Source organism: Catellatospora sp. NPDC049609, assembly GCF_040675365.1.
Classification (GTDB): domain Bacteria; phylum Actinomycetota; class Actinomycetes; order Mycobacteriales; family Micromonosporaceae; genus Catellatospora.
Genome location: NZ_JBFAOU010000064.1, coordinates 1 through 42,088, shown reverse-complemented (window position 1 = coordinate 42,088; position 42,088 = coordinate 1). Strand labels below are relative to the sequence as shown.

Genomic DNA, 42,088 nt, shown 5'->3' with positions numbered 1-42,088 from the left:
GGCCGGCCAGCCGTGGCTGGCGATCAGGCGCACCGCGCCGTCGGGCTCGGCGGCGAAGACGGCGGCGCGATCGCGCAGTACCCGGACGCAGCCCTGGCGCTGTTCACCGAGTGGACCTCGATGACCGCCCACCACCTGCGACTGGCCGCCCGCGACCGGCGGGGCGGCGAACACCTTCGCCAGGTGGCCGAGCACACCCGTCTTGGCGGCGGCCAGCGCCGCGGTCGAGGTGGCGGCGGCCTGGCTCTTGCCGAGCACCGCCGCGGCCAGCGCGACCGGGACGGGCAGCACGGCCAGCCCGGACAGCAGCCGCTCGGCGGGCACCAGGTCCTCGGCGCCGAGGGCGCAGGCGTCACACGCGCGCACATGCCGGATCAGGCGCTTGCGCCAGGCCGACGTGGGCGCACCGTCCCAGCCGGACACCAGCGCGGTCAACTCGGCGCAGCGCGGCCGGCGGTCCAGGGCCGCCAGCACGGCGCGGCACTGCTCCAGCTGCTGGCGCATCCGCTGCACCCGGACGCCCGCGTGGGCGACGCTCAGGCCCGCGGCGGCCGCGAGCTCGGTGCGGGTCAGGCCGCCGGCGACCTCCGTCCACCACAGTGACAGCAGCACCCGGTCGTCGTGGTCCAGCCAGCGCGCCGCCCGCGCCGCCTGCCGCCGCTGCGCGGCCATGCCCAGCCGCAGCGCCGTCACGTCTTCGAAGGAGGCGTTCGCGTCCGCCACCCCGACGAGGTCGTCCACGTCGGCGCCCTGCGCGTCGTCGGTGCGCCGCCGCCGCAGGTGGCTGCTGACCTGCCGCACCGCGATCACGCCCAGCCAGGCCCGGAACGTGTGCGGATCGCGCAGGTCCCGCAGTTCGCGTACGCCGCGCAGCATGGTCTCCTGGACCACGTCGTCGACGTCGGCCGCGCTGTCGAGTGCCCGGCGCACGATGGTGTACACGAACGGCAGGTACGCCGCGATCAGGGCTTCGAGCGCCCGCCGGTCGCCGGCTTGCGCCGCGCGGACCAGCGCGGCGTCGTCAGTGCTGGTGGATGGCATGTCCGTATCGCTGTCGTCGGTGGATCGGGGCTTGACTCTCGTTCACCGTGGACGCGGCGTCAAGACGTCTGCCCGCGGGCGGGGGGCGGTCCGGTGGCGTACCCGCCTGATGTCCCGTGCCCGGCGGTGCGACGACGCGGGGTGGCCTCCCATAACGACTTCTGGGACAAGATTCGCTCCACTGAGGTGCGAAAAGAAGTCGGAGAAAGTGTTATGGCGTGCCGGAAAAGATAGTCGCCACAGGATTGCCGGTGTTGGGTTCGCGGCTATGGCTTGGCCGCAGTCGACCGTCATCCTGCGGATACGGCCCATGGGAGGCGTGTCGTGCGGGGGCGGGAATGGTTGCGTGCCGCGGCGTGGAAGACGGCCCCCTTGAACCTGGAGTGAGACTCTGGCAATCTCACGGAATACCGAATGGGCGCGCCCGGCGCTTCATCGGACCAATGTCGTCTCGCATTCACGTCCCGAAATGTGAGCGTTAACATAGATGGAGGTAGATCAACGGCCGGTCGAGGCGTGTCGCCCCGCTCCTCCCGCCGGCCCGCAGCAGACCACCACTCGCCAGCGCGGTCACGGCATCGTCAGACGTCGACCGCAGCCGATCCTCTCGGAAAGGAGTCGCATCCGACCGATCCCGGCCGCCTGCCCCAGCGGCCCGAAGCGAGCCGCCGACGGCCTCAGCGGCCTCGGCGACGCTGTCACAGCCGCCCGGCGTCGACCACGGCCTGGGCGAACGGCTCCGGGGCCTCCTGCGGCACGTTGTGGCCGATACCCCGCAGCGTCCGGTGCTCGTACGGTCCGGTGAACCGGGCCCGGTACGCCGCGCCGTCGCCCGGCGGCGTGAACGGATCCACCTCGCCGTCGATGGTGATCGTGGGAACCGCGATCGTCGGGCCCTGCGCCAGCTGCGCCTCCAGGGCGTCATGGCGCGGATCGCCCGGCGCCAGGCCCAGCCGCCAGCGGTAGTTGCCGATCACGATCGGCACGTAGTCGGGACTGTCGAAGGACGCCGCCGTGCGGTCGAAGGTCGCGTCGTCGAACTTCCACGTCGGTGAGTTGAACGCCCAGATCAGCTTCGCCAGGTCGTGCCGGTTCTCCGTCAGCCCCAGCCGGCCCCGCTCGGTGGCGAAGTAGTACTGGTACCACCACGCCCACTCGGCCTTCGGCGGCAGCGGCTGCTTGTTCGCCTCCCGGTTGGTAATCAGGTAACCGGTCACCGAGACGAGCGCCCTGACCCGTTGCGGCCACAGCGCCGCCACGATGTCGGCCGTACGCGAACCCCAGTCGTACCCGGCCAGCAGCGCCTGCCGGACGCCCAGCGCGTCCATCAGGGCGACGAGGTCCAGCGCGAACGCCGACTGCTCGGCGGTGCGCGGCGCCGCCGCCTCCCGGAACCGCGTCGTGCCGTGGCCGCGCAGGTGCGGGACGACCACCCGGTAGCCCTTCGCGGCCAGCAGCGGCGCGACGGCGACGTAGCTGTGGATGTCGTACGGCCAGCCGTGCAGCAGGAACACCGGCTGCCCGTCGGCCGGGCCGGTCTCGACGTACCCGACGTTCAGCGCGCCCGCGTCGATCTGGCGGACCGGGCCGAAGGCTGGCTGAGCGCTGCGAGGTGCGGCGTTCGCGGCCGTGGTGGAGGCCTGGGACGCGGATGGTGCTGCGCCGAGCGCACCCAGGGCGGCCGCCGCCCCGCCGCCGAGGATCTTGCCGAACGTACGCCTGTCGACCATCCGGACCCCCCGTGCGGTCGCTACGCGGCCGTGCGCCTGGCACCCACCACGGCGTGGACACGCGCGGTCCGTATGCGCATTTCCGCAGTTTACCCAGGCCCCGGCTGCGCCGACGCGTTCTCGGCGCAGCCCGGCCGAGCCGGGCGCCGTGTTGCTTCGGCGACCCCGGCCGGGTCGCGTGCCGTGCCCGGCCGGGCAAGGTCCGCGCTCAGCCCACCCGGAACGGCCGCATCATGTCGTTGTCCTCGTGCTCCAGCAGGTGGCAGTGCCACACGTAGCGGCCGGCCAGGTCGAAGGTCGCCTTCACCCGGGTGGTCTCGCCCGGGAAGACGAGCACGGTGTCCTTCATGCCGCGGTCTCCCGGTCGCGGCGGCTGCCTGCCGTCCTTGCCCCGGCCCAGGACCTCGAACTGCACCACGTGGAGGTGGACGGGATGGGCGTGGGCACTCCAGTTGTGCACCTCCCAGATCTCGGTGGCGTTCAGCGCCGGCTGCTCGGTGACCGGGTCGTGCCACTGCCGGGGGACGGCCTTGCCGTCCGCGTCGATCGTGCAGAGCATCATCTTGATCGACTGGTCGTGGCCGAGCGCCTCGTCCAGGGCCAGCCGACGGGTCTTGGACGCCCGGCCGAGCGGCCGGATCCGGGGCAGGTCCAGCTGCTCCGGCGGGACGCTGCGGTCCCTGCCGCGCAGCCGCCCGACCACGAACTTCATCACCTGGCCGGTGGTGGCCGGATCCGACGGATCGAAGGTGTCGGCGCAGAGCTCGTCGGGGCCCTCGTTGATGAGGAACAGCTCGGCGCCCTCGCGCAGCCCGGTGAAGTCCACGATGACGTCGGCCCGCTCGGCCGGGCCAAGGAGCAGCTCACGCAGCGACACCGGCTCGGGCAGGAAGCCGCCGTCGTTGCCGATCTGCCAGATCGGCAGCGCCGCCGGTGCCGGGCGCTGTGCCAGGCGCTCCGTCACGAGCTTCATGATCAGTACGCGGCTGTTGCAGCCGTTGAGCAGGCGCAGCCGGTAGCGGCGCGGTTCGACCTCCAGCACCGGCCAGGTGTTGCCGTTGACCGTCATGGTGTTCGCGAGGAACGCCGGGTTCCAGATCGGCGGGAACGGACCGTGCGGGATGTACGGCCCCTTGTCGCCGGCGAAGGCGCGGCTGTCGGGATAGAACAGCGAGCCGTCGGCGTTGAAGGAGCGATCCTGCACCACCAGCGGGATCTCGTAGTGGCGGATGCCGGGCCCGTCGCCGAGCCTCGGCGCGGGGCCCGGGAGCACGCCGGGCGGCAGGTCGCCGTCGCCGCCGCGCAGCAGGTAGTACCCGGCCAGGCCGGCGTAGACGTTGACGCGGGTGACGCCGAGGGCGTGGTCGTGGTACCACAGCGTCGCCGCGCGCTGGTCGTTGCCGTAGTGGAAGGTGGCCGCGCCGGGCTCCCAGGCGATGCCGTGGCGCCCCGCGAACCCGTCGCCGAACTCGTCGTAGTAGGTGCCCACGGTGGCGTGGCCGCGCGGGATGTTCCGCGCCTTCGGCAGGTACCAGGCCTCGGGGTAGCCGCAGCTGTCCTCGAACGAGCGCCCGCCGTGCAGGTGCGTCACGATCGGCACCGGCCCCCGGTAGGGACCCGGTGTCGCGGTGAAGGCGGGCTGGGTGTCCCGGCCCGCGGTGCCGCCCGGCGGGTTCGCCCAGTGCAGGGTCGGGTCGACCGCCAGCAGGTGGGGGCGGTAGCCGCCGGAGCCGTCGACCAGCTCGTTGATCCAGGTGACCCGCACCGGACGGTCCACGCTCGCCTCGATGGTGCCCGACGGGGTGCGGAAGCTGCGCGGGTTCGACACGTCCCCGTACCCCCACACGGTGGTGCGGGGCATTCCCTTCGGCAGGATCTGCTGGCGGAACTGGCGGATGCCGAGCCGGTAGTGGACCGGGCCGCTCGCGTCGTCGTGCGCGGGCGGCAGCACCGACGGCACCGTCAGCGGCGTGACGTACTTGCGGATCCTCCTCGGGTTCAGGGTGCCCGCCCGGCCGCGCTCCGCCGCCCAGGCCCAGCCGCCCTGCTGGGAGAGCACCGTGGCGGCGCCGATGGCCGCCGTCGCCTGAAGGATCCGCCTGCGGTCGACCATGTCCCACACCCTCCGCCGCGGCTGCGGCGCCCCCGAAGCTGTCGGCGGAGCAGCCGTCGCTCCGCCCGCCGCCACCCCGTGGACGGCGTCTGCCAGGAGGAACGATGAAGTCGACCTTGGGAAACGAACCGGGTGGGACCGCTCGTCCGGGCGGGCAGCCCGGTCGCGGTCATGGCGCGCGGGTGGCCGAGCGCGGTGCGGCCGCGCCGGGCGGCGGCCGCACCGTGGGGGCCGGTCAGCGGCCCACGACCGCCTTGGCCAGGCCGGAGAAGAAGCGTTCGATCTCCGAGCCGAACGGGTTGTCGTGCACCATGTACGTCCACGTGGCGCTCGGGCGCTCCAGGCCCGCCTCGGTCAGCGTCCAGTCCGGACTGTCGATCCGCGCGGCCGTGAACGTCTGCGCCGTGTCGGCGTCGATGCCGTCCAGCAGCCGGTTGAACGCCGGCACCGCCACCCGGTGGAACTCGTCCAGCGGATCCTGCCGGCCCAGCGCCCGCAGGTGCACGCCGTCGCGCACGTCGGCCAGCATGCTCAGGTGGTCGGCCCAGCCGCGGTCCAGGTGGTACAGCGCGATCTGCCGCGCGACCTCCTCGGCCGCCTGCTCGCCGATCGCCTCGGCGACCTGGGCGTACCGCTCCGCGACCGTGGTCATCTCCAGGCCGGCGTGGGCCATGTCGTCGGCGTCGGCGTCGGCCGGCAGGTCCGCCGCGGCGAGCGCCTCGGGGTCGGCGGGCAGCCGCGTCCGGTCGCCGCGCAGCAGCTGCGCCGCGGCGTCGGTGGTCAGCAGGGCCTTGCGGCGCAGCGCGAGCACCTGCCGCTGCCGCTCGACCAGCACGCCGTAGCGCCAGGTGTTGCGGTGGATCTCGAAGTCGACCCCTTCGGCGACACGCTGCGCGTGCGCCACCGCCCAGTCCACGTTCGGGCCGGTCACCCGCCCGTCGCCGGCCGTCATGCCGCCGATCCCGTCGCCGTGCCGCACGATCAGCTCGTCCTCGCGGCTGACGAAGAACATCGAGCCGCCGGGGTCGCCCTGCCGGCCCGCCCGGCCGCGCAGCTGGTCGTCGACCCGGCGGCTGTCGTGGCGGCCCGCGCCGATGACGTAGAGGCCGCCGAGCTCGGCGACCGCCGCCCGGTCGCGTCCGTCGCTGCCGCCCAGCCGGATGTCGGTGCCCCGGCCGGCCATCTGCGTGGACACGGTGACCGCGCCCAGCCCGCCCGCCTCGGCGATGACAGCGGCCTCGTGCGCGTCGTTCTTGGCGTTGAGCACGGTGCACGCGATGCCCCGGCCCTGCAGGGCCGCCGCGAGCCGCTCCGACTCGGCCACGTCGAGCGTGCCGACCAGCACCGGCCGCCCCGTCTCGTGCGCTGCGGCCACCTCGGCCATCAGCGCCTCCTCCTTCTCCTCGACGGTGGCGTACACGCGGTCCGGCTCGTCGACCCGGACGTTGGGCGTGTTCGGCGGGATGACCGCGACCTCGAGGCGGTAGAACTCGCGCAGCTCCTCGCCGATGGTGGAGGCGGTGCCGGTCATCCCCGCCGCGGTGGGGTAGAGCGCGATGAACGCCTGCACGGTGATCGAGGCCAGGATCTCGCCCTCGTCGGTCGCCGCGAGGCCCTCCTTGGCCTCGACCGCCGCCTGCAGCCCGTCGGGCCAGCGGCGGCGGCGGGCGACCCGGCCCCGGAACTCGTCGACCAGCGCGATCCGGTTGTCCTTGACGATGTAGTCCACGTCCACGGCCAGCAGCGCCCGCGCGTGCAGGGCCAGGTTGACGGCCGTGAGCTTGGGCAGGTTCTCCGGGGCGTAGAGGTGGATGCCGCCCCAGGCGCGCTCGACCAGCGCCGCGCCGACGTCGGTGAGCTGCACGTTGCGGCCGTCGTCGATGACCTCGTAGTCCCGGCCCGGCCGCATCGCCGCCACCAGCACCGCCGCGGCGCTCGCGTCGGATCCGGTGTCGGCGAGGCTGCCGGCCACCACCAGCGGCACCCGCGCCTCGTCGATCAGGATCGAGTCCGCCTCGTCGATGATCACGGTGTACAGGCCGGGCATGACCGCGTCGTCGGCGCGTAGCACCAGCTGGTCGCGCAGGAAGTCGAAGCCCGCCTCGCTCACCGACACGTAGGTGACGTCGCAGCGGTACGCCGCGGCGCGCTCGTCGTGGGCGGTGGCCTCGCCGACGGCGCCGACGGTCAGCCCGAGCAGCCGGTACGCGGGGCCCATCCACCGGGCGTCGCGGTCGGCGAGGTAGTCGTTGACGGTCAGCACCTGCACCCGGGAGCCGCGTACGACGTAGCCGTAGGCGGCGATGACCGCGGCCAGCGTCTTGCCCTCGCCGGTGCCCATCTCCACGACGTTGCCCTGCAGCATCGCCATCGCCCCGAGCAGCTGCACGTCGAACGCGCGCTCGCCGAGAGCGCGGCGGCCGGCCTCGCGGCCCAGGGCGCAGATCTCGGCCAGGTCCTCCTCGTCGATGGGCAGCGGCTTGGCCTGCGTGACCGGCGGCGTGCCGTCGTCGGTCCCGCTGACGACCGACCGCAGCAGCACCGCACGTTCGGTGAGCTCCGCGTCGGTCAACGCGGCGAGCTCATCCTCCATGTCCCGGATCTTCGGCAGTATCGCCTCAAAACGGTCCAGACTGACCGTCGTACCCGGGCGCTCCATGAACGTGCGCAGCTTCTGCTTCAACCGAGAACCCAAACCCATGCCGCAAAGGTACGTCGTCCGCGGCGATACGGCGGTCCGGGCACCATGCCGGTGGGTGATCGCCTGGTCACGCCCAGGTCGGCGCACCGACGGGGTGAGGGCGCACGCGGAGCGCGCCCTCACCGCGGGGGTCAGCGCACGAACCAGCGCTGCGCGCCCGTGCCGTTGCAGGTCCACAGGTGGACGATCGTGCCGTTGGCGGTGCCGCTGGACCTGGCGTCGACGCACTTGCCGGACCCGGCGCCGACGATGGTGCCGTCGGTGTTGACGGTGAAGCGCTGCGCGCTGGTGCCGTTGCAGGGCCAGACCTGGACCTTCGTGCCGTCCGCGGTGCCGTTGCCGTTGACGTCGAGGCACCGGTCGCCATAGATCCGCAGCTCACCGGCGGCGGTGCGGGTCCAGCGCTGGTTGCTGTTGCCGTGGCAGTCCCACAGGAGCACCTGGGAGCCGGGTCCGGCGGTGCCGGTGCCGGAGTCGTCCAGGCAGCGGTTCGACAGGGGATTGGCCAGCAGGGCGGGCGAGCCCACCGGCGGCACGGTGAGACGGGTGAGGCTGCCGGGCACCGACTGCAGCGCCGCGTACCACCTGGCGGCCATCTTGTCGTAGCCGGTCTGGTTCGGGTGCAGCCCGTCGGCGAGGTCGGCGAGGGTGAGGGCGGAGTGCATGTCCACCAGGTGGGTGCGGGGACCCTTCTGCGCGACGATGCCGGGGATGGCGGCGTTGAACGCCTGCGAGCGCGCCTCCTCGGTCGGGTTGCTGCGCGGGATGACCTGGGCGACGAACAGCTCGACCTGCGGCCCGAGCAGGCGGATCCGGTCGATGAGGGCAGACAGCCGGGCCGGCGCGTTGGGCAGGTCGTGGTTCTGGCCGACGTCGTTGGTGCCGATGTGCAGCAGGATGGTCCGCGGCGCGTACGCCCGCATCCAGTTGACGATGTTGGCGTCGAGCTGGTCGATGCGCCAGCCGGAGTGTCCTTCGTGGTCGTGGTCGCCGAGGCCGGCCGGGCCGTTGAACCCGGAGCCGACGAGGTCGACGGTGTGCCCGCCCGCCGCCATCCGCTGCCAGAGGTTGACGCGGTAGCCGCCGGGCACGTTGAACCCGTCGGTGATGGAGTCGCCGAGCGGCATGACCCGGACCCCGCCGTTGCTCTCGGCGTGGCCCGGCGCACCCGGGAACAGGGTCAGGGCGCAGGTGGCGAGCACGGCGGCGAATGTCAGAGACCTGCGGAGACGACGGCGCATGGGCTGTCCCTTCGACCGGATGGAGGTCGGGCTCGCGTGGCGCCGTCCACGCTGACGGGAATGTCAATGCCAGAGTTTGATGTGCGTCAATAAATATGTCAAGGGGCGACCGGCATCGGCGCGAACGCCCGCGGGCCCCGGTGCGTCACCGGGCCGCGGGCGTTCACGATCAGCGGGCGGGCCTGGGCGAGCGAGGTGCACGCCCCGTGCCGTCAGGACTTGAGGAACCTCTCGATCACCGAGACGAGGGCCAGCGGAGTCTCCTCCATCGGGTAGTGCCCGGCGTCGGCCAGGACGCTCAGCTCGGCGTTCGGGTACCACTGCAGCCAGGTGGCGCGCATGACGTCGGCGGACAGCGCCGGGTCCTGCCCGCCGACGACCACCAGGACGGGCGTGGGGTTGCCGGCGACCTCGGTGTGGAAGTCGGTGCGGGCCCAGGCGGGCAGGTACGCGCGGAACGCCTCGACGTTGGAGTTGCCCAGCGAGCCGGCCACCATCTCGTCCAGCCACGCGGCGGACAGCCGGCTGCCCGTGGTGAAGTCGATGATCGCGCGCCGGTTGCCCGGCTCGTCGGCGGCGCCGGAGAACAGCGCCCAGCCCTGGTCGTCGAAGGGGACGCCGGAGGCGGGCACGGGGCACACGCCGACCAGCCTGCGCACCCGGCCGGGTGCGTCGAGCATGACCCGCTGGCTGGCGCTGCCGCCCATCGAGTGCCCGACCAGCGAGAAGTCGTCCCAGCCGAGCTTGTCGGCCAGGGCGATCACGTCCCCGGCGATCTCGGCGATGCTGTGCTCACCGGTGAGGTCGCGGGCCTGGCCGTAGCCGCGGTAGTCGGGGAACACGTAGGTGAAGGCGTCGCCGTCGAGATAGGGCACGACCTTCGCGAAGGCCCGGCGGTCGCCGAACCAGCCGTGCAGGGCGATGACGTGGTGCGGCCCTGAGCCGTATACGTCGTGCGGAAGGGCTACGGCAGACATGGGCGGCTCCCTGGGCGATCGGACGGTGCGGCAAGGTCATCGGGCGGGAAAGTCTAGAGGCCCGGACGGCGTCGGCGGAAACATCTCGGGTCCCGGCGCGTGTCGCCCGGTCGGTCCGATCCCGGCAGGCGCGCGACCTCGGCGGCCGGCTCCGGAGATCGGCCGGGCATGGCAGGATCCGTGCCCGTGCGGACTTTCCTGGGTGTCGACGGTGGCGGGACCAAGACCGCGTTCTGCCTGCTGCGCGCGGACGGCTCCGTCGCGGCGCAGACACAGGCGGCGGGCACCTACTACTTCACCGAGGGCGTCGCCCTGGTCGGGCGGGTCCTGCGGGAGGGCGTCGCCGCCGTGTGCGCCGGGGCGGGCGTCACCCCGGCCGAGATCGGCTACGCGTTCTTCGGGCTGCCGGCCTACGGCGAGGTCAGCGGTGACGTCGCCGCCCTGGACGCGGCGCCCCGGGACATCCTCGGGCACGACCGGTACGCCGTGGACAACGACATGGTGTGCGGCTGGGCGGGCTCGCTCGGCGGCGTCGACGGCATCAACGTGATCAGCGGCACCGGCTCGATGACGTACGGCGAGCGCGCCGGGCGCGGCCTGCGCGTCGGCGGCTGGGGCGAGCTGTTCGGCGACGAGGGCTCGGCGTACTGGATCGCGATGCGCGGCCTCGCCGCGTTCTCCCGGATGAGCGACGGCCGGGCTCCGGCGGGCCCGCTGCGTGACCTCCTGGTCGAGGAGCTGCACCTCGCCGCCGAGCTGGACCTGCTCGACCTGGTGCTGAACCGGTGGCGGGGAGACCGCGGCAAGGTGGCGTCGCTGAGCCCGCTGGTGGCGCGGGCTGCCACGCTGGGCGACGAGACGGCGGCGCGGATCCTCGTCGACGCCGGACACGAGCTGGCCCTGCTGGTCGACACGAACCGCCGCCGGCTCGGGTACGCCGTCGACGAGCAGGTGCCGGTGTCCTACTCCGGCGGCGTCTTCAATGCCGAAGGCGTCCTCGGCCCGTTCCGCGAGCGGCTGGTCTCCCTCCATCAGGGCTACGACCTGCGACAGCCGCTGTATTCACCCGTGATCGGCGCGGCACTGCATGCCGCGAGGCTGGGCGGCGAGCCGCTGGACGCGAGGGCGCGCCAGCGGCTGCGGTCCGCTGCTTGACGACCCCTGGCCGCGTCGCAAAACTGTCGCAGTATTGTCGCAAAATCAAGCGGCCAGGTGCCGGTACACGGTGGCCCGGGAGACCGTCAGCCGCTCGGCGATCTCGTCGGCGCTGCGGCCCTCCGCGTGCAGTTGCCGGGCCAGCTGCTTGGCCTGGTCGGACAGGGCGCTCGGGCGTCCGGCCCGGCGGCGCGGCGGCAGGCTGCCCGCGGCCGGGCCGTCCTCCAGCAGCCGCCGCACTCCGGCCAGGATCTCGACGCGCATCAGCTCGGCCGGCACGTCCGGGTAGTAGATCAGCGGGTCGCCGAGCATGGCCAGCGCCTGCGCGGCGCGTACCTGGTCGGTCAGGGTCGGGTCAGGGCCGGCGATGAGCCGGGTGGCCCTGGCGGCCAGCGACAACACCCTCAGGTAGGTGTCCTCCTGCAGCAGCATGGACGGGTCGTGGGTCAGCATCCGGATCAGCTCGCGGTGCCGGAGCATGACGTCCAGCCAGCCCTCCACCAGCTGCCAGCGCGGTTTCGGGTCGCGTTCGGCGTCCGCCACCGCTGTCTCGAAATCCCGCCAGACCGGCTCGCTGAGCAGCAGCATGAGGTCGACCTTGCGCGGGAAGTGGTAGTGCACCGCGGCCTTGGTGACCCCCACCCGCTCGGCGATCTCCCGGACCGAGGTCCGCTGGTAGCCCTGCCCGGCGAACAGATCCTGGGCGGCGGCGAGGATGCGCTGCCGGGTCGCGGCGGGTGTGTCGTCCACCTCGCCAGCCTACCTGGTGCTGACCGGAGGACAGGTGTAGCGTGACTGATCCTGACCAACGGTCAGGACACTTTGGTGGGACGGCGCGACGAGGAGCCTGGATGGACACCGCGATCTCCGTCGACGAACTGGTCAAATCGTTCGGCGACACCCGAGCCCTCGACGGGCTGAACCTGCAGGTGGCGACGGGGGAGGTGCACGGCTTCCTGGGCCCGAACGGCTCGGGCAAGTCCACCACCATCCGCGTGCTGCTCGGCCTGCTGCGCAAGGACGGCGGCCGCGCCGCCGTGCTGGGCCGTGACCCCTGGCGCGACGCGGTGCAGCTGCACCGGCGGCTGGCCTACGTGCCAGGCGACGTCAACCTGTGGCCCAACCTGTCCGGCGGCGAGGCCATCGACCTGCTCGGCCGGCTGCGCGGCGGGATCGACCCGCGGCGGCGCGACGACCTGCTGCAGCGGTTCGATCTGGACCCGACCAAGAAGTGCCGCGCCTACTCCAAGGGCAACCGGCAGAAGGTCGCGCTGGTGTCCGCGTTCGCCTCCGACGTCGAGCTCTACATCCTCGACGAACCCACCTCCGGGCTCGACCCGCTCATGGAGGCGGTGTTCCAGGAGCAGGTGGCCCAGGTCAAGGCGGCCGGCCGCACGGTCCTGCTGTCCAGCCACATCCTCGCCGAGGTGGAAGCCCTCTGCGACCGGGTCACCATCATCCGCGCCGGCCGCGCCGTGGAGTCGGGCACGCTGAGCGAGCTGCGCCACCTGACCCGGACCACGATCAACGTGGAGACCGCCGAGGAGATCACCGGCCTGGCCGGGCTGCCCGGAGTGCACGACCTGAAGCTGGACGGCACGCACGCCGCGTTCGAAGTGGACACCGCGCATCTCGGCCCGGTGCTCACCCACCTCACCGCGTTCGGCGTACGCGGCCTCAGCAGCGCCCCGCCGACCCTGGAGGAGCTGTTCCTGCGCCACTACGGCGAGGCGCCGGCGGCCGAGGCCGAGCTGGTGAGCCGGGCATGAGGCCGTTCACCGGGACGTGGGCCCTGGTCCGGCTGGCCCTGCGCCGGGACCGGGTCCAGCTGCCGATCTGGCTGCTGGCCATCGCCGGCAGCATCGCGGCCACCGCCTCCAGCGCCATCTCCATCTACGGAGTCAGCGACCAGGCCATCGCCGGCTACGCCACCACCGGCGCGACGAGCGTGGTGGCCCGCGCCTTCAACGGCGCCATCTCCGGCCCGAGCCTGGGCGCCATCGTCGCCGCCGAGTCCTACTTCCTGCTCGCCCTGCTGGTCCCCCTGATGAGCACGCTGCTCGTGGTCCGGCACACCCGGCAGAACGAGGAGACCGGCCGGGCCGAGCTGCTCGGCTCGGCGGTGGTCGGCCGGCTGGCCGGGCTCACCGCGGCCCTGCTGGTCGCCCTGGCCGCCAACGTCGCGGCCGGGCTGCTGCTGACCGCCGCCTTCGTCGGCAACGACCTGCCCCTGGCCGGCTCGCTCGCGCTGAGCGGCGCCGTCGCCCTGGCCGGGACCGCGTTCGCCGCGATCGCGGCGGTGGCCGCCCAGCTCGCCCCCACCGCCCGGATGGCCAACGGGCTCGCCGTCGGCGCGATCGGCCTCGCCTTCGGCATGCGTGCCCTGGGCGACGCCTACGGCGACGTCGGGGCCGACGGGATGAGCGTGACCAGCGCCTGGCCGAGCTGGCTCAGCCCGCTCGGCTGGATCAGCCAGATCCAGCCGTACGGGACCACGGCCTGGTGGACCCTCGGGCTGCCCGTGCTCGTCGTGCTGCTCGCGGTGTGGCTGGCGTTCTGGCTGGTCAGCAGGCGCGACGTCGGGTTCGGACTGCTCGCCGACCGGCGCGGGCCGGCGACCGCCGGGGCCGGCCTGCGCGGCACGCTGGGACTGGCCTGGCGGCTGCAGCGCGGCACGCTGCTGGCCTGGCTGCTCGGCTTCCTGCTGATGGCGGTGCCGATGGGCGCGGTCACCAACGAGGTCGACGACATGTTGGCCAACAACCCGCAGGCCGTCGAGCTGATCCAGGCGCTGGGCGGGCTCGACGACGTGATCGACGCCTTCTTCGGCGCCATGCTGATGCTGATGGGGCTGGCCGCGTCCGGGTACGCGCTGCAGGCGCTGCTGCGGATGCGGGCCGAGGAGACCGGAGGGCAGCTCGAAGGAGTGCTGGCCGGTGCGGTCAGCCGGCCGCGCTGGCTGGGCGGCCACCTGCTGGTGGCGGTGCTCGGCGCGGCGCTGCTGCTGGCGGCCGCAGGAGCGGGAATGGGCCTGGGCTACGCGGCCACGGGCGGCCCGGGCTCGGCGGTCGCCGAGCTGACCGGGGCGGCCCTGGTGTTCCTGCCGGCCGTGCTGGTGCTGGTCGGGTTCGTGGTGGCGGTGTTCGGCTGGCTGCCGCAGGCCGCGGTCGGGCTGGCCTGGGGCGGCCTGGCGGCCTGCCTGCTGCTCGGCCAGATCGGAGCCCTGCTGGAGCTGCCGCAGCTGCTGCTGGACCTGTCCCCGTTCACCCATGTGCCGCAGGTCCCGGCGGACAGCGTGGCGGCCCCGCCGCTGCTGATCATGCTCGGCGTGGCGGCGCTGCTGCTGTCCGCCGGGACGGCGGGCTTCCGCCGCCGGGACCTGCAACTGGCCTGAGACCGCGGGCGCGGCGGCCGGGGACGAGCGCGACACGCTACGGCAGACCATACGGGCACGCGCGCCGAGGACGAGTGACCGGCGGCCGGGGGAGCACCCCGGCCGCCGGTGTCGTATCGGCACCGCCCGCGCCCTGCCACCCAGGAATCTGGGTCCGACCGGGCGGGGCACCCGCTGGGCCGGGCTTTTATTATAGCGCTAGAATAGCGGCGTGGAGCCGACGCTGACCGATGCCGAGCTGACCGTGCTCGGGCTGCTTCTCGAACAGCCCCGCCACGGGTACGAGCTGGAACGGGTCATCGAGGAGCGGGGGATACGCGCCTGGACGGCGCTCGGCTTCTCGTCCATCTACTACCTGCTGGACAAGCTCGCCGGGCGCGGCCTCATCGAGGCGAGCGGCCCCGCGGCCGAGCGGCGGTCACCGAAGTCCCGCGCCACGTACCGGGCGACGGCGGCGGGGCGCGAGCTGTGCGCGGCCGCCACGGTGGAAGCGCTGGCCGCGTTGACGCCGGTGCGTGCGCGCGTCCTGATCGGGATGGCGAACAGTCCGGGGCTGCCCGACCACGAGGTGGCGGCCGGGCTGGCCCGGCGGCGGGACGTGCTACGCGACCAGCTGGCGGAGATCCGCGCGGCCAGGACCAGGCAGGAGCCGCTGCCCGCCGCCGCGTCGGCGATCTTCGACTACTGCGAGGCCATGCTCGCCGCCGACGCCGCCTGGACCGAGGCCACGCTCGGCACGCTCACCAAGGAGACCACTGTGGACAAGTACGACATCAAGAAGGCGCACCGCGAGCTGTACGCACCCTCGGCCAAGGACTTCGCGATCGTCGACGTTCCGGAGCTGCGCTACCTGGCGGTCGACGGCCACGGCGACCCGAACACCACCGCGGCGTACACCGACGCGGTCGAGGCGCTGTTCACCGTGGCGTACACCCTCAAGTTCGCCAGCAAGAAGACGCTCGGCCGGGACTTCGTGGTCGGACCGCTGGAAGGGCTGTGGCGGGCGGACGATCCCAGCGCGTTCGTCCGGCGCGACAAGGACGCCTGGTCATGGACGATGTTGATCAGCCAGCCGGACTGGATCACCGAGGACATGGTCCGGGCGGCGGTCGCCGGCGCCGCCGGGAAGAAGGACAACCCGGCCCTGGCCCGCGTCCGGGTGCTCAGCCTCGTCGAGGGCCGGTCCGTCCAGATCCTGCACCTCGGCTCCTATGACGACGAGGCGCCCACGCTGGACCGCCTGCACCGCCAGTACCTGCCCGACAACGGGCTGACCTTCAACGGCGACCATCACGAGATCTACCTCAGCGACCCCCGGCGCACCGAGCCGCACAAGCTCAAAACGGTCCTCAGGCAGCCCGTCAAAGCCGTATGACGGTCGCGGGCCGGCTCGGGCCGGTCCGCTCGTCTACGGCCATGCGTGCCGACCATGCGGCGTTCGTGCGCCTGGCGTGTGGCACCGGCCGACGGATCGGTGCTGCCGGTGCGCACGCCGGTCATGTGCTCTGCACGGCCGGTGCGGGTTCGGGCCGGTGGACTCCGCGCGGACGGTAACCGAGTGCTCCGCTCTCGCCCAGCACGTCCGCGAGCAGCCAGACGATCGCCAGCCACATCTCGGTGCCCATGAGGCCGGGCAGGTGTTCGGCACCCGTGGTGGGCACGGGGCTGAAGGCGAAGCCCGCGTCGGCGTGCCAGCGGGGCAGCGTCGCGGCGAGCCTGTCCCGCGCCCACGCCTGCACCTCGGCCCACCGGTGCCGGGTCTGGCGGCCGCACAGCCACAGCGGGTGGATCACGTCGAGCACGTCGCAGGCCGTGCCCCGGCCGTCGGCGAAGAACCGGCCGTCGCGGGTGTGCGCCAGCACCGTGTCGATCGTCTGCTCCGGACGCGGCACGGGCAGGCCGAACTGTGCGAACGTGCCCCGGGTGAGCCGGTAGTAGCCGTTGACCGGCTGCCGCCAGCCCTCCGCGCCGGTGGGCGTCCCCCACATCCCGGAGAAGGAATCCTGCCGGGTGAGCAGCCAGCCGAACAGCGCCTCCACCGGCTCGGCCGCGCCGGCCCGCCGCCGGTTCCAGTGCAGCCCCGTGGCGAGGATGTCCACCCAGGCGCCCGCGCTCCAGGCCCGCTCGGCCCACGGCAGGGCGTCCAGCTCCGCCACGAGCGCGGCCGGGTCCTTGCGGACCGCCTCGATCCGGTGCGGCAGCGCGGCGCCGAGCAGATCCAGGGCATGACCCACGGACAGCAGGTGGTACGCCGAGCCGCGGTCCAGGCTCGGCGTGCCCTCCTCGCCCAGCTCGGGGATGAGCCCGGTGGCCGGGTCCTGCAGCGCGGCGAGCCGGCGGACGAGCCCGTCCCGGTCGGCCTGCGGCGGCGCCGCGTCGAGCAGCAGGTCGGCGATCTCGACCGCGTCGCAGATCGCGCGCACCGTGGGCGGGGCGGTGGGCCGATCGGTGAAGGTGTCGCCGGTCCAGCACCGGTCCAGCACCTGCGGCGCCTGGTCCCGCGCGCGGGCCGCGAAGTCGGCGAGCTGCGAGGTCAGCTTGCCGGGGCGGGTCCGGTCCCGGCGGTCGCGCACCCGGCGGGCGGGGTTGCCGACCATCACCGACCAGGCGGCGACGTCCTTGGTGACGACGGCGCCCGCGCCGATGATGCTGTGCTCGCCGATGGTGACGCCGTCGAGGACGATGGCGTTCGAGCCGATCCACACGTCGTCGCCGACGACGATCCCCTTGGACACGATGGGCTGCCGGTGCACCGGTGCGTCGGGATCGGCGGAGTGGTTGAACCCGACGAGGGAGGCGTGCGCGCCGACGCGTACGCCGGAGCCCAGCCGCACCGGCCCGCGCACGACCGCGTACGGGTTGAGGCTCGTGTGGTCGCCGAGCTGCACCTCGCCGGTGAGGTAGACGTGCGCGGCGAGGTAGGAGTCCGCGCCGAGGGTGAGCTCGGCCTGGTGGATCGCGGCGAGCGGGGACACGAACGACCCCTCGCCCGCGGACCGCAGCCCGGCCAGCCCGCGCTGGAAGGCGAGCTGCTCGTCGCGTTCGTCCTGGGTGGCGTTGCCCGCGAACAGCCACGGGCAGAAGTCGAACTCGCTCATGCCACAGATCATCTCGCACCGCCGCGGCAGCGGCATCCGACGCCGATCAGCGCGAACGACCACGTTGGACAGACGGTGTGCTGCCGGTGCCGGCTCACGTCGGATCGTCGCGCGCGTTCGCCGGATGGTCTTCCATTGACAAGAAAAGACTGTTAACTTCCCCGCAAGGTTTCTTAACAGATCCATGATTTGGAGGAACGATGGGACCCGTCACGCACCTTGACCTGGATGTCCAGGACGTCTCGACCGGCGACTGGGACCAGCTGGTCGCCGAGATCATGCGCAACGCCGGCGAGCTGACCCCGCAGGACCCCGAGGCCGCCCCGATCACGGGCTGCGGCTGCGGTTGCGCCTGCGCCTGCGGCTGCGGCTGCTGATCTTCGATCTCCACCCGCGACGGTGGCCCGGCGCTGCCGGCCACCGTCGCGTCCTTGATGGATGCTGCCGCTGAGGAAGGTCATGAGCGTCGATCTCGCGAGCCTGGTCAGCCCGCTGGGCGTGGTCAGCGGGCTGCGACCGCTGCTGCCCGATCGCGGGCTGGACGGGCTCAGCCACGTCGTGGCGTCCAGCGGGGACTCGCACACCGACCACCACGGCGGCAGCCCGCAGGTCGGCACCGGGCGCAGCTACGACGCCGGGCTCGCCGCCACCATCGCGATCGCCGAAGCCGCCGAGCGGTACGTGGGCAGCTACCCGGACGCCGACACGGTCCGGGCCCGCGCCGCCGACCTGCCCGGCGCCGTGCTGGACCTCACCGGCCTGCCGCGCTGCTCCGACGCGGAGTACGCCCACCCCGACTGCAAGGTCGTCCCGCCCGATCCGGACGCCGTCATCCGCTGGATGCGCGGCACCGACCTGATGTCCGGCGCACCGACCTGGGTGCCCGCCGTCATGGCCTGCTACGGGCTGCACCCGGAGCCGGCCGAGCGCATCGTGTTCCAGATCTCCACCGGGTACGCCGTGCACGTCGAGCCGGAGCGGGCGCTGCTCGGCGGGCTGCTGGAGGTCATCGAGCGCGACGCCATCGCGCTCACCTGGCTGCGCCGGCTGCGGCTGCCGCTGCTCGGACCCGCCGGGATCAGCCCGGCCGTGCGCGCGCTGCTCGACCACGGCCGCCGCCGCTTCCTCGACAACGTGCTGTTCAACGCCACCACCGACCTCGGCATCCCGACGGTGTACGCGCTGCAGCAGGCGCCCCATGACGCCGAGGCCGCCAACCTGGTCGGCGCGGCCACCGGTCGCACCCTGGCGCAGGCGGCCGAGAAGGCCCTCATCGAGATCCTCAACATCCGGCAGCTGTTCCACCACGGCACGTCGCCCGTCGACGAGTACGCCGCGTTCGCCGACATCATGGACGGCGCCCGGTACATGGGCGTGCCGCAGCGGGCCGAGGCCTTCGCGTTCCTCACCGAGGACCTCGCGCGGCGGCCCGTCTCGGACCGGTGCCGGGAGTTGCCGGACGACCCGCGGCAGGCGCTGGCGGTGGTGCTGGAGCAGCTGCGCGGGATCGGGGCGCAGGCGGTCTGCGTCGACCGGACCTCGGCGGAGCTGCGCCGCGTCGGGCTGGTCGCGCTGACGGTGGTGGTGCCGCGGCTGCAGCCTATGTCGCTGTCGCCGCTGGCCCAGTTCCGCGCCCACCCGCGATTGATCGAGGCGCCGGCGGCGATGGGCGTGCCGGCCTCCCCGGAACAGGAGCAGAACCCGTGGCCGCAGCCGTTCGCCTGACCGACGTCGCGGTCGCCGCAGCGGGGGAGTTCGGCCACGCCGTGCAGGCCCGCCTGCTGGCCGGCGGCGCGACCGCCCTGGACGCCGACCGGCCCCGGCCGGGCGCCGCGGCGGCCATGGTGCTGGTGTCGTGGCGGCCCGATCCGGTCCGGACCGAGCTGTTCGACAAGCTGGCGCACGACGAGGGCATCGGCTGGCTGCCGGTCGTGGTGGAACACCCCTTCCTCGTGGTCGGACCCTGGGTGGCGCCCGGCGGGCCGTGCTACGACTGCTACTGCTTCCGCCGCGAGCAGCACGACCCGAAGTCGCGGCACCGCGCCGAGCTGCTGGCCGCCTACCGCGCCGACGAGACGCTCGGCGTCTTCGGACACCTGCCGCACCACCTGCGGATCGCCGAGGCGCTCGTCCGGCTCGTGCTCCGATCGCCGCAGCCCGGCATGACCGCCATGGTCGACCTGGCCACGATGATGGTGAGCCGGGTCGACCTCATCGCCAGGCACGGCTGCCCCCGCTGCGGCGCCGACGACACCTGGGGTGACCCCCGGCTGGCCGCGGTCCTCGCCGAAACCACCGGACAGCTGCCGAAAGGAGCATCGGTGTGAGCCGGCTCGCTCATCCCGCGGTGGCGGCCGGTCTCGTCGCCATCAGTACCGGCGACGGGCTGCTGATCGAAGGCGGTCCGAGCCGCCGGCTGTTCACCGGCGCCGCCGCCCGCGATCTGCTGCCCCGGCTGTTGCCACTGCTCGACGGCCGGACTGACCTGGCCGCCGTCGCGCAGGCGCTGGCGGTGCCCGTCGCGCAGGTCGCCCAGGCCGTGGCCCTGCTGCATCGCAGCGGCCTGCTCCACGACGGCACGGTCGACCGCGGCGACGCCACCGACGCGTTCCTGTCCCGCGCCGTGGCCGGCGCGGGCAGCACCGACCAGCCCGCGGCGCTGCGCAAGCGGCTCGCCGAAGCCGCCGTGGTCGTCGCCGTGTCCGGGCCGCTGGGCGACCTGCTGGCCGCCGACCTCGCCCGGTCCGGCGTCGGCACCGTCACCACCGACGCCGACCCCACCGCCGTGCTGGCCGTCGCCACCGACGACCGCCTGGCCCCGGTCGCGGCCACCGGAGTGCCGGTGCTGCGGATCGGTGGCGACGACTGCGCTGTCGAACTCGGCCCGCTGTTCGCCGGGCCGGACACCGCCTGCCCGCGCTGCTTCCTGGGCGACGAGCGGCCGGCCACCGCAGCGGAAATCGACGAGGGCGCGGCGCAACTGCTCAGCGCCCTGGCCGTCGCCGAGATCATCGGGTGGCTGACCCGGCTGTCGTCGCCCGCCACCGGCCGCCGTATGCACCGCGTCGACACGGTCACCCTCGACCGCGGCATCCACGAGGTCACGCCGTCGGCCGACTGCCGCACCTGCACCCTCACCGACGACGGCCCGATCGGGCGGCTGGAATGGCTCAACCGGCGACCGTCCTGGCAGGCGGCGGCGGCACGCACGGTCGCCACCCCCGCCGACATCGACCTGGCCTCCGCACCACGGACTCCGCTGGACGAGGTGCCCGGCTGGCTGCGGCCGCTGCTGCTCGCGGCGAACGCCCGGCCGTACGCCGACACCTACCTGCTCGCCGCCGAGGGCCTGCTGCACCCGGTCCACCGCTGGTCACCGGCAACCCAGAGCCTCATCGCCGCGCGCGGGGACCGCACCGCCTGCCCGCCGATCGCCGGCCTGCCGGACGGCCCGGCCGCCGTGCTCGTGTTCGTCGCCGCCACCGGGCGGCTGACCGGCGCCTACGCCGAGCAGAGCCTGCGCCGGGCGTTCCTGGCCGCGGGCCGCGCCGTCGGGGCCGTCACCGGAGCCGCCGCCGGCCACGACGCCGTGCCGGCCGACACCGTCGACCCGGCGCTGGCCGAGCTGCTGGAACTGCGCGACGGCGGCGAGCACCTCGCCGCCGTCGTCGGGATCTACCCGAGGCGGAGCTGATGGCCGTACAACCGAAGGACAGCGCCCTGAACGAGGCGCTGCGACTCGACTTCACCGCGGCGCGCACGCCCAGGACCGGCGACGACCTCGGTGCCACCGTCCTGGAGTGCCTGGCGGCCGCCCCGGAACCGCTCACCGCGTGCGTAGTCGTGTACGACCTCGCGGGCCTGCCCACCGGCACGTACTGCCTGGACCCGGCCGGATTGCTGCACCGGATCCACCCGCGGCCACCGACGCCGGCGCACCCGGCCGCCGATGTCGCCGTCCTGATCGGAGGTCGGGCCCCGGCCACCCCCGCCGACTTCCGGCGGCTCGCGCTGGCCGCCGGCGTCGCCGCCCACCACCTGTCCGCCCGGCTCGGCACCGGCTTTCACGTCGTGACCTGCGACGACGACACGACCGCCTGGCCGCTGGCGGCAGCCAACGGCGCGACAACCCACCTGACCACCGTCACCGGCAAGGAACCGCGATGACCGCACCCCAGCTCTCCACCGTGATCATGGCGCACCCCAGCCGGCTCACCCTCGCCGAGGCGCTCGCCGACCGGCTGCCTGAGCTCAAGCCCGACATCGTCGTGGACCCCGAACCGCACGGGCCGCCGTCCTCGCTGCGCACCGCCGCCGTCGCCTGGTCCTTCGTCCCCGAACACGCCACCCACCATCTGGTGCTGCAGGACGACGCCGTGCCCTGCCGCGGCTTCGCCGACGCGGTGCACGCCGCGATCGCGCAGTACCCGGACGCAGCCCTGGCGCTGTTCACCGAGTGGACCTCGATGACCGCCCACCACCTGCGACTGGCCGCCCTCACCGGGGCGACGTGGGCCGAGGTCGTCGACGAGTATGTCCCCAGCGTCGCCCTGGTGCTGCCCGCCGCGATCGCCCGGGACTTCGGCGAGGCCGCCACGCGCAACCTGCGCACCTGGACCCCCACCGACGACGTCGCGCTGATGAACTTCCTGCGCGAACGCCAGGTCAGCGCGATCTGCCGCATCCCCAACCTGATCGACCACGACTCGCCCGACAGCCTGACCGGCAACACCCACCAGGGGCCGCGCCGGTCGGTGTGCTTCGCCGACGACGTGCCCGCACCCGCCCCGGGCGACCTGCTCGCCATGGCCGACCTGCTGCCCACGTTCGCGCACTACCAGATGCCCGAGTTCGGGTCGCAGCCCTACCACGCGCAGCGCAAGCCGATCGGCGACGGAGGGCTGCCCTGGTCGATCCGGCCCACCGGACAGTGGCTCGCCGACACCGGGCTCGACCCGGCCCGCGTGACCGAGCTGGCCCGCATGCACACCGAGCCGTGGCGGCGACAGCACCGCCGGATCGACGACCCGCTGCTCGACCGGCTGTGGCTCACGCCGTTCGCGGTCGGCGCCACGCTGACCGGACCCTCGGTCCGGCTCTACCGGCCCGACGGCACCCCGGTGCCCAGCCGGTTCCCCGTCGCCGACGAGGTGGCGCTGGAGACGCTGCTGGCCGACCCGGTGACGCGGCGGGCGTTCACCACGCTCCCGCAGGCGCACCTGCACCCGGTCGCCACCCGCGACGTGCTCGACGAGCTGGAGCGGCCGCTGGCCGAGCTCATGCTCGACGCGGTCCGGGCCGGCTACCGCCACGCCCGGCAGCTCGCGCCGCGATGATCACACTGCGCCTCGACGGCCGGCCGACCATCGACGCCACCGCGACCGCCGACCTGACGATCACCATCGCGGACCGCGAACCCGTGGCACTGCACGACGCGGACGGCTCGGTGGCGGCCGTGCTGCGGGCGCTGCGCCGGCCGCTGACCTGGCAGCAGCTTCGCGACCAGCTTGCCCTGGACGCCGAGCGGGGTGACGCGCTGATCAGGCGGCTGCTCGTCACCGGCGTGATCACCCTCGGGTGCGCCGACGAGCACGGCGAGGTGGCCACGGCGCGCATCCACTCCCGGCGCGCCGACCTGCGGCCCGATGTGGAGCCGGTCGTCGGCGGGTCGGTGCAGCTGTCGCCGTACGCGCTGCTGCGGCGCTCCGGCGACCAGGCCGTGGTCGAGTCCGCCCGCGACGGCACCGTCGTGCACCTGCACCGGCCCGAACTGGCGGCGGTGGCGGCCGCGCTGTGCGCCCCGGCCACGCCGGAGACGGCCGCGCGGCTCGCCCCGGGCGGCCCGCAGTTGCTGCGGCTGCTGGCCGCGGTCGGGCTGGTGGACGCGCCCGGTCCGCAGCCCGCGCGCCCGCCGCACGCGGCCTGGACCCACACCCGCAGCCGCAACGGCCTGGTCGATCCGCGCCTGGCGGCACCGGCCGATCTGGACGAACCGCCCGGCGGTCCCGCCGCCGACACCGACATCCCGCTGCCCGTGCCCGACCTGGCGGCGCTGCGGCGCACCGACCCGCCGCTGGCCGACGTCATGGAGAGCCGCCGCTCGGTGCGCCGGTTCGGCCGCGCACCGCTGGCGCTGCCGCAGCTCGGGGAGCTGCTGTACCGGGTGGCGCGCATCCAGCAGCGAATGGAGCCCGACCCCGCCGCCGGCCGCCTCTACGCGCACACCCTGCGGCCGGTGCCGTCGGCAGGGGCGTTGCACGAGCTCGACCACTACCTGACCGTCCGCGCGTGCCACGGCCTGGCTCCGGGTGTGTACCGCTACCTGCCGGACCGGCACGCGCTGGCCGTGGTCACCCGGGACACCGTCCCGCTGGTCCGGATGATCAACGCCGCCTACCTGGCGATAAACCGCGAGTCGGTGCCGCAGGTGCTCATCAGCCTCGCGGCCCGCTTCGACCGGCCCACCCGCAAGTACGGCGACCTCGCCCACTCGCTGACCCTGCGCAACGCCGGCGTGGTGCTGCAGTCGGTGTACCTCAGCGCCACCGCGATGGGCCTGGGCGCGTGCGCCGTCGGCACCGGCGACGCCGCCGACTTCGCCGAAGCGACCGGCCTCGACCCGCTCGAGGTGTCGGCCGTGGGCGAGATCGTCATCGGTTCCCTGCCCGGTCAGGACGAGTGATGGACCAACCGACCCCATCCACCGACCGCAGGCTGCCGCCGCTGGGCTTCCGGCGGCTGCTGGTGGTGGCCACCGGCTCGCTCAACGCCGCGTTCCTGCCCCGCGACCTGGCGTGGCTGCGCTCGGCGTACCCGGAGCTGGAGGTCCAGACCGTGCTGACGCGGTCGGCGCTGCAGTTTCTCACCGCCACCACCACCGGCTGCATCACCGGTCGCGACGCGATCGTCGACGAGTGGCCCCAGCCCGCCGCCGACGCCCTGCACGTGACGCTGCAACAGTGGGCGCAGGCGATCCTGGTCTACCCGGCCAGCCTGAACTACCTGGCGCGGCTGGCCCTGGGCCTGGCCGACTCGCCGAGCCTGCTGGCGATCCACTGCAGCGCCGCGCCGGTGGTGGTCGCCCCGGCGCTGCCGCCCGGCGGCTGGGACAGCCCGGTCACCGCCGCGCACGTGGCGGCGCTGGCGCAGCGGCCGACGATCAGCGTGCTGCCGCCGGTGCCGGTGCTGAGCTTCACCACCGGCCGCGACGAGGCGTACGGACCACCGCCGTTCACCGCCGCGCTCGGCTCCGTGGAGCTGCTGCGCCGACGACTCCAGGAGGCGGCGACGTGAACCGGCCGCCACGGGTGCTGCTGCTGGCGCGCGGCCACGGCTTCGGGCACGCCGCCAGGGATCTGCGGATCGTCAAGGCCATGCGCCGCCTGCGGCCCGACGTCGAGATCGAGGTGATGGCCTCCGGCAGCGCCGCCGTCTACCTGGACCTCTACGGCGAGGCCTTCGCCGACATGGGGATCGGCGACCACGAGGACATGTCCCCGGCGGCGGGCCGCCGCATCTGGGAGCTGCTGGACCGGTACGACCCCTTCGACCTGGTGATCGCCGACGAGGTCGTGTGGGCGCTGGCGTTCTGCGCGACGCGGTGGCGGCGGCGGGCGATCCTGCTGACCGACTGGTTCTACTCGGAGCTGGGCGCCCCGGAGTCGGATCCGATCCTGGACCAGGCCGGGGAGATCCTGCTGCTCGACTTCTCCGCCGCCCATCCCGGACCCGTCGGGTTCACCACTCCCGTCCAGGCGTTCGGGCCGGTGGTGGAGGACTTCGGCGTCGGACGCGACGCGGCGCGCGCGGGGCTGGGCGTCGCGGCGTCCGACACGGTCGCGGTGCTCACCGTCGGCGGCATGACCGCGATGGTCGACAACACCGCGATCGCGCGCCTGACCGTACGGACCTGGCTGGATCACGCACCGCCCGGACACCGGCTGTTCGTGCTGGCCGAACCGTTCTGCCCGGTGCCCGCCGAGCGGGCCGGCGACGTCGTCTGGGCCGGGTTCACCGCCGAACCGGAGAAGTACTACGCGGCCGCCGACCTGGTGGTGACCAACGCCAACGGCACCGTGACCAGCGATCTGGTGTGGAACCGGATCCCGGTGCTGGCGATGACCCATCCCGCGGTGTCCTATCCGGAGTCGTTCGCGCTGCGTGTCAAGGCGATGAGCGAGGCCGGCATGACCGTGCACGCGGAGGCGACGGTGTCGCCGGCCGAGCTGTGGCGGCTGATGAACCAGGCGATGCGCAACGACTGCCGGCCCGACCCGGCGTTCGAGTGGGCCACCGGCGAGCAGGTCGCCCGCCACCTGCTGGCACGGCTGGACTACATGCTGGCCAAGTCGGATCCGGCGCCCTGACGCTACCGGCCCTCGCACTCGGGAAGCCGCCTGCCGGTGCTTGCTCGCGACCCGTGCCGCCTGGTATGACAAGCCGATGGCCAAGGACGGACCGTACTGGCAGAGCTACTGGTACGACCTGCGCTTCCGGCGCGAGGGCACCTCGTCGTTCGAGCCGCTGGGGCCTGGCGGTCCCTGGCAGGTGCCGCACGAGTGGCCGGCGAGCGCGTCGGTGGACGAGTTCGCGGACCGGATGCTCGCCGAGTGCGTCGACGAGCTGAGTGACCTGCGCGGCGAGTGCCGGGTCCTCGTCTACACCGAGGCCACCCCGGGACCGGACACCGAACCGCTCCTGATGCGCACGGCCGGTCTCGGCCGCCGCTGACCGCGGCGCCGGCACCATCGAGAACCCATGACCTCGCGCGTGTCGCCGCGTCGCCGCCGGATCCGGTCGCGCGCCGTGGTGCGGCTAGGCGTTCATCTTCTGGATCACGGAGATCAGCCGGTCGGCTGCCGGGCCTGAGGACGCCGGGTTCTGGCCGGTGATGAGCAGCCCGTCGGTCACCACGTACGGCTGCCAGTCGTCGGCCTTGCTGAAGTGGGCGCCCTTGGCCACGAGCTCGTCCTCGACCAGGAACGGCACGACCTTCGTCAGGCCGACGGCTTCCTCCTCGGTGTTGGTGAACCCGGTGACGTTGCGGCCCGCCACCAGGGCGGTGCCCTCCGGTGTCGTGGTGTGGCGCAGCGCGCCCGGGGCGTGGCACACCAGCGCGATGGCCTTGCCCGAGCGGACGACCTGCTCGATCAGCGCGATCGAGGTGGGGTCCTCGGCGAGGTCCCACATCGGGCCGTGCCCACCCGGGTAGAAGACGGTGTCGAAGTCGTCGGCGGACACCGAGTCCAGGCGCAGCGTCGCGTCGAGCTGGGCCTCGGCGGCCTGGTCAGCCTCGAACCGACGGGTCAGGTCGGTCCGGAACTCCGGTTCGTTGCTCTTGGGATCCAGCGGCGGCCGTCCGCCCTGGGGCGAGGCCAGCGTGACGTCCCATCCGGCGTCGCGGAACCGGTAGTACGGCGCGGCGAGCTCCTCCAGCCAGAAACCCGTCTTGCGGCCTGTGTCACCCAGCTGATCATGCGAGGTCAGCACCATGAGGACCTTCATCCATCCCACCCCCTACGAAGAGCAATCGTATGACGCCGGTGGGTGACGGATGGGCCGCTGTGGGCATACCGTCACGTGCGCCTGGCTCTGACGACCAGGTCATGCATGCTCGGCCGCGCCGACCCGTGCCCGGCGTGGCGGGTCCGGGACTCCGCCACCTCCACCACCCACCGCCGCGGGTCCAGGGCCGCGGTGACGGCGTCGAGACCGATCGAGGCCGGCCCGGGGGCATGGGCGGCGGAATGCTCATCGGCGTGGTCGTGCCCGACGACGAGCAGCGTCCCGCCGGGGGCGACGCCCCGCGCCAGCCGGGCGGCGAACGCGCCGAAGGGCACGCCGGGATGGACGTACTGGCTGACCACCAGGTCGTACTGCGTCGGCGGCGCCCAGGCGGTCAGGTCGGCCACGACCCAGTGCACGCGCGCGGCGACGTCGGGTTCGTGCTGCTCCGCGGCCTTCCTGGCGTCGCCGACGGCGGTCGCCGAGACGTCGACGGCCGTCACTCGCCAGCCCTGCCGGGCGAGCCAGAGCGCGTCGGCGCCCCGCCCGCAGCCCGCGTCGAGCGCCGTGCCGACGGGAAGGCCGGCCACCTCGGCCGTCAGCTGGGGGCTCGGAGAGCCGTGCCGCGCGCCGTGCCCCTGGTAATGGTGCTCCCACCACTGCGGGCCGAACGCCGGGTGCTCGGCGTGCTCCGGTCCGTGCTGGTGGTGATGCTCGCTCATGGCTCGGCTCCTGAGGTGGTCGTCTAAGCGGTTGGGGCGTCGCCCGCGCCCAACGGTACGGGCCCATCCGGTAACGGCAAGCGTCCTTGCGGTTCTGGCAAGGAGTCGTAGCATGGCAGGGTGCCGGAAGCCGATCTGTCGGAAGTCGTTCGCCAGCGCATCCGCGGGTTGCGGCAGGCGCGCGGCTGGAGCCTGGACGCGCTCGCCGCCCGGTGCCACCTCAGCCCGTCGGCGCTGAGCCGGCTCGAGACCGGCAACCGGCGCATCGACCTGGACCAGCTCGTCGCGCTGGCACGGGCGCTGGGCACCACGCTCGATCAGCTCGTCGAGCCCGTCGACGACACCGACGTGATCATCCGGCCGGTGCGGCATCAGGAGCCCGGGCTGACCACGTGGGTGCTCTCCCGCGACGCGGCGCAGCACAGCGGCCGGCTGGTGGCCAAGATGCGGATCACCCCGGAGCGGCGCACCGGCCCCGGGCACCTGGCGGTGCATCCCGGGCGGGAATGGTTCACCGTGCTCACAGGCACCGTGCTGCTGCACCTCGGCGAGCGGCGGCTGACCGTGGGCGCGGGGGAGGCGGCCGAGTTCTCCACCATGATCCCGCACTCCATCGGTGCGCTGGACGGGCCGGTCGAGATCCTCACCATGTTCGACCAGGACGGCGAGCGGGCGCACGCGGAATCCTCCGGCGAGACACCGAACGGCCGGCCGATCCCCGAGGATCGGCCGGCCGCCGGTGCGCCGTGATCAGTCGAGGTCGAACCGGTCGAGCTCCATGACCTTGGTCCAGGCCTTGACGAAGTCGGCCACGAACTTCTCGCGAGCGTCCCGGCTGGCGTAGACCTCCGCGAGGGCACGCAGCTGGGAGTTGGAGCCGAAGATGAGGTCGACCGCGGTGGCGGTCCACTTCACCTGGTCGGTGGCCAGGTCGCGGATCTCGTACACGTGCTCGCCGGACTCCGCCGCCTTCCACCGGGTGCCTGGCGAGAGCAGGTTGACGAAGAAGTCGTTGCTGAGCACGCCGGGCCGGTCGGTGAGCACGCCGTGCGGCGAGCCGCCGGCGTTGGCGCCGAGCGCGCGCAGGCCGCCGATGAGGACGGTCATCTCGGGCGCGGTCAGGTTGAGCATGTAGGCACGGTCGATGAGCAGCACCTCGGGCATGGTCTTCTCGCCCGGCCGCAGGTAGTTGCGGAACCCGTCGGCCCGCGGCTCCAGGACGCTGAAGGACTCGACGTCGGTCTGCTCCTGGGACGCGTCGGTGCGGCCCGGGTGGAACGGCACGGTCACCTCGACACCGGCGTCCCGCGCCGCCTTCTCGACGGCGGCCGAGCCGGCCAGCACGATCAGGTCGGCGAGCGAGATCTTCGCGCCACCGGCGCCGTTGAAGTCGCGCTGGATGCCCTCCAGGGCCTCCAGCACCGTCGCGAGCTGCTCCGGCTGGTTGACCTCCCAGCTGCGCTGGGGCTCCAGCCGCAGCCGCGCGCCGTTGGCGCCGCCGCGCTTGTCGGTGGACCGGAAGCTCGCGGCCGAGGCCCAGGCGGTGGAGATGAGCTGCGCGGTAGTGAGGCCGGACTCCAGCACCTTGGCCTTGAGCGCGGTGACGTCGGCGTCACTCACGAGCGCGTGGTCGACGGCCGGCACCGGGTCCTGCCACAGCTGCGCCTCGGGCACGAACGGCCCGAGGAAGCGGCTGACCGGACCCATGTCGCGGTGCAGCAGCTTGTACCAGGCCTTGGCGAAGGCCAGCGCGAACTCGTCGGGGTTGGCCAGGAAGCGGCGCGAGATCTTCTCGTACGCCGGGTCGACCCGCAGCGACAGGTCGGTGGTGAGCATCGTCGGCTTGTACTTCTTCGCCGGGTCGTACGGGTCCGGGATGATCGCCTCGCCGTCCTTGGCCACCCACTGCTTGGCGCCGCCGGGGCTGCGGGTCAGCTCCCACTCGTGGCCGAAGAGGATCTCGAAGAAGCGGTTGCTCCACTGCGTCGGCCGGTCCGTCCACGTCACCTCGAGACCGCTGGTGATCGTGTCGCCGCCCTTGCCGCTGCCGTGGGTGCTCAGCCAGCCCAGGCCCTGCGCCTCCAGCGGGGCGCCCTCGGGCTCGGGGCCGACGTGGTCGTCGGCGATGCCGGCGCCGTGGGTCTTGCCGAAGGTGTGACCGCCGGCGATGAGGGCGACGGTCTCCTCGTCGTTCATCGCCATCCGCCGGAAGGTCTCGCGGATGAAGTGCGCCGCCGCGGCGGGATCGGCGTTGCCGCGCGGTCCCTCGGGGTTGACGTAGATCAGGCCCATCTCGGTCGCGCCGACCCCGGCCGCCATCTCCTTCTCGGAGGCGTAGCGCTCGTCGCCGAGCCAGGCGTCCTCGGGACCCCAGAAGATCTCCTCGGGCTCCCAGACGTCCTCGCGGCCGAAGCCGAAACCGAAGGTCTTGAAGCCCATCGACTCCAGGGCGACGTTGCCGGCGAGCACGAGCAGGTCGGCCCACGAGATCTGCTGGCCGTACTTCTGCTTGACCGGCCACAGCAGCCGCCGGGCCTTGTCCAGGTTGGCGTTGTCGGGCCAGCTGTTGAGCGGGGCGAACCGCTGGCCGCCGTCGCCCGCGCCACCGCGCCCGTCCTCGATGCGGTAGGTGCCCGCGGCGTGCCAGCTCAACCGGATCATCAGGCCGCCGTAGTGGCCGAAGTCGGCGGGCCACCAGTCCTGCGAGGTGGTGAGAACCTCGATGATGTCCTGCTTGAGCGCCGCGACGTCGAGCTTGGCGAACTCCTTGGCGTAGCTGAAGTCGTCGCCCAGCGGGTTGCCCTTGGGTGAGTGGGCGTGCAGCACGGAGAGGTCGAGCTGGTTGGGCCACCAGTCCCGGTTGGTGCGCGGGCGGCCGCCGGTCTTCGGGGTCGGCGCGTCGATCGCCGGGTTCTCGCTCTCGCTGCCGTGCGCGGTCACGGAGTCGTGCGCGACCGGGCAGCCGGCCGCCTCTTTCTGGTCAACGCCCTGCGCGCTGGTCGGGGCGTTGTCCTGGGTGTCGCTCATTGCTTCCTCCGAACTGGCGGATCACTGGGAAATGCGTTCGGCCGCGCAGCCGGGGCAGGTGCCCCAGTAGACGACCTCCGCCTCGTCGACCACGAAGCCGTGGTCGTCCGACGCGGTGAGACAGGGCGCGTCGCCGACGGCGCAGTCGACGTCCGCGATGGCATGGCAGGACCGGCACACGACGTGGTGGTGGTTGTCGGCCACCCGCGACTCGTAGCGGGCGGTCGCCCCGGCGGGCTGGATGCGCCGCACCAGGCCGGCCTCGGTGAGCACCCGCAGGACGTCGTAGACCGTCTGGTGCGAGACCCGGGGCTGCTCGGCGCGCACCAGGGCGATCACCGTCTCGGTGTCGCTGTGCGGGTGGTCGCGCAGGGCTGCCAGCACGGCCAACCGGGGTCGCGTCACGTGCAGGGAGACTGCCCGCAGCTGCGCCTCGAAGTCGGCCGTCATGCGATCAACTATGCCACTCATCTGGAACAATTCAAGTTTACGGGCTCGATTTTATCGCCGATTCGCAGGTTTTGGCCGACTTTGGAAGCGCCGCGTCGTCGCGCGGGACGACCCTCTGCCGCGCGTGCCGGCCGGCCGTCTTGGCGCGGGCGGACCGTGGACAACAAACGGTCAAGGGGGCGCGCCGGCGGTGCCGTCAGCCGCACCTGTCGCAGGTCGGCTGGGAGCCGCCGAACATACCGGCCCTCTGGCTGCGGCTGTGACGCGTGGCCCATGGCCCGGCCCGCCGAGGTCGGAAGGGGCGTCGTTTCGCGAGGCGAGCCGGATCGCGGGTCAGCCGCGCCCCGGACCGTCCTCGTGCTCGCTCGCGAAGTGCGCCACGACGCCGTCGGTGATCTCATGCGGGTCGAGGCCGAGGCGCTCGGCGGCGGCCCGCACCACCAGGTCCACCTGGTCCTGGCCGACCGCGTCGAGCAGGAACGGCGCGATCGTCCGGTAGGCGCGGATCCGGTCCTCCGGCCACTCGGCGTTGAACCGCTCCGGGAACGCCGTGTCCAGCGCGCGGCGGACACCGAGCAGCGGCAGCGGCCGCTCGGCTGCGCTGAGCTTGGCCAGTGCCTCCTCCTTGCCCCGCGCCGCCAGCAGGTCGGCGATGTCCTTGAACCCGACCGGCCGGGTGCCTAGCGCGGGTCCGTGCGGCCAGGTGACGGCCAGCGGATAGGCGCGGTCGAGCGCCCTGGCGCCGGCCCGGTCGTCGTCGAACGACATCACCAGGCGGGTTTGCGGCCCGGCCACGCGGCTCAGCAGGTCGAAGTGCGCGCGGGTGAAGGCGGTCCCGCAGGAGGCCACCGCGACGGTGCGACCGGTGCCGCGTCCGCTGTAGATCAGGTGGGCGGCGATCGCGTCGGGCGGACCCTCGACCACCACGAACCGCTCGGGCGGACCCTGGCCGCCGGTCCGCCCGGCCAGCCCGAACAGCAGGCTGCTCTTGCGGAAGATCGCCGTCTCGGCGGTGTTGAAGAACTTCGCCGGGCTGCGCCCGGACAGGTCGCGGCCGGTGAACCCGGCGATCTGCCCGTCGGGTGCGTGGATCGGGAACACCAGCCGCTCGCGGAACAGGTCGTACAGCCCGCCGTCGCGCCGGCCGATGGCGACCAGGCCGGCGTCCAGCATGACCTGGTCGGCGAAGCCGAGGGCGCGCAGGTGCCGCAGAAGGGCGTCCCCGCCGGCCGGGGCCACGCCGAGCTGCCAGCCGCGGCCGGGATCGGCGGCCGCGGCGATGCCCCGCGACCGGAGGTAGGCGGCGGCGGCGCGGCTGCCCGGCAGGCGGGTGGCGTAGAACGCGGCGGCGGCGGCGTTGGCGGCATATAGGGCGGCCCGGTCGGCGGCATACAGGGCGGCCCGGTCGGTGGCTCCTCGGGCGGCCCCGTCGGCGGCTGGCAGCGCTGACCGGTTGGCGCGCCCGCGGGTGGCCCCGTCGACCGCCCGGGTCGGCCGGTGGGCGGGTCCGGCCTCGGGCGCGGCGCGTGCTGCCGCGGCCGGACGTGGCTCGGTCGTGGTGCGACCGGAGGGGCGTCGTGGCATCGGCACCGGCGGGGGCGTCGGGGCCTGTTCAAGCATGCGCCGCAGGCGGGCGGTGAGGGCGTCGGCTCGGGCGATGACCACCGCGGCCGTGTCGACGACGGCGCGGCCGGGGGATGCCGGCTCCAGCAGCGCCGCCCAGTGGCGGGGCTCCGGGAGCGGGGTGTCGGGCGGCCGCAGCCCGAAACGCCTGGCGACGATGTGGGCGACGCCGGCCGCCTGCACGTCGCGGACCGGACCCTCGGGCAGCGTCCGAAACGCCAGGTGGTGCACCAGATGCCCCGCCGTCGCGGACAGGGGCCGGTTGGCGGCCAGGTCGAGGCGGTCGCCGTCGGCGCGCGCCACCGCGGCGAGCCCCTGACCGAGCCGGACGGTCAGCCCGGCCCGGTCCGCCAGGGCCGCCAGCGCGGACACCACCCGCACGAGATCGGGCACCGGCCGCTGCGGCGCGGGCGTCGCGTCGGTCTGCGTGACGTCGAAGACCCTGACGACGTCGTACGCGCCACCGGTGTCGTCCAGCGGCAGCAGCAGCGCGATGCCGCGCTCGCCGCGCCGCACCTGGGCGCCCCGTGACCGCCACTGGTCGAAGGTGCCCAGCTCGGTGGCGTCCGGGCGCTGCCGCGCGATCAGCAGGATGTCGTTGACGCCGCGGCCCGGGTGGCCGGCGGCGACGTCGAGCAGGCGGGCCCAGGCGGGCGTGCCGGTGATGTCGGCGATGGCGAGCCGCAGCGTGAGCATGGCGGTATGGAGCGCGGCACGGCTCGCCCGGTGTGCCGGTGCGGTGGTCGTCGCACTGCCTTCCACATCGGAACCGTACCCAGTGCCTCCGACAAATAGCCTCCGCGCGGGCGCCCGCGGCGGCTCCGGTGGCCGGGTCCGGCCGCCCGTCAGCGAAGAGACGGCCGGGACGCGGTGTCTCCACGCAGAGGCCCTCAGGCGGCGAGCGTGCCGAGCAGTTCCGTCATGCGGCGGATCTCGATCCGCTGGTCGGCTTCGACGTCGCGGGCGAGCCGGTCGCTCGACGGCTCGATGCCGCCGCCGGCCTGGTAGAGCCGGCCGACCATCGTCACCGCGCCCTGGTGGTGCCGGATCATGTACTCGAGGAGGAGCCGGTCGAACGCCGGGCCCTTCGCCTGCGCGAGGCGGTCGAGGTCGGTCTGGTCGAGCATGCCGGGCATCAGGTCACCGTGGCCGACGTGGTCGGCGTGCGGCGACGGCAGCGCCTCCCGCCGGCTCGTCAGCCACCGCTCCATCAGCGCGATCTCGTCCTGCTGCGAGAGCTCGATCCGCTCGGCCAGCCGCGCGATCGCGGCGTTCTGGCTGCGGCCGGCGACCAGCGCGGTCATCTCGAGCGCCTGCCGGTGGTGGGGGATCATCATGCGCATGAACTCGACGTCCGCCGCGTTGTGCGGTGGGGCGGACAGCCGGGCGACGTCCTCGGGGGAGAGGGTGCGTGCGGACTGGCCGGGTGCGCCCGGCTGGACGACGCGGAACGTCGGAGTGGCCGCGACCGGGCCGGGCTCGTCATCGGACAGGGCGATCCCCACGGCGACCGCGACGCCGGCCGCGACAGCGGCGGCCACGGCGGCGATGACCAGGCGGCGGGAACCGAGCATGATTCGAATACGTTAACCGATCCCCGGCACGCGCGGCGAGCATCGGCGCGTACCAGGGACGGGCGCGCCCGCGGGCGGGGTCAGCCGCCGTAGGGGCGAGTGATGATCTCCAGGTTGTGCCCGTCGAGGTCTTCCCAGTAGAGGCCGCGACCGCCGTCGTTGTGGTTGATCTCGCCCGCCCGGTGGTGGTGCGGATCCGCCCAGAACGGCAGCCGGTGGGCGCGGATGCGCTCCCAGATCTGGTCGAACTCCTCCTCGGTCACCAGGAACGCGTAGTGCTGGGGATGGATCGGGCCGGTGGCCTGGACGACGTCGAGCGAGACGCCGTTGGCCAGCGAGACCACGCGGAACGGACCGTAGGTCGCGGCAGGTGCCAGGCCGAGCAGGTCGACGAGGAGGTCCGCGGTCCGGTCCCGGTCGGCGGCCATGACGATGGTGTGGTTGAGCTGTACGGGCATGCCGTCTATTTTGCCCGAAACGCCGAGGGGACGGCCCACCGCCCGTGGTGGACCGTCCCCTCGGCGCTTCGCGTCGCGCTCAGCCGAGCGGAGCGCACTGCCCGGTGGCCGGGCCGTTGACCGTGTTGGCCGCACCGAGGTCGAGCGGCGCGGGGGAGTTGCCCGAGCAGGCGAGCGGACCGTTGACCGTGCTGCCCGCGATGACCGGCTCGACGCCCGGGGTGCTGTTACCGGACAGCGCGACGGGCCCGTGCACCGTCGCGTCGACCACCGCCACGCTGCCCGTGGCGCCGGAGACGCTCACCGGCCCGCGGACGGTGCTGTGGTATAGGTGCACCGCGGCCGCCGACGACGCCGACACCGCGCCGGAGATCGTCGAGTCGATCGCGAGCAGCGTCGCGCCCCGGCGCACGGCGACCGGGCCGTTGACGGTCGCGCCGTCGAGGCAGGTCACGCCGGAGACGACCAGCGGGCCGGCGCGGCGGCCGGTGATGGTCGTGGTGCACGTGCGCGCGAGCTGGTCGAAGCGCGCCCGCGCGACCGCGAGCGACGGCGCCCAGGTGATCGGCGTCTGGTGCTGGGCGTTGAACTCGGGCAGCCGGACCTGGCGTGCCGCGGCGATCTCCGCCGCGGTCAGGTGCGCGCTCGGCTTGACGCCGAAGACGTCCAGCCCGCGCGCGATCTCGCTGCCGTAGATCTCGCCGTTGTACCAGTACGCAGACCACATGCCGCCCAGGACCAGCCCGGTGGCGGAGATCGGGCCGCGGTCGAAGTAACCGATCTCCCGCGGGTGTGCCGAGTCGGTGTAGTCGACCAGCGAGACGCCGCCCTGGTACCAGGCCTGCGCCATGATGTCGCGGCCGGGCACCGGGATCAGCGAGCCGTTGTGCGCGACGCAGTTCTCGGTCAGCGTCTGGGGGACCGGCAGCTTGTAGTAGCTGCGGAACTCCATGTCGCCGTCGACGATGTCGAAGACCGCGTTCGCGCCCCAGCTGGCCTGGTCGGTCGGGCGGCACCGGGCCGCCGTGCCGCCGCCCCACTCGTCGGTGAAGATGACCTTCTTGCCGTCGTTGGTCAGCGTCGCCGAGTGCCAGTACGCGAAGTTGGGGTCGGCGACCTCGTCCAGGCGCACGGGATGGGCCGGGTCGGAGATGTCGATCAGGATGCCGTTGCCCTCGCAGGCGGCGGCCGCCAGACCGAGCGCCGGGTAGGCGGTGATGTCGTGGCAGGCGTCGGTGATGGGCGTGGGGCCCCAGTTCATCCCGGACGGGTGCGTCGGGGCCGGGGGCGTGTTCTGCAGCCCGTCGATCGCGCCGGTCTCGGGGTCGGCGAACAGCCGTGGTCCGCCGACGACGGCCGCCGCCGCGGGGTCGGCGACGGGGACCTTGATGACGTCGATGCGCCAGCGGGACGGGTTCTCGCCGGTGGCCGGGTTGTTGTTGCAGCCCGCCAGCGTGGTCGCCGGGCGGACGCCGGCGGTGCCGGACACGTACACGTACACGTTGGCCGGGTCGTCCGGGTCGGTCACCACGGAGTGCGTGTGCGAGCCGCGGCAGAGCTGCACGGCGGCGACCTGCGTCGGCGTGGTGATGTCGCTGATGTCGAACACCCGCACGCCCTGGAACCGCACGCCCACGGTCGGGTCGGTGCCGCAGTCGACGCGGCCGCGGGACTCCTCGACCGACATGAACAGCAGGTCGCCGTGGACCGACACGTCGCCCTGCCCGCCCGGGCAGACGACGCCGGCCACGACCGACGGCGCGGACGGGTCGGCGATGTCGAAGACGATGAACCCGTTGAAGTTGCCCATGACGGCGTAGTGGCCGGTGAAGGCGAGGTCCGAGCCGGCGAAGCCGAAGTCGCCCGGGTTCGCCGGGTTGACGAAGCCCGGGGGCTTGTCGACGTGGGCGAGGTGTTCGAGGTTGCTGATCGCCGACGCGGCGTCGAGCCAGCCCGCGCCGAGGCCGATGCGGGGGTCCGGGTCCTCGGCGGCCGCCACGCCCGGCGTGAGCCCGGCGAGGAGCAGTGCGGACACGCCGGCGGCCAGGGCACTGCGGAGGGTGCGTCTCGGGGGGAATGCCATGTGTCGCGCCTCTCGTCTCGGGGCCCAACCCGGCGCGGCAGGTAATGAGCGGAGACGGTGCCGCACCTAACCGGACGGTATCGAAAGAGGGCAATGAGGGCAAGGGGCGCGGCCACGCCGGCGACCTAGGTGATCTGGAACGGGTACGCGGGTCCGGGCGGGTCCTCGCCCACCCGGCCGTCGATCGCCTCCCGGATCAGGTCGGCGTGCCCGGTGTGCCGGGCGTACTCCTCGATCATGTCGACGAGCAGCCGCCGCAGGGTGACCAGGCTGCCGTCCGGCGCCGTGTACACGGTGTCCACACCGGTCGTCAGCAGCACCTCGGTGACCGCCTGCCGCGACCGGTCGACGGCCTGCTCCCACAGGCGGCGCAGCGCCGCCGCGCCGTCGCCTGCGGCCGAGCGCCACTCCCCGCCGGGCCCGGCCGTCCGTTCCAGGTCCTGCCAGGGCGCCGGCAGCTCGGCCCCGGCCAGGTCGCCGGTGAAGTTGACGTCCTCCATGTACGCCATGTGCTTGAGCAGGCCGCCGAGGGTCAACGTCGACGCGCCGACGCTCACCCGCAGCTCGGCGTCGCCGAGGTCGGCGCATTTCCAGGCGAACGTGGCGCGCTGCCGTTCCAGGGAGCCGAGCAGCGTCTCGGCCTCCCCGCCGACGGCTGGCGGCTCGGGATACCCCACCGTGTCGAGTTGCGTCATGGGCGGCACCTACCCCACGGCGCGGCCGCGCCAACCACCGGCGGGCAGGCGACGGACGAGAGCCGCGGGAGCGGCCGGAGGCCCGGTCAGGTCGGGTGACCTGACCGGGCCTGCGGCTGCCGCGCGGATCAGACGTGGATCGACCTGACGTTGCTGTCCTCCCAGGCCGTCCACGAGCCGTACACGCCGTTGCTGTTGACCCGGAACCGCACCCGCTGGTACATCTCCGAGTACTGGTCCAGGCCGCCGTCGTTGTCCGGCAGCACGCCGGTGATGGTCCAGGTCCACCCGGAGGTGGTGTTGAAGGTCCGGGTCGTGCTGCTGGTGCCGATGAGGTCGTCGGCGCCGTTCAGCCCGTTGTCGGCCTCCCAGCGCTGCATCTCGATCTCGATGGTGCGTCCGGCGTTGCAGTCGACCTCGACGTCGTAGTCGATCCACTTGTCGCCACCGGCGGTGAAGGTGCCGTTGTGGAACGGCGTCTGCGGGTCGACGGTGCAACCGTCCCGCGTGGTCGCGGCCTGCGCGGGCATCGCCAGGCCCAGCGGCAGCACGAGCGCGGCGGCGAGCACCAGCGCCCGCACGACGGCTTTCGACTTGTTCATGGCCTCTCCTCGGGGGTGCCGCGCCGCTGTCTGCGGCGCTGGCAACACCATGCGATCCGGCCGTCATGCCGGCGTCACGGTCGCCTCAGCGCGGCCTTGTCAGGTAGAGGTAGAGCGCGGTGACGCCGCTGATCAGCACGGCTCCGGCGACCGCGAACGCGACGATGACGATGCCGGACAGCGCGACCATGCCCGCCAGCTCGCCGGTCAGGAACGCGATCACCATGACGACCGCCGTGGCGAGCGCCAGCACCCAGGCGGCGCCGGACAGGCCGACCAGCACCCGGCCGAGGACCCCGATCCGCCGGCGCGAGTCCGGGGGCGTCGCGGGCGTGGGCGGAGTCGGTCCGGGCGTCGGCTGCGGTGCTGAGTCGGACATGGACGGCAGCGTATAACCGGGGTCAACGGGTGCGCGATCGGTCGGCACGACCCCACCGGGCCCGGGCCGGCCGGACCCGGCCGCTCGGTTGCGCTGCTCCGGGCCTGCGCCCGCCGGTCCCTCTTTGGCACGATCACAGCCATGAGTGTTGATGGAGCCGTCGTTCGCGCCGCGTGCGGCGTCGTGGTGTACGACGAGGCGGGCAGGGTGCTGCTGATGCGCCGCCACGGCGAGGGCACCTGGGGTCTGCCCGGTGGAGGCGTGGAACCCGGTGAGACCTGGGCGCAGGCCGCGATCCGCGAATGTCGGGAGGAGACCGGGTGGGAGGTCCGCCTCGACGGCCTGCTCGGCATCTACAGTGATCCCGCCACGCAGGTGCACCGCTATCCCAGCGGGCGGACGGTGCACTTCGTCGGCGCGGTGTTCCTCGGCTCGCCCCTGCGGCAGGTGGCCGAGCCGGACGGCGAAGCCACCCGGCTCGGCTGGTTCGCGCTCGACGGGCTTCCCGAGCCGCTCTTCGCCCCGGACGTGCCGGTGCTGCGGGACGCGGCCCGCCGGTCGGCCGCGCCGTTCGTCGGCTGAGCGGGTCGGGGACGGCACCGCGCCGCCGCGCCGGTCAGGCGAACCAGGTCATCGCCTGGCCGTGGCCGCGGGTCCAGGCCAGCGGCCTGCCGTCGAGCGCGAGCACGTTGTGCAGCGCGTCGTCCGGCGCGGGCGGCAGTCCCGCGTGGGTCACGACGTCGGGGGCCTCGACCGAGATCCAGTGGCCGGGCAGGTCGCGTACCAGGTCCAGGAACGCGGCCCGGCGCGCGGCCGGCACCTGGTACAGCACGGAGGTGTGGAACACGACGAGCGTCGCCCCGGCCGGTGCCTGGGCGGCCAGGCCGAGCAGGTCGTCGGCGAGGTCGCCGCGGATCAGCGTCGGCGGGTCCGCGGCGGCGACGGCGGCCGCGGCGCGCAGCCGGTCCCGCCGGTGGTGGTGCTCCGGCCAGATCAGCGCCTCCAGCCAGGCGACGTCGGCCGGTGCGGTGACCTGCAGCGGGTTCAGGTCCAGGCCGGCCCGCCACACCACCTCGGGCAGCCGCGCCGGCGGGGTCGTGCCGGTGAGCGCGCAGTCCAGGACCGGCCCGCCGGATCCGAGCTCGTGCTCGCCGTACCGGTAGGTGTAGCGGTCGGGGTAGAGCCCGAGCCCGGCCGCGGCGCCGACCTCCAGCAGGGCCAGGGGCTGGGGGAGTCCGGCGAGCACGGGCAGCAGCAGCGCGCACCGGCCGACCTCGTTGGTCTGGGTCGCCCGGGTGCGCAGCTCGGCTTCGACGGCCGACCAGTTCGCCACCGTGAAGTCGTGAAAGGCGGCGGGATCGTCCACCGGGCCGCCGAGCAGGCGGACGACGCCCAGCAGCAGGTTCGGCTGCCGTTTCGGGTCGGGCACGGTCTCCAGCAGGGCCAGGATCTTCTCGTCCGCCGAGATCGCGAGTGACAGCCGCTCGTACGTCGGCGACACGCCCCGGGCTTCCCGCAGTGCGAACTCGACATACCTCGATGCGGTGGTCACCGGCCGATGATCGCACGGCAGCCGCCGGTGCGGGTGCCCCGTCCGGCGGCACCGCAGGCGGGCGGCCGGGCGGGGTTCACGCCAGGATCGCGGCGCCGACCGTGTCGACGTACCAGTGCTGGAAGCGTTCGGCCGACCAGCCTCGGGTGCGGACCAGCCAGTCGTAGTTGCGCACGTCCATCGCCAGCCAGAGCACGTCGGCGACGGTGTCGACGTCGTGGTCGGAGCGGACCGCGCCGGTCGCGACGAGCTCGGCGGCGAACATGCGCATGCCCAGCCGGCGTTCCTCGACGTTCTTCTGCCAGATGGCGGCGGCGTCGGCGTCGGCGGTGGCCGCCCCCGCCAGCGCGATCAGCACCCCGGCGTCGCGCTCGTGGATGCCGGTGAGATGCCGGGCGTAGCGGGCGAGCTTGGCGCGCGGGTCGGCCAGCGCCCGGATCTCGGCGACGAAGGCGCGGTCGGGCAGCGCCACCGGCTCGTCGTCGCCGGCGATCGTCACGTCGACCAGCTCGGACAGCAGCTGGCGCTTGCTGCCGAAGACCGCGTAGACGGTCTGCACCGCCACCCCGGCCTCGGCGGCGATCGCGGTCAGCGGCGTCGACGCGTATCCGGATGCGACGAACAGCCGGGCGGCCGCGTCCAGGATCGCGCGCCGGGTCTGGCGGGCCTGCTCCTGTCGCCGCTCCGACTCGTAGCGCCTCTTGACAACCACCGCCTCACTGTAGTGCTCTATTCGATAGAGCGTAACTCTATCTAAAGGATGTGGTCGTATGCCGTTCGGTGTGCTGCAGGAGATGCCCGGCGTGAGCGAGGCCGAGTACAGGCTGGTCGAGCAGCATCTCGGCCCCGATCGGCCGGCGGGCCTGCTGGCCCACGTGGCCGGGCCCACCGAGGACGGCTGGCGGATCATCAACGTCTGGGCGGACGAGGCGGCGTTCCGGCGGTTCCAGTCCGAGCGGCTGGTGCGTGCCGCGGGCCTGGCCGCACAGTCGGAGGGCTTCGACGCGGGCAAGAGTGCGGGTTTCCGGGCGATGACCGTCGACGGCGCCGAGCTGCCGTTCTGATGGCCGACACGGCCGGGCTGCGCGCCCGCGGCAGCGCGTTCTGGACGCAGGCCGCGCCCGGCTGGATCCGGCACGCCGACCGGCAGGACGACCTCGGCCGACCGCTGGGCGCCGTCGCGCTGTCTCGGCTGGACCCGCAACCCGGCGAGCGGGTCCTGGACGTCGGCTGCGGTTGCGGCGGCACGACCGCCGAGCTGGCGGCCGCGGTGGGGCCGACCGGCACCGCGCTCGGCGTGGACCTCGCGGAGTCCATGGTGGCCGCGGCGGCCCGCCGGTTCCCCGCTGACCACCACCCGGGTCTGCGGTTCGCCGCCGCCGACATCGAGACCGCGGCAGACCTGCCGGGTACGCCGTTCGACGCGGCGTACTCCCGGATGACGTTGATGCTGCTGGCGGACCCGGTCGCCGGCTGCGCCACCATCCGCCGGGCGCTGCGGGCCGGGGGACGCCTGGCGGCGACCGTCTTCCGCGACGGCGTGGCGAACCCGTGGCTCTCCTTGGTCGTGCTCGGCGTCGCGCCGCATGTCGGGGTACTGCCACCGCTGCCGGTCGGCGACGAACCCGGCCCGTTCGCGTTCGCCGATCCCGCCCGGATCGGCCGGATCCTCACCGCGTCAGGCTTCGACACCGTCGTGGTCGAACCGCACGACACGGTCATGTCCGCACCCGACGAACCCGAACCGGTGGCCGAGTGGCTCATCGAGATCGGACCCGCCGGGGCCGCGTACCGGGCCGCCCCGGCCGAGCAGCGGGCGGCCGCACGCGCCGCGGTGGCCGCGCTGCTGGACCGGTTCCGTAAACCGCGGACCGGCTACCGGTTCCCGATCGGGCTCTGGCTCGTCACGGCGCCGGCGCCGGGGCCCCCCCCGCAGCACCGCGGCACACCCCACCACACCCCCACCACA

General features: G+C 73.5%; 39 protein-coding genes. 18 read left to right on the top strand and 21 right to left on the bottom strand.

Annotation, left to right across the window (positions count from 1 at the left end; genetic code table 11):
* The 6 genes from AB0J67_RS19565 to AB0J67_RS19540 form a co-directional block, all read right to left on the bottom strand.
* A partial coding sequence (locus AB0J67_RS19565) for a sigma-70 family RNA polymerase sigma factor (protein ID WP_363484379.1) occupies positions 1–1,041 on the bottom strand: 1,041 nt, incomplete at its 3' end.
* A gap of 698 nt (positions 1,042–1,739) precedes the next feature.
* A complete protein-coding gene (locus AB0J67_RS19560) occupies positions 1,740–2,771 on the bottom strand; it encodes an alpha/beta hydrolase (protein ID WP_363484376.1) in 1,032 nt (343 codons plus the stop codon).
* Between the two features lie 208 nt (positions 2,772–2,979).
* Positions 2,980–4,884, bottom strand: a complete 1,905-nt coding sequence (locus tag AB0J67_RS19555; RefSeq protein WP_363484373.1) for a multicopper oxidase domain-containing protein — start codon at positions 4,882–4,884, stop codon at positions 2,980–2,982.
* 235 nt (positions 4,885–5,119) lie between these two features.
* Entirely contained in the window at positions 5,120–7,585 is a 2,466-nt protein-coding gene (gene secA2, locus AB0J67_RS19550) for an accessory Sec system translocase SecA2 (RefSeq protein WP_363484370.1), read from the bottom strand.
* A gap of 131 nt (positions 7,586–7,716) precedes the next feature.
* Entirely contained in the window at positions 7,717–8,826 is a 1,110-nt protein-coding gene (locus AB0J67_RS19545) for a ricin-type beta-trefoil lectin domain protein (RefSeq protein WP_363484367.1), read from the bottom strand.
* A gap of 212 nt (positions 8,827–9,038) precedes the next feature.
* Positions 9,039–9,803, bottom strand: coding sequence for an alpha/beta hydrolase (locus AB0J67_RS19540; protein ID WP_363484364.1), 765 nt, complete (start codon positions 9,801–9,803; stop codon positions 9,039–9,041).
* Positions 9,804–9,989: 186 nt separating this feature from the next.
* Here AB0J67_RS19540 and AB0J67_RS19535 point away from each other — a divergent pair, with 186 nt between their 5' ends.
* Positions 9,990–10,958 carry a BadF/BadG/BcrA/BcrD ATPase family protein gene (locus AB0J67_RS19535; RefSeq protein ID WP_363484361.1) on the top strand — a complete coding sequence of 323 codons (969 nt, stop codon included), beginning with the start codon at positions 9,990–9,992 and terminating at the stop codon, positions 10,956–10,958.
* 45 nt (positions 10,959–11,003) lie between these two features.
* On the opposite strand, the gene AB0J67_RS19530 is transcribed toward AB0J67_RS19535, so the two are convergent.
* On the bottom strand, positions 11,004–11,708 hold the full coding sequence (locus AB0J67_RS19530; protein ID WP_363484358.1) for a TetR family transcriptional regulator: 705 nt from the start codon (positions 11,706–11,708) through the stop codon (positions 11,004–11,006).
* 101 nt (positions 11,709–11,809) lie between these two features.
* Here AB0J67_RS19530 and AB0J67_RS19525 point away from each other — a divergent pair, with 101 nt between their 5' ends.
* The 3 genes from AB0J67_RS19525 (at position 11,810) to AB0J67_RS19515 (ending at position 15,727) form a co-directional block, all read left to right on the top strand.
* Entirely contained in the window at positions 11,810–12,727 is a 918-nt protein-coding gene (locus AB0J67_RS19525; RefSeq protein WP_363484355.1) for an ABC transporter ATP-binding protein, read from the top strand.
* Positions 12,724–14,352 carry an anibiotic ABC transporter gene (locus AB0J67_RS19520; protein ID WP_363484352.1) on the top strand — a complete coding sequence of 543 codons (1,629 nt, stop codon included), beginning with the start codon at positions 12,724–12,726 and terminating at the stop codon, positions 14,350–14,352. Before AB0J67_RS19525 ends, AB0J67_RS19520 begins: the two co-directional genes overlap by 4 nt.
* Positions 14,353–14,563: 211 nt before the next feature.
* Positions 14,564–15,727: a GyrI-like domain-containing protein gene (locus AB0J67_RS19515; RefSeq protein ID WP_363484349.1), complete on the top strand. Its 1,164-nt coding sequence runs from the start codon at positions 14,564–14,566 to the stop codon at positions 15,725–15,727.
* Positions 15,728–15,848: 121 nt separating this feature from the next.
* Here AB0J67_RS19515 and AB0J67_RS19510 read toward each other — a convergent pair whose 3' ends face one another.
* A complete protein-coding gene (locus tag AB0J67_RS19510; protein ID WP_363484346.1) occupies positions 15,849–17,450 on the bottom strand; it encodes a DapH/DapD/GlmU-related protein in 1,602 nt (533 codons plus the stop codon).
* A 200-nt stretch (positions 17,451–17,650) separates the two neighbouring features.
* On the opposite strand from AB0J67_RS19510, the gene AB0J67_RS19505 reads away from it, so the two are divergent.
* The 10 genes from AB0J67_RS19505 to AB0J67_RS19460 all read left to right on the top strand — a co-directional run bounded on the left by AB0J67_RS19505 (position 17,651) and on the right by AB0J67_RS19460 (position 26,180).
* The gene (locus AB0J67_RS19505) at positions 17,651–17,827 is read left to right on the top strand and encodes a hypothetical protein (protein WP_363484343.1); all 177 of its coding nucleotides are present in this window, start codon (positions 17,651–17,653) and stop codon (positions 17,825–17,827) included.
* An 82-nt stretch (positions 17,828–17,909) separates the two neighbouring features.
* Entirely contained in the window at positions 17,910–19,175 is a 1,266-nt protein-coding gene (locus tag AB0J67_RS19500) for a YcaO-like family protein (protein ID WP_363484341.1), read from the top strand.
* A complete protein-coding gene (locus tag AB0J67_RS19495) occupies positions 19,154–19,777 on the top strand; it encodes a TOMM precursor leader peptide-binding protein (protein ID WP_363484338.1) in 624 nt (207 codons plus the stop codon). The genes AB0J67_RS19500 and AB0J67_RS19495 overlap by 22 nt, the downstream gene beginning before the upstream one ends.
* A complete protein-coding gene (locus tag AB0J67_RS19490; protein WP_363484335.1) occupies positions 19,774–21,144 on the top strand; it encodes a hypothetical protein in 1,371 nt (456 codons plus the stop codon). Before AB0J67_RS19495 ends, AB0J67_RS19490 begins: the two co-directional genes overlap by 4 nt.
* Positions 21,144–21,617, top strand: a complete 474-nt coding sequence (locus AB0J67_RS19485; RefSeq protein WP_363484332.1) for a hypothetical protein — start codon at positions 21,144–21,146, stop codon at positions 21,615–21,617. The genes AB0J67_RS19490 and AB0J67_RS19485 overlap by 1 nt, the downstream gene beginning before the upstream one ends.
* Entirely contained in the window at positions 21,614–22,786 is a 1,173-nt protein-coding gene (locus tag AB0J67_RS19480; RefSeq protein ID WP_363484329.1) for a hypothetical protein, read from the top strand. The genes AB0J67_RS19485 and AB0J67_RS19480 overlap by 4 nt, the downstream gene beginning before the upstream one ends.
* Positions 22,783–24,132, top strand: a complete 1,350-nt coding sequence (locus AB0J67_RS19475; RefSeq protein WP_363484326.1) for a SagB family peptide dehydrogenase — start codon at positions 22,783–22,785, stop codon at positions 24,130–24,132. The genes AB0J67_RS19480 and AB0J67_RS19475 overlap by 4 nt, the downstream gene beginning before the upstream one ends.
* On the top strand, positions 24,132–24,743 hold the full coding sequence (locus tag AB0J67_RS19470; RefSeq protein WP_363484323.1) for a flavoprotein: 612 nt from the start codon (positions 24,132–24,134) through the stop codon (positions 24,741–24,743). The genes AB0J67_RS19475 and AB0J67_RS19470 overlap by 1 nt, the downstream gene beginning before the upstream one ends.
* Entirely contained in the window at positions 24,740–25,816 is a 1,077-nt protein-coding gene (locus tag AB0J67_RS19465; protein ID WP_363484320.1) for a hypothetical protein, read from the top strand. Before AB0J67_RS19470 ends, AB0J67_RS19465 begins: the two co-directional genes overlap by 4 nt.
* A gap of 76 nt (positions 25,817–25,892) precedes the next feature.
* Positions 25,893–26,180, top strand: a complete 288-nt coding sequence (locus tag AB0J67_RS19460; protein WP_363484317.1) for a hypothetical protein — start codon at positions 25,893–25,895, stop codon at positions 26,178–26,180.
* 84 nt (positions 26,181–26,264) lie between these two features.
* Here the strand turns inward: AB0J67_RS19460 and AB0J67_RS19455 are convergent, their stop codons facing one another.
* Together AB0J67_RS19455 and AB0J67_RS19450 are read right to left on the bottom strand one after the other, a co-directional pair.
* Positions 26,265–26,954, bottom strand: coding sequence for a type 1 glutamine amidotransferase domain-containing protein (locus tag AB0J67_RS19455; protein WP_363484314.1), 690 nt, complete (start codon positions 26,952–26,954; stop codon positions 26,265–26,267).
* 71 nt (positions 26,955–27,025) lie between these two features.
* Positions 27,026–27,676 (bottom strand): class I SAM-dependent methyltransferase, encoded by a 651-nt coding sequence (locus tag AB0J67_RS19450; protein ID WP_363484311.1) that lies wholly within the window; start codon positions 27,674–27,676, stop codon positions 27,026–27,028.
* Between the two features lie 120 nt (positions 27,677–27,796).
* On the opposite strand from AB0J67_RS19450, the gene AB0J67_RS19445 reads away from it, so the two are divergent.
* Complete coding sequence (locus tag AB0J67_RS19445; RefSeq protein ID WP_363484308.1) at positions 27,797–28,426, top strand: XRE family transcriptional regulator; 630 nt, start codon at positions 27,797–27,799, stop codon at positions 28,424–28,426.
* On the opposite strand, the gene katG is transcribed toward AB0J67_RS19445, so the two are convergent.
* The 9 genes from katG to AB0J67_RS19400 form a co-directional block, all read right to left on the bottom strand.
* Positions 28,427–30,703, bottom strand: a complete 2,277-nt coding sequence (gene katG, locus AB0J67_RS19440) for a catalase/peroxidase HPI (protein ID WP_363484305.1) — start codon at positions 30,701–30,703, stop codon at positions 28,427–28,429.
* Positions 30,704–30,724: 21 nt separating this feature from the next.
* Positions 30,725–31,153 (bottom strand): Fur family transcriptional regulator, encoded by a 429-nt coding sequence (locus AB0J67_RS19435; RefSeq protein ID WP_363484302.1) that lies wholly within the window; start codon positions 31,151–31,153, stop codon positions 30,725–30,727.
* A gap of 333 nt (positions 31,154–31,486) precedes the next feature.
* Positions 31,487–33,472: a toprim domain-containing protein gene (locus AB0J67_RS19430; protein ID WP_363484299.1), complete on the bottom strand. Its 1,986-nt coding sequence runs from the start codon at positions 33,470–33,472 to the stop codon at positions 31,487–31,489.
* 194 nt (positions 33,473–33,666) lie between these two features.
* Positions 33,667–34,350, bottom strand: coding sequence for a DUF305 domain-containing protein (locus AB0J67_RS19425; RefSeq protein ID WP_363484296.1), 684 nt, complete (start codon positions 34,348–34,350; stop codon positions 33,667–33,669).
* An 80-nt stretch (positions 34,351–34,430) separates the two neighbouring features.
* Complete coding sequence (locus AB0J67_RS19420; RefSeq protein ID WP_363484293.1) at positions 34,431–34,808, bottom strand: VOC family protein; 378 nt, start codon at positions 34,806–34,808, stop codon at positions 34,431–34,433.
* 79 nt (positions 34,809–34,887) lie between these two features.
* On the bottom strand, positions 34,888–36,891 hold the full coding sequence (locus AB0J67_RS19415) for a hypothetical protein (RefSeq protein WP_363484291.1): 2,004 nt from the start codon (positions 36,889–36,891) through the stop codon (positions 34,888–34,890).
* Positions 36,892–37,016: 125 nt separating this feature from the next.
* Entirely contained in the window at positions 37,017–37,586 is a 570-nt protein-coding gene (locus AB0J67_RS19410) for a DinB family protein (RefSeq protein ID WP_363484288.1), read from the bottom strand.
* Between the two features lie 128 nt (positions 37,587–37,714).
* A complete protein-coding gene (locus AB0J67_RS19405; protein WP_363484286.1) occupies positions 37,715–38,188 on the bottom strand; it encodes a hypothetical protein in 474 nt (157 codons plus the stop codon).
* An 85-nt stretch (positions 38,189–38,273) separates the two neighbouring features.
* A complete protein-coding gene (locus AB0J67_RS19400) occupies positions 38,274–38,567 on the bottom strand; it encodes a hypothetical protein (protein WP_363484284.1) in 294 nt (97 codons plus the stop codon).
* 141 nt (positions 38,568–38,708) lie between these two features.
* On the opposite strand from AB0J67_RS19400, the gene AB0J67_RS19395 reads away from it, so the two are divergent.
* Entirely contained in the window at positions 38,709–39,149 is a 441-nt protein-coding gene (locus tag AB0J67_RS19395) for an NUDIX domain-containing protein (protein ID WP_363484282.1), read from the top strand.
* Positions 39,150–39,183: 34 nt separating this feature from the next.
* Here AB0J67_RS19395 and AB0J67_RS19390 read toward each other — a convergent pair whose 3' ends face one another.
* Both AB0J67_RS19390 and AB0J67_RS19385 read right to left on the bottom strand, forming a co-directional pair.
* Positions 39,184–40,119, bottom strand: a complete 936-nt coding sequence (locus AB0J67_RS19390; protein ID WP_363484280.1) for a DUF2332 domain-containing protein — start codon at positions 40,117–40,119, stop codon at positions 39,184–39,186.
* Positions 40,120–40,195: 76 nt separating this feature from the next.
* Positions 40,196–40,831: a helix-turn-helix domain-containing protein gene (locus AB0J67_RS19385; RefSeq protein WP_363484279.1), complete on the bottom strand. Its 636-nt coding sequence runs from the start codon at positions 40,829–40,831 to the stop codon at positions 40,196–40,198.
* Between the two features lie 58 nt (positions 40,832–40,889).
* Between AB0J67_RS19385 and AB0J67_RS19380 the strand changes: the two genes are divergently transcribed.
* Both AB0J67_RS19380 and AB0J67_RS19375 read left to right on the top strand, forming a co-directional pair.
* Entirely contained in the window at positions 40,890–41,183 is a 294-nt protein-coding gene (locus tag AB0J67_RS19380) for a hypothetical protein (protein WP_363484277.1), read from the top strand.
* On the top strand, positions 41,183–42,088 hold a 906-nt coding region (locus AB0J67_RS19375; protein WP_363484275.1), incomplete at its 3' end, for a methyltransferase domain-containing protein. The genes AB0J67_RS19380 and AB0J67_RS19375, both read left to right, overlap by 1 nt.

Bases quoted from the DNA above. Each gene is read 5' to 3' on its own strand.
- AB0J67_RS19560 (WP_363484376.1), bottom strand. From the start codon at position 2,771: ATGGTCGACAGGCGTACGTTCGGCAAGATCCTCGGCGGCGGGGCGGCG.
- AB0J67_RS19555 (WP_363484373.1), bottom strand. From the start codon at position 4,884: ATGGTCGACCGCAGGCGGATCCTTCAGGCGACGGCGGCCATCGGCGCC.
- secA2 (WP_363484370.1), bottom strand. From the start codon at position 7,585: ATGGGTTTGGGTTCTCGGTTGAAGCAGAAGCTGCGCACGTTCATGGAG.
- AB0J67_RS19545 (WP_363484367.1), bottom strand. From the start codon at position 8,826: ATGCGCCGTCGTCTCCGCAGGTCTCTGACATTCGCCGCCGTGCTCGCC.
- AB0J67_RS19540 (WP_363484364.1), bottom strand. From the start codon at position 9,803: ATGTCTGCCGTAGCCCTTCCGCACGACGTATACGGCTCAGGGCCGCAC.
- AB0J67_RS19525 (WP_363484355.1), top strand. From the start codon at position 11,810: ATGGACACCGCGATCTCCGTCGACGAACTGGTCAAATCGTTCGGCGAC.
- AB0J67_RS19520 (WP_363484352.1), top strand. From the start codon at position 12,724: ATGAGGCCGTTCACCGGGACGTGGGCCCTGGTCCGGCTGGCCCTGCGC.
- AB0J67_RS19510 (WP_363484346.1), bottom strand. From the start codon at position 17,450: ATGAGCGAGTTCGACTTCTGCCCGTGGCTGTTCGCGGGCAACGCCACC.
- AB0J67_RS19505 (WP_363484343.1), top strand. From the start codon at position 17,651: ATGGGACCCGTCACGCACCTTGACCTGGATGTCCAGGACGTCTCGACC.
- AB0J67_RS19500 (WP_363484341.1), top strand. From the start codon at position 17,910: ATGAGCGTCGATCTCGCGAGCCTGGTCAGCCCGCTGGGCGTGGTCAGC.
- AB0J67_RS19485 (WP_363484332.1), top strand. From the start codon at position 21,144: ATGGCCGTACAACCGAAGGACAGCGCCCTGAACGAGGCGCTGCGACTC.
- AB0J67_RS19480 (WP_363484329.1), top strand. From the start codon at position 21,614: ATGACCGCACCCCAGCTCTCCACCGTGATCATGGCGCACCCCAGCCGG.
- AB0J67_RS19475 (WP_363484326.1), top strand. From the start codon at position 22,783: ATGATCACACTGCGCCTCGACGGCCGGCCGACCATCGACGCCACCGCG.
- AB0J67_RS19470 (WP_363484323.1), top strand. From the start codon at position 24,132: ATGGACCAACCGACCCCATCCACCGACCGCAGGCTGCCGCCGCTGGGC.
- AB0J67_RS19460 (WP_363484317.1), top strand. From the start codon at position 25,893: ATGGCCAAGGACGGACCGTACTGGCAGAGCTACTGGTACGACCTGCGC.
- AB0J67_RS19455 (WP_363484314.1), bottom strand. From the start codon at position 26,954: ATGAAGGTCCTCATGGTGCTGACCTCGCATGATCAGCTGGGTGACACA.
- AB0J67_RS19450 (WP_363484311.1), bottom strand. From the start codon at position 27,676: ATGAGCGAGCATCACCACCAGCACGGACCGGAGCACGCCGAGCACCCG.
- katG (WP_363484305.1), bottom strand. From the start codon at position 30,703: ATGAGCGACACCCAGGACAACGCCCCGACCAGCGCGCAGGGCGTTGAC.
- AB0J67_RS19435 (WP_363484302.1), bottom strand. From the start codon at position 31,153: ATGACGGCCGACTTCGAGGCGCAGCTGCGGGCAGTCTCCCTGCACGTG.
- AB0J67_RS19430 (WP_363484299.1), bottom strand. From the start codon at position 33,472: ATGCTCACGCTGCGGCTCGCCATCGCCGACATCACCGGCACGCCCGCC.
- AB0J67_RS19425 (WP_363484296.1), bottom strand. From the start codon at position 34,350: ATGCTCGGTTCCCGCCGCCTGGTCATCGCCGCCGTGGCCGCCGCTGTC.
- AB0J67_RS19420 (WP_363484293.1), bottom strand. From the start codon at position 34,808: ATGCCCGTACAGCTCAACCACACCATCGTCATGGCCGCCGACCGGGAC.
- AB0J67_RS19415 (WP_363484291.1), bottom strand. From the start codon at position 36,891: ATGGCATTCCCCCCGAGACGCACCCTCCGCAGTGCCCTGGCCGCCGGC.
- AB0J67_RS19410 (WP_363484288.1), bottom strand. From the start codon at position 37,586: ATGACGCAACTCGACACGGTGGGGTATCCCGAGCCGCCAGCCGTCGGC.
- AB0J67_RS19405 (WP_363484286.1), bottom strand. From the start codon at position 38,188: ATGAACAAGTCGAAAGCCGTCGTGCGGGCGCTGGTGCTCGCCGCCGCG.
- AB0J67_RS19400 (WP_363484284.1), bottom strand. From the start codon at position 38,567: ATGTCCGACTCAGCACCGCAGCCGACGCCCGGACCGACTCCGCCCACG.
- AB0J67_RS19395 (WP_363484282.1), top strand. From the start codon at position 38,709: ATGAGTGTTGATGGAGCCGTCGTTCGCGCCGCGTGCGGCGTCGTGGTG.
- AB0J67_RS19380 (WP_363484277.1), top strand. From the start codon at position 40,890: ATGCCGTTCGGTGTGCTGCAGGAGATGCCCGGCGTGAGCGAGGCCGAG.